General features: G+C 51.7%; 41 protein-coding genes, 3 pseudogenes and 1 riboswitch. Of the genes and pseudogenes, 41 read left to right on the top strand and 3 right to left on the bottom strand.

All coding sequences use genetic code 11. From position 1 onward, the window contains the following. From BMW55_RS18080 to BMW55_RS19765, 10 genes and pseudogenes are all read left to right on the top strand, one after another. Nucleotides 1–107 (top strand): zinc ribbon domain-containing protein (locus BMW55_RS18080; RefSeq protein WP_139179474.1); only part of this gene is annotated, 107 nt, incomplete at its 5' end. Nucleotides 108–174: 67 nt separating this feature from the next. Beyond that, nucleotides 175–420, top strand: a pseudogene (locus BMW55_RS18075) (dicarboxylate/amino acid:cation symporter); the annotation flags it as partial. Between the two features lie 558 nt (nt 421–978). Beyond that, a complete protein-coding gene (locus tag BMW55_RS19600; RefSeq protein WP_211663690.1) occupies nt 979–1,833 on the top strand; it encodes a hypothetical protein in 855 nt (284 codons plus the stop codon). A gap of 378 nt (nt 1,834–2,211) precedes the next feature. After that, nucleotides 2,212–3,618 (top strand): FAD-binding oxidoreductase, encoded by a 1,407-nt coding sequence (locus tag BMW55_RS18065; RefSeq protein WP_089973133.1) that lies wholly within the window; start codon nt 2,212–2,214, stop codon nt 3,616–3,618. Next, a complete protein-coding gene (locus tag BMW55_RS18060) occupies nt 3,615–4,958 on the top strand; it encodes a (Fe-S)-binding protein (protein WP_089973127.1) in 1,344 nt (447 codons plus the stop codon). The genes BMW55_RS18065 and BMW55_RS18060 overlap by 4 nt, the downstream gene beginning before the upstream one ends. A gap of 89 nt (nt 4,959–5,047) precedes the next feature. Further along, entirely contained in the window at nt 5,048–5,185 is a 138-nt protein-coding gene (locus BMW55_RS19100) for a sigma 54-interacting transcriptional regulator (protein ID WP_139179543.1), read from the top strand. Between the two features lie 266 nt (nt 5,186–5,451). Further along, a complete protein-coding gene (locus BMW55_RS18055; protein ID WP_089973124.1) occupies nt 5,452–6,102 on the top strand; it encodes a GntR family transcriptional regulator in 651 nt (216 codons plus the stop codon). 45 nt (nt 6,103–6,147) lie between these two features. Further along, on the top strand, nt 6,148–7,482 hold the full coding sequence (locus tag BMW55_RS18050) for an FAD-binding oxidoreductase (RefSeq protein WP_089973121.1): 1,335 nt from the start codon (nt 6,148–6,150) through the stop codon (nt 7,480–7,482). A 1-nt stretch (nt 7,483) separates the two neighbouring features. Next, a pseudogene (locus BMW55_RS19770) lies at nt 7,484–8,704 on the top strand ((Fe-S)-binding protein); the annotation flags it as partial. 138 nt (nt 8,705–8,842) lie between these two features. After that, nucleotides 8,843–10,255, top strand: a complete 1,413-nt coding sequence (locus BMW55_RS19765) for an FAD-linked oxidase C-terminal domain-containing protein (RefSeq protein ID WP_244527624.1) — start codon at nt 8,843–8,845, stop codon at nt 10,253–10,255. A gap of 228 nt (nt 10,256–10,483) precedes the next feature. Here the strand turns inward: BMW55_RS19765 and BMW55_RS18040 are convergent, their stop codons facing one another. Next, the gene (locus BMW55_RS18040) at nt 10,484–11,950 is read right to left on the bottom strand and encodes an NAD(P)/FAD-dependent oxidoreductase (RefSeq protein ID WP_089973116.1); all 1,467 of its coding nucleotides are present in this window, start codon (nt 11,948–11,950) and stop codon (nt 10,484–10,486) included. Nucleotides 11,951–12,300: 350 nt separating this feature from the next. Further along, nucleotides 12,301–12,411: riboswitch (SAM riboswitch) on the top strand. Nucleotides 12,412–12,537: 126 nt separating this feature from the next. Between BMW55_RS18040 and BMW55_RS18035 the strand changes: the two genes are divergently transcribed. From BMW55_RS18035 to BMW55_RS17935, 21 genes are all read left to right on the top strand, one after another. After that, on the top strand, nt 12,538–13,761 hold the full coding sequence (locus tag BMW55_RS18035; protein ID WP_089973113.1) for a 2,3-diketo-5-methylthiopentyl-1-phosphate enolase: 1,224 nt from the start codon (nt 12,538–12,540) through the stop codon (nt 13,759–13,761). Further along, on the top strand, nt 13,758–14,429 hold the full coding sequence (locus tag BMW55_RS18030) for a 2-hydroxy-3-keto-5-methylthiopentenyl-1-phosphate phosphatase (RefSeq protein WP_089973110.1): 672 nt from the start codon (nt 13,758–13,760) through the stop codon (nt 14,427–14,429). The genes BMW55_RS18035 and BMW55_RS18030 overlap by 4 nt, the downstream gene beginning before the upstream one ends. A 14-nt stretch (nt 14,430–14,443) precedes the next feature. After that, nucleotides 14,444–15,109: a methylthioribulose 1-phosphate dehydratase gene (locus tag BMW55_RS18025; protein WP_089973108.1), complete on the top strand. Its 666-nt coding sequence runs from the start codon at nt 14,444–14,446 to the stop codon at nt 15,107–15,109. 23 nt (nt 15,110–15,132) lie between these two features. Then, nucleotides 15,133–15,672 carry a 1,2-dihydroxy-3-keto-5-methylthiopentene dioxygenase gene (locus tag BMW55_RS18020; RefSeq protein ID WP_089973105.1) on the top strand — a complete coding sequence of 180 codons (540 nt, stop codon included), beginning with the start codon at nt 15,133–15,135 and terminating at the stop codon, nt 15,670–15,672. Between the two features lie 56 nt (nt 15,673–15,728). Next, the gene (gene mtnK, locus BMW55_RS18015) at nt 15,729–16,955 is read left to right on the top strand and encodes an S-methyl-5-thioribose kinase (RefSeq protein WP_089973102.1); all 1,227 of its coding nucleotides are present in this window, start codon (nt 15,729–15,731) and stop codon (nt 16,953–16,955) included. Further along, nucleotides 16,952–18,010 (top strand): S-methyl-5-thioribose-1-phosphate isomerase, encoded by a 1,059-nt coding sequence (gene mtnA / locus BMW55_RS18010; protein WP_089973100.1) that lies wholly within the window; start codon nt 16,952–16,954, stop codon nt 18,008–18,010. Before mtnK ends, mtnA begins: the two co-directional genes overlap by 4 nt. Nucleotides 18,011–18,525: 515 nt before the next feature. Next, entirely contained in the window at nt 18,526–19,554 is a 1,029-nt protein-coding gene (locus BMW55_RS18005; RefSeq protein WP_089973098.1) for a TRAP transporter substrate-binding protein, read from the top strand. Between the two features lie 10 nt (nt 19,555–19,564). Beyond that, on the top strand, nt 19,565–20,110 hold the full coding sequence (locus tag BMW55_RS18000) for a TRAP transporter small permease (RefSeq protein ID WP_089973096.1): 546 nt from the start codon (nt 19,565–19,567) through the stop codon (nt 20,108–20,110). After that, a complete protein-coding gene (locus BMW55_RS17995) occupies nt 20,107–21,390 on the top strand; it encodes a TRAP transporter large permease (protein WP_089973093.1) in 1,284 nt (427 codons plus the stop codon). The genes BMW55_RS18000 and BMW55_RS17995 overlap by 4 nt, the downstream gene beginning before the upstream one ends. A 23-nt stretch (nt 21,391–21,413) precedes the next feature. Then, complete coding sequence (locus BMW55_RS17990) at nt 21,414–22,457, top strand: C-terminal binding protein (protein ID WP_089973090.1); 1,044 nt, start codon at nt 21,414–21,416, stop codon at nt 22,455–22,457. Between the two features lie 2 nt (nt 22,458–22,459). After that, complete coding sequence (locus BMW55_RS17985; protein WP_089973087.1) at nt 22,460–23,497, top strand: TRAP transporter substrate-binding protein; 1,038 nt, start codon at nt 22,460–22,462, stop codon at nt 23,495–23,497. 25 nt (nt 23,498–23,522) lie between these two features. Beyond that, nucleotides 23,523–24,776 carry a nickel pincer cofactor-dependent isomerase, group 22 gene (locus BMW55_RS17980; protein WP_089973085.1) on the top strand — a complete coding sequence of 418 codons (1,254 nt, stop codon included), beginning with the start codon at nt 23,523–23,525 and terminating at the stop codon, nt 24,774–24,776. Between the two features lie 52 nt (nt 24,777–24,828). Continuing rightward, a complete protein-coding gene (locus BMW55_RS17975) occupies nt 24,829–27,033 on the top strand; it encodes a dihydroxy-acid dehydratase domain-containing protein (RefSeq protein ID WP_089973082.1) in 2,205 nt (734 codons plus the stop codon). Next, a complete protein-coding gene (locus tag BMW55_RS17970) occupies nt 27,030–27,962 on the top strand; it encodes a U32 family peptidase (RefSeq protein ID WP_089973079.1) in 933 nt (310 codons plus the stop codon). Before BMW55_RS17975 ends, BMW55_RS17970 begins: the two co-directional genes overlap by 4 nt. A gap of 23 nt (nt 27,963–27,985) precedes the next feature. Further along, complete coding sequence (locus BMW55_RS17965) at nt 27,986–28,747, top strand: IclR family transcriptional regulator (RefSeq protein ID WP_089973076.1); 762 nt, start codon at nt 27,986–27,988, stop codon at nt 28,745–28,747. Between the two features lie 41 nt (nt 28,748–28,788). Beyond that, a complete protein-coding gene (locus BMW55_RS17960; RefSeq protein ID WP_089973074.1) occupies nt 28,789–29,670 on the top strand; it encodes a fumarylacetoacetate hydrolase family protein in 882 nt (293 codons plus the stop codon). 16 nt (nt 29,671–29,686) lie between these two features. Continuing rightward, the gene (locus BMW55_RS17955; protein ID WP_089973071.1) at nt 29,687–29,995 is read left to right on the top strand and encodes a UxaA family hydrolase; all 309 of its coding nucleotides are present in this window, start codon (nt 29,687–29,689) and stop codon (nt 29,993–29,995) included. After that, nucleotides 29,985–31,148: a UxaA family hydrolase gene (locus BMW55_RS17950; RefSeq protein WP_089973069.1), complete on the top strand. Its 1,164-nt coding sequence runs from the start codon at nt 29,985–29,987 to the stop codon at nt 31,146–31,148. Before BMW55_RS17955 ends, BMW55_RS17950 begins: the two co-directional genes overlap by 11 nt. 25 nt (nt 31,149–31,173) lie before the next feature. Next, on the top strand, nt 31,174–32,643 hold the full coding sequence (gene gucD, locus BMW55_RS17945; RefSeq protein ID WP_089973066.1) for an alpha-ketoglutaric semialdehyde dehydrogenase GucD: 1,470 nt from the start codon (nt 31,174–31,176) through the stop codon (nt 32,641–32,643). Nucleotides 32,644–32,714: 71 nt separating this feature from the next. Further along, the gene (gene larE, locus BMW55_RS17940) at nt 32,715–33,524 is read left to right on the top strand and encodes an ATP-dependent sacrificial sulfur transferase LarE (protein ID WP_089973063.1); all 810 of its coding nucleotides are present in this window, start codon (nt 32,715–32,717) and stop codon (nt 33,522–33,524) included. Nucleotides 33,525–33,558: 34 nt separating this feature from the next. Continuing rightward, nucleotides 33,559–34,248, top strand: a complete 690-nt coding sequence (locus BMW55_RS17935) for an urease accessory protein UreH domain-containing protein (protein ID WP_089973062.1) — start codon at nt 33,559–33,561, stop codon at nt 34,246–34,248. A 170-nt stretch (nt 34,249–34,418) separates the two neighbouring features. Here BMW55_RS17935 and BMW55_RS17930 read toward each other — a convergent pair whose 3' ends face one another. Next, nucleotides 34,419–35,066, bottom strand: a complete 648-nt coding sequence (locus BMW55_RS17930) for a hypothetical protein (protein ID WP_089973059.1) — start codon at nt 35,064–35,066, stop codon at nt 34,419–34,421. A 191-nt stretch (nt 35,067–35,257) separates the two neighbouring features. Between BMW55_RS17930 and BMW55_RS17925 the strand changes: the two genes are divergently transcribed. From BMW55_RS17925 to BMW55_RS17885, 9 genes are all read left to right on the top strand, one after another. Continuing rightward, a complete protein-coding gene (locus BMW55_RS17925; protein ID WP_089973056.1) occupies nt 35,258–36,238 on the top strand; it encodes a 2-hydroxyacid dehydrogenase in 981 nt (326 codons plus the stop codon). A 95-nt stretch (nt 36,239–36,333) separates the two neighbouring features. Beyond that, nucleotides 36,334–36,936 (top strand): nucleotidyltransferase family protein, encoded by a 603-nt coding sequence (locus BMW55_RS17920; RefSeq protein WP_170840017.1) that lies wholly within the window; start codon nt 36,334–36,336, stop codon nt 36,934–36,936. 683 nt (nt 36,937–37,619) lie between these two features. Then, the gene (locus tag BMW55_RS17915) at nt 37,620–38,069 is read left to right on the top strand and encodes an SRPBCC family protein (RefSeq protein WP_089973131.1); all 450 of its coding nucleotides are present in this window, start codon (nt 37,620–37,622) and stop codon (nt 38,067–38,069) included. Between the two features lie 28 nt (nt 38,070–38,097). After that, on the top strand, nt 38,098–38,634 hold the full coding sequence (locus BMW55_RS17910; RefSeq protein ID WP_089973051.1) for a (2Fe-2S)-binding protein: 537 nt from the start codon (nt 38,098–38,100) through the stop codon (nt 38,632–38,634). 2 nt (nt 38,635–38,636) lie between these two features. After that, a complete protein-coding gene (locus BMW55_RS17905) occupies nt 38,637–40,985 on the top strand; it encodes a xanthine dehydrogenase family protein molybdopterin-binding subunit (RefSeq protein ID WP_089973048.1) in 2,349 nt (782 codons plus the stop codon). Next, nucleotides 40,982–41,839, top strand: coding sequence for an FAD binding domain-containing protein (locus tag BMW55_RS17900; RefSeq protein ID WP_089973045.1), 858 nt, complete (start codon nt 40,982–40,984; stop codon nt 41,837–41,839). The genes BMW55_RS17905 and BMW55_RS17900 overlap by 4 nt, the downstream gene beginning before the upstream one ends. A 118-nt stretch (nt 41,840–41,957) precedes the next feature. After that, on the top strand, nt 41,958–42,848 hold the full coding sequence (locus BMW55_RS17895; protein WP_089973042.1) for an AAA family ATPase: 891 nt from the start codon (nt 41,958–41,960) through the stop codon (nt 42,846–42,848). An 82-nt stretch (nt 42,849–42,930) separates the two neighbouring features. Beyond that, nucleotides 42,931–44,265: a vWA domain-containing protein gene (locus BMW55_RS17890; protein WP_089973039.1), complete on the top strand. Its 1,335-nt coding sequence runs from the start codon at nt 42,931–42,933 to the stop codon at nt 44,263–44,265. Further along, nucleotides 44,262–45,509 carry an XdhC family protein gene (locus BMW55_RS17885; protein ID WP_089973036.1) on the top strand — a complete coding sequence of 416 codons (1,248 nt, stop codon included), beginning with the start codon at nt 44,262–44,264 and terminating at the stop codon, nt 45,507–45,509. The genes BMW55_RS17890 and BMW55_RS17885 overlap by 4 nt, the downstream gene beginning before the upstream one ends. Before the next feature lie 174 nt (nt 45,510–45,683). On the opposite strand, the gene BMW55_RS17880 is transcribed toward BMW55_RS17885, so the two are convergent. Continuing rightward, nucleotides 45,684–46,064, bottom strand: a complete 381-nt coding sequence (locus BMW55_RS17880) for an Asp23/Gls24 family envelope stress response protein (RefSeq protein WP_211663689.1) — start codon at nt 46,062–46,064, stop codon at nt 45,684–45,686. 335 nt (nt 46,065–46,399) lie between these two features. Between BMW55_RS17880 and tnpA the strand changes: the two are divergent. After that, a pseudogene (gene tnpA, locus BMW55_RS17875) lies at nt 46,400–46,707 on the top strand (IS200/IS605 family transposase); the annotation flags it as partial.

The following is a 46,707-nucleotide window of genomic DNA, read 5'->3' as shown; positions in this document are numbered from 1 at the left end:
ATTGGACATGCCCGGGATGTGGTGTTCATCACGATCGGGACATCAATGCCGCCAAAAACATTCTGCAAGAAGGTTTAAGATTCATCGCCGTGGGGACCACGGTTTGAGCTTGGTCTATTTCTCCCGGTTGGGGGAGATTACCCAAGAATCCCCTGCCTTTAGGCATGGGGAGTGGTCAAATTGACGGCTACGCTTGCTTCGATCGGAACTGCTGCGGTACCTGGAGCCGGTCTCATCATGCTCACCCTGGTCTTGCAATCTGTCGGTCTTCCGGTTGAGGGAATTGCGATTGTTTTGGGCGTGGACCGGCTGCTTGATATGAGCCGGACAGTGACGAACATTACCGGCGATGTATGTGTAGCGGTCGTTGTGGCAAAAGGAGAACAAGACCAAACAGAAAAAGCAACTTCAGCGGCTTAAGACGAACGCGCAGGATTTTTCCCCCTTCAATGGGGAAGATGAAAATGAGCGTTGCTCGTGATTCCCCCTGTTTGCCTGACAACTGTAGCATAAGGGCATGTAGTGCGGAAACTCTCTAAAATCTACCATTCTGACTGTATGAGACATGGAACTTGGAGCATACGACATGGGTCTGTTCAATGAAACGAGAAGCTCGCTATTTCAATGGCGAAGTTGTTCAGGGAAATATAGATGAAATAGACGGTGTTCCAAAGAGTCGGGACACCGTTTTTGTTGTGTTTTAGTATTTTTTCGCAGTCTTGGGATTAAAGTGTGGGCAAGATTAAAATTTCAAAATTGTATGACTTAATCATTGTGCTGCTTCCGTTGATGCAGAGATTCTATGATTTATAATTGTTTTATTTATATTTTATTTGAAACATCGATTAATCAAGTTAGAAAGCATCACATATGCATATATTTTTATAATATGATCTTTTTTTTATTTTTTTCTCGCGAATCAAAAAGGAAATGGGAGATTTGTGTAAAATAATATAGGGCAAGGAGGGATACATAAAAATGGTTAACAAAACTTATTCTGTCATTTTGTCTGTGGTTGTTATGCTGGTGTGTACGCTGTTTCCGGCTGTAACATCCGCACAGCAGTCACTCACAAATTTAAATGTCAACCTGACTTTGTTGGGGAAAATCAAGGCTTTGAATCTTGTCGAAGTTGGCGGAAATTGCAAAGAGATCTATGCAAAAGTGAAAGTTGGGAAACTTACGAAACCGTTGGGGATTTCACTCGATCAATTAAAAGAGCTGAAGATCGAGGTTCCGTATGAAATTTACTGGTATCCGGAAGTTCGTCCGGCCAAAATCAAAGGCAAACTGGTTGCGGACGGAAAAGTTGAAGTGAATGGCGAAAATAAAGATCTTACCATACGGTATATCCCCGCCAAAAATCCCAACGGCCCTGCGGGTGAGTATGCGCTGAAACTCAAGTTGACAATCAACGGCAAACAAGTAGGTCACATCATCAGCGCCAAAGTCAAAATTAACGGAAATTGCGGAGAACCGCCAGGCGGTGACAACCCCGGCGATAACCCCGGTGACAACCCCGGTGACAACCCTGGCGATAACCCCGGTGACAACCCTGGCGATAACCCCGGTGACAACCCTGGCGATAACCCTGGTGACAACCCCGGCGATAACCCTGGCGACAACCCCGGTGATAATCCTGGAGATAATCCCGGAGATCAACCTGGTGACAATCCCGGCGACAAGCCGTCTGATACGCTACCAGGTGCCAAAATGCCCAAGACAGCAACCAATTATCCGGTTTGGGTATCGGTTGGCTTAGGTATGCTTTTACTGGGACTAGGGTTCATGCTTTACACTTTCCGCAACAGAATGAAAGGGTCGAAGCAATAATTCACTTCCGCCAATAGAAAGCACTTGAATTCAAGATCAAGTGCCCGGCTTGTCGACATGTGTATTCTATACAGGTCGACAAGCTTTTTTTATTGAATGATATTAATAGAAGATGATCAATGGGAGAATTTAGTGTTGTCCAAAACATCTTTAAAGCGATCGAAAACGACTCGGACCATAAGCTGATTAAGTACATGTGGAACATTTGGTCTGCCTGGTGGTAACGCAACCGTCGTCTTCGTCGATTTTTTTATTCGGTCAATACATCATCATCTGTGAACAGACAGTGAACGTACCCCTGAATAGTTGTGAAAGAAGTTCTCGTCCACGATCCAAAACAATGGCTGGGGATCTGATTTGTTGAAAGGATGGGAAAGAATGGATCAAAAGGTTCTGGAAGAAATCCGAAAAATCATTCCAAACGATCGAATCCTTTTGCAGTTGCAGGATCGGTATTCGTATAGTTTTGATGCTTCCTTTGGCGAATATTTGCCGGATATTGTGATTCAACCCGAACATGCTGAAGAAATCAGTCGATTGGTGAAGCTTGCCAACCGATATTTGATTCCCGTTTATCCGAGAGGAGCGGCTACTTCTCTGAGCGGAGGCCCCCTTCCGGTAGAGGGAGGGATGGTTTTAGACATGTCCCGCTTAAACAAAAAACTGATCATAGACCGTGAGAATCTCCTTGCAATTGTGTCACCGGGCGTTATCACAGCTGACATTCATCGAAAAGCGGAAGAGGCGGGGTTGTTTTATCCTCCGGATCCGAGCAGTTCTCACGTTTCAACGATTGGTGGAAATTTACTTGAAAATTCGAGTGGTCCCAGAGGATTGAAATACGGAACCACCAAGGAATACGTGATCGGGTTAGAAGTGGTGACGCCAACCGGGGATATGATTCGTACCGGGGGAAAAACCGTAAAAAATGTGACCGGATATGATCTTACCCGACTGATTGTGGGCTCTGAAGGGACATTGGGGATTGTAACTGAAGCCATTTTACGTTTGATTCCTAAACCACAGGCGAGGGGGACGCTGCTGGCTGCTTTCGACCGACTGGTTGATTCGGGACATGCGATTACGAACATTTTGTCGTCAGGGATTTTGCCGGCCGCTATGGAATTGATGGATAACGCATGTATGCGCGCTGTAGAGAACTTTCAACCGTGCGGTTTGCCGCTTCATGCTGAGGCATTAATCATCGTTGAAGTTGACGGGCATCCGATCGCAGTTGCAGAAGAAATTTCTCAATGTGAAACATTATGCCTGCAAATGGGAGCAACGACGATCAGAGTTGCGCAAGACGAAAGAGAACGACAGGAGATCTGGAAGGCGCGAAAAATGGTTTCGCCTGCTATTACACAAATGGGACCGACGAAGATTTCCGAGGATGCGACGGTTCCTCGAAGCAAGATTCCGGACATGATGGAGCGCCTGAAACAGATTCGGGAAAAATACCAATTAAATCTTGTCGTATTCGGTCATGCCGGAGACGGGAATCTCCATCCGAACATTATTACGGATAAACGTAATCTCGCGGAGATGAAAAGAGTCGAAGAGGCTGTGAGTGAAATATTTAAGGCGGCCATCGAATTAGGAGGAACTCTTTCCGGAGAGCACGGGATCGGCACGTTGAAAGCTCCTTATATGGAAATGGAACTGGGTGAAATCGGTTTGGCCATGATGAAAAAGATTAAACAGGCATGGGACCCAAACAACATCTTAAATCCCGGAAAAATATTCCCCAAACCTGGGCAAACCAAGGTGGTGTTAACAGAATGAGTTTGAGTCAAAAGAGCCATCAGCCGGAAAGCAATGGAAATCCGGTGCAGCAATTATTCCATTCCACTTATGCATTAACAAACAAATGTGTCCAATGTGGTTATTGCTTACCCGTTTGTCCAACGTATGATTCGATGGGAAAGGAATCTGCTTCCCCCCGGGGACGAATTAATCTGGTCCGATTGGCATCGGAAGGAAAGATCGACATTCAGGAAAATCTAAAAAATCCGATCGATCTGTGCTTGGGCTGTCGGGCGTGTGAAGTCGCTTGTCCGGTAAATGTTCCATATGGACATATTTTGGAGTTTGCCAAACAGGCGATTGAAGAGTCGCAAAAAGAGAAAGAGAGAGCTGTGTTTGGTGAAAGAATGAAAAGACTGAGTTTGATGAAATTATTCCCATATCCCGAACGATTGCGTGCGATCGGAAACTTAGTCTGGTTATACCAAAAGAGCGGTGTCGCCAAATTCGTTCGGAAGACAAAAGTAATCCATCGAATATCTGAACCGTTCGCTAATTTGGAGAACGTTCTTCCATCTCTGGAATCACCGGGGAAACGATACAAATGGGGAACGGTGATTTCTGCAAAAGGACAAAAGAAATCACGGGTGGCTTTTTTTGCCGGCTGTGTGATGGATGCCCTGATGTACCGGACCAACCGGCTGACGATCGAACTTCTCACATCGGTGGGATGTGAAGTGGTTATGCCCCAAAATCAAACCTGTTGCGGGGCTCTGCACGCCCATCAAGGTCTTCTGGAACAGGCGAAAGCATTGGCGAAAGCGAACATTGAAGCTTTTGAAAAATCCGAGGCCGATTTCTACGTCAATAACGCCGGCGGGTGTGGGGCGATCCTGCGTGAATACGATCACCTGCTCATGGAAGATCAACATTGGAAGGAGAGAGCCGCACGGTTTGTCAATCGGTCAAGGGACATCAGCGAAATTTTGATGCAATACGGTCCTCTTTCGTATAGAAAGGAGCGGCGCGGAGTTCTAATCTACCAGGATTCCTGCCATTTGCGGTATGTGCAGGGCGTGTATGACGAACCCCGTCATTTGCTGCGTTCGATACCGGGGGCGGACGTTGTTGAATGGGAAGATAGTGGATCATGTTGCGGATCAGGGGGGATCTATAACATGTTGAATTATGAGGAATCGATCAAAATTCTGGATAAGAAGATGGAAAAAGTAAAAGCGATGGGCGCGACCACCATAGTTACCGCCAATCCCGGTTGTTTACTCCAGATGCGGCTAGGGGCAGAACGGCTCGGCTTATCCAACCATATGCAGGCTGTGCACATCGTAGATGTGCTTGCGGAAGCATGTGGATTTGAGTGAGCGGAGGAATGGAGATGGCAAAGCTCACCAAGTCGTTTACCGTGTCATGCGTTCAATCCAATCCCAAGTGAAACGAAAGAGACGAAAATATAAAGGCGTTAACCGGTGCCGTCGAAGAATCGGCCAAGAGAAAATTCGGGGCTGCGAACGGTGGAACTATTGTGTGGGATAAAATGGGTGAGATTACTCCGGCATTGCAAGCCAAACTGCTCCAGGTCACGCACTGATTAAAATAGCGATCGCCTCTTAAATGGAAAATGAGGTTGCAAGTTCCTTTTTCGATCGAGAGATTCGATTGACGAGAACATTGCGAATGGATAGAGATAATTTCTGATAAGTAGACTTCTTTTGCTCATTTTCGGTGTTTTGATCAAAAGACATGTACAAATTATCTAAATATTTTATATAATATTTATTGTATAATATATCGGAATGGTTTTTGGTCAGTCTGTTTTGATGAGCGCAGCGCGATGACAGGGAGGGGAGGTTCAACGTGAAGCAGTTACCAAGGCCAAACCCGCTGAAGTTACAGGCGTATACCATTTTAAAAGAAGCGATTATTCGGGGCGAGTTCCATGATCATGAGATGATTACGGAACGGTCTGCGCATGAACGGTTTCAAATCAGCAGAACCCCGTTCCGCGAAGCGATTCAGACTCTCGAAGCGGAAGGGTGGATCTACAGTATCCCTTACAAAGGAACATTTGTCAGTCCGGTCACCACCCAGGATATTCATGATCTCTTTGAAATTCGCTTGATCCTTGAAACTTATGTCGTAAACAAAATTCAGTCCCATATGGACTTAAAAAGCTTAAAGCAGTTGGAAACGATCTTGCAATCGATGAAAGTAAGCAGCAGGGAGCAAAACGACTACGATTTCATGTTATTGGACAAAGATTTTCATCAATGGATGTTTGAATTGGCCGGCAACCGGAGACTGGTGGCTGTATTTATTCAAACTTCGGATATGATCCGGCGAATCGGAATGCGTGTCCTGCACCGGGAATCGAGGCGGGAGGAAGTGATCGCCGAACATCAGCAGATCATTGACGGACTTAAAAACGGCAGGGCGGAAGAAGCCATGGTTCAACATTTGAAAAAACAACAACAGTCTTATATTGATCTGTATCGCCAAAGCATTTGAACGGTCTCCCGTTGTGTTTGGGGCTCGAAAAAGGGGAGTGATCTTGTGAGTGGAACCGGGATCGACGGATTGATCGCACAGCTGGGATCCGAAAGGGTGAAGACCCGCGAGTCATCCTCATCAGATGGCGGATTGGAGACCGAAGCCATTGTTTTTGCCGATACGGAAGAACAGGCAAGATCCGTCGTGCGATGGGCTTCCAGGGAAGGAGTTGCGATCGTCCCGCAAGGCAAAGGAGGATGGGGGACATATGGAAATTCGATTCGCGGGCGTGCCATTACGTTATCTCTGGCCCGTATGAACGGGATTGTCGAACATTCCCCCGGCGATTTGATCGTGACTGTTCGGGCGGGAACGACATTGGCAGACTTGCAAAAACAACTGAAAGAAAAAGGACAAGTATTGCCGCTGGATCCCGGTTGGCCGGAACACATCACTGCAGGGGGCCTGGTGGCAACTGCATCAACCGGACCCAAACGGCTGAAATACGGGGCTCCGCGCGATTGGGTAACCGGACTCAGGATGATCCTGGCAAACGGACAGATGATTCGTACCGGCGGAAAAGTAGTGAAAAACGTGGCCGGATATGACATGAATAAATGTTTTGTCGGGTCGATGGGAACGCTGGGCATCATCACTGAATGCACATTTAAATTGCGTCCATTGCCACCGGCTGAAACCGTTTTGGTATTAACTGCCTCTGATGGGGAAACGATGATGCGTTTTAGCCGCCGCGTATGGGACTCTTCATTGGAACCTTGTGCCATGGAGCTGGTGAATGGTACGGCGCTTCGCTCTCTTACCGGGTTGGACGGGGAAGGATGTGCATGGGTCATCGGTTTTGAGGATGAAGAAAAAGCAGTCACCGCGCAGAGAAACCTGGTTGCCCGGTGGGCGGAGGAGGAAGGGCTTTCCATTCGCGCATGGTTGGAGCAGGAACAAGCTGCGAGCCTGTGGAATCGCTTGGGCCGGCTGACCCCGAATGCCTTGGAAACGGACATTTCCGGAATGGAAGTGGCTTTAAAGGCAATAACCCTGCCTGACCGGGTCGCCGGGACAGTTTGGAAGGCGAGTGATGTTGCGGAAAAACAGGGAATAGAAGCGATTGTGCATGGAGGGATCGGGACCGGGATTACGCGGGTGAACCTGTTTGCTTCAATGAATCAACTGGATCAAGTGTGTGAGACGATCGGGCTCATCCGGTCATGGTTGGAAGAAAGATCCGGATATTTGGTGGTCGAGCATGCACCTCTGTGCGTCAAGAATCGCGTTCCTGTCTGGGGACGGACTCCGGGAGGCTTTGGTCTGATGCGCAAATTGAAGGGACGTCTGGATCCGGGAAGTCTGTTTAATCCCGGACGATTTGTGGGAGGGATCTGATATGAACCACTCCTTCCATCCGCTGCCAAAACCAGAGGGATATCCGTTTTCTGATCCGCCCGACCCGAATAAGTGGTCAGCATGCATTCACTGCGGGATGTGTTTGGACGCTTGTCCCACTTATCAGGAAGAGCGCCTGGAACACCATTCCCCCCGCGGAAGGATTCATCTCATCAAAGCGGTGGGGGAAGGACGGCTCGGACTCAACCAGGGATTATACGATCCCGTGTTTCAATGTCTCGATTGCCGGGCTTGCGAGACGGCTTGCCCGTCCGGCGTGAAGGTGGGTGCCCTGATTGAGGAGGCCCGCGGACAGCTTTACCGGGCAATGCCGCCAAAGGGATGGAAGGGATTGGTGAGCCGCCTCTTTTTGCGCCACTTGTTTCCTTATCCCGGACGCCTCCATGTTTTGGGCAGGTTGATGCGATTTTACCAGCGGTCCGGACTTCGTATGTTCGCGAAAAAAGCGGGTATTTTGAAATGGATTCCGGCCCACTTGCGCGATCTGGAGGCCGTATTGCCGGAGATTCCCAAGCGGCCTTCCCGGGGAAGCATACCTGAGGTGACGCCTGCAAAGGGTGAGCAACGCTGTCGTGTTGCCTTATTGACCGGCTGCGTGATGGATGTAGTGTACGCCGGAATCAATGAAGCCACCGTTCACGTCCTGAGCCGGAACGGTTGTGAAGTGGTGGTGCCAAAGGGACAGCGCTGCTGCGGAGCGCTTCAAGTGCACGCCGGTGACCGAAAAACGGCTAAAATGCTGGCGCGGCAAAATATTGATGCGTTTTTGCAGGCCGGAGTGGACCGGGTGATCGTAAACGCTGCCGGTTGCGGCTCCGCCATGAAAGAATACGATGAACTTTTGAAGAACGATCCTGATTACCGGGAAAAAGCAGCCGAATTCGTCAGCCGGGTCCAAGATGTGACCGCTTTTCTCTCCGAGATCGGCTGGGAAGCCCCCCAAGGGAGACTGGATGGAAGAGTGACTTATCATGAGGCCTGCCACCTTGCGCACGGTCAAGGGATTCGCAGCCAGCCGCGCGAAATTTTGCGGAGCATCCCGGGGTTGACGCTCATCGAGATGCCCGGAGCTGACCGTTGCTGCGGCAGTGCAGGAGTGTACAATTTGACGTATCCGGATATGGCCGGTCGCCTGCTGGAAAGAAAAATGGACGATGTTCCGGACGGAGTGGATTGGATTGCGACGGGAAACCCGGGTTGCCTGCTGCAGATGGCTATGGGTGTAGGTCGCCGCGGCGGACGTGAGCGGGTCGTTCACACCATCGAATTGCTGGACGAAGCTTATCGGAGGGAAGCTGGACGGGAGCAGAACGGCGATGAGGGATTGATTGATGAACTGATGCGCTGTGTGGGTGACAATGGCGTACTCTTTCGCCATGAAGAGTTGGTCTCGTACGAATGCGATGCCTACACGTTGCAAAAGGCACTCCCCCGGGCGGTCGTGTTCCCAAAGGACACGGAAGAAGTGGCCGCGGTGGTTCGTCTGCTGAATGAGCGCAAGATCCCTTTTATTCCGCGCGGTGCGGGCACCGGTTTGAGCGGCGGCGCCACTCCGACCGGCGGGGAAGTCATCATCAGCCTGGTCCGGATGAATCGTCTGTTGCACGTCGATTTGCCCAACCGGCGTGCAGTTGTCCAACCGGGGTATATCAACCTTCATTTGACGCAATCGGTGGCAGGCCAGGGGTATTACTATGCTCCCGATCCTTCGAGCCAACAAGCGTGTACGATCGGCGGGAACGTGGGTGAAAATGCCGGTGGTGCCCATTGCCTGAAGTACGGGGTTACTACCAACCATGTACTCGGGGTCAAGATGGTTCTTCCCGACGGCGAGGTGGTTGAACTCGGAGGATTGCCCGACGAACCGGGTTATGACCTGGTCGGGTTGGTGGTCGGATCGGAAGGGACATTGGGAATTGTCACGGAAATCACCGTCCGCTTGATGAAGAAGCCGGAAGGCGTCCGAACGGTACTGGCGCTGTTCGACGAGGTGAGTGCCGCCAGCGAAGCGGTATCCGATATCATCGCCGCCGGGATCTTGCCGGCTGCTTTGGAGATGATGGATACACTGGCCATCGAGGCAGTGGAAAAAGGAACCTTTCCTGTTGGTTACCCGCGGGATATCGCCGCCGTTTTGTTGATTGAGGTAGACGGAGTAGAATCAGGGCTGGATGACCAGATTGAGCGGATTGTCGATGTTTGCCGGAAACACCGGGTACGGGAAGTCCGGCCCGCTGCTTCCGAAGCGGAGAGACAACGGTGGTGGGCCAACCGGAAAACGGCTTTCGGGGCTGTAGGCACCCTCTCTCCGGATTATCTCGTGCAAGACGGGGTGATTCCGCGCAGCCGCTTGCCGGAGGTGCTCGCCCGCATAGAGGAGATCGGTCGGGAAAAAGGAATCCGCATTGCCAACGTTTTTCACGCTGGCGATGGGAATCTGCATCCGCTGATTATGTTTGATTCCCGGGTACCGGGGGAAGAGGAGCGCGCCGTTCAGGCGGGTTCGGAAATTCTTCAAGTGTGCGTCGAAGTTGGCGGCAGTATCACGGGTGAACACGGAGTGGGTTTGGAAAAGCGCGAGGAGATGCGTTACCTGTTCACTGAAGAAGAGCTTGCGATTCAAACGGCCGTACGCGAAGTCTTTAATCCTGAAAATCTTTGCAATCCGGGAAAAATGCTCCCTGCCCCGGCCCGATGCGGGGAGGTAAAAAAGCATGTCAGCGAGATGGTTTCTCAAAACCACTTGGACTGAATCTCCCTGCGGGATGGGATCAGAAATATGTGCGGAGGAGTGGTCATGGGTTTATGGAAAACAGGCGAAACGTGCCTGCGTGGAGAAATCGCCTCTGACGGCTCCGACAAAGGAAAAACCGCACTTCTGGGAAGAATTGAAATTGCCTAAACCCCCTGAAGAGAGTGCCGGTCTTCAGGGGGTGCTTTGTTATCCCATATTTACGGTTGGATCTGGATGGAACAGACATTATCCATGATGAACCGGAGCATGGGACGGCTCAGTCAACTTTTCAGCGATAGCTCTTGCAATCCAGACACCGCATGCGCTTGCCTGGGCCAGGCCGCGGGTGATTCCGGCTCCGTCGCCGCCTACATATAAGCCGGCGATTTCGGATTCAAAGCGGTCGTCCAATTTTGGACGGGCGGAGTAAAACTTGGCCTCCACACCGTAGAACAATGTGTGTTCGGAGGCAATTCCCGGTGTGACCCGATTCAGCGCTTCCATCATTTCGATCAGGCTCTTCATGGTATTGTAAGGCAAGACGAGGCCCAGATCGCCGGGTACCGCCTCTTTTAAGGTCGGGTTGATAAAACCTTCTCTGATCCGCTTGGGAGTGGAGCGGCGGCCTTTAAGGATGTCCCCGTATTTTTGCACAATCACGCCGCCGCCCGACAACTGGTTGGCTAAACGGGAAACTTCATGAGCATATTCGGTCGGCTGGTCAAACGGATCATCAAATTGATGGGAAACCAGAAGAGCAAAGTTGGTATTTTCGCTGCCCAGATTGGGATCTTTATAGGCGTGTCCATTCGCCAGCATGATTCCCGAATGGTTTTCCACTACCACATGTCCAGAGGGATTGCTGCAGAAAGTCCGGACCCGGGTTCCTACCGAAGTATTGAAAATAAACTTTCCTTCATACAGATGTTCGTTAATTTCTTCCATGACGATATTGGATGTTTCCACCCGGACACCGATATCCACCTGGTTGGCGGACATTTTCAGGCGGCGTTTTTTCAGGACTTTGCCCAGCCATGCGGACCCGTCCCGTCCGGGAACAATCACTACTTTTTCCGCTGAAAGGATGGTTCCGTCGTTCAGCTCAACACCCGTTACCTGATGCCGCCCGTTTTTCTTTTCGGTGACGATGTCCGTGACTTCCGTTTTGAATTTCATCTCTACTTTGTCTTTGAGATATTCAAAAATGCTGGCCAAAATCTTCAGGTTTTGTTCGGTTCCCAGATGGCGGACCCGGGCTCGGAGCAATTTCAGCCCGGCGGAGTATGCTCTTTTTTCGATTTCCCGAACCCGATCGGTAAGCGGATCGGTGATCGTATCTGTAGCTCCGTGCTGCAGATTGATTTCATCCACATATTTGATGAGATCCACGACCGTTTCCGTCGGTAAATAATCCGTCATCCAGCCGCCGAATTCGCTGGTGATGTTGAATTTGCCGTCCGAATAGGCCCCTGCTCCCCCGAATCCGTTGGTAATGGAGCAGGCGGGAACACAACCGGCAAAATCTTTTTTACCGGCTGGAGGAGGGCATTTTTGAATCTTTTTCTGCAAAATGGGACAATTGCGAGAATAAATGTCATGTCCCTTGTCGATGAGCAGGACCCGGGCTTCCGGCATTTTCAAGGACATTTCGTAGCAGGTAAAAATACCGGCAGGACCTGCGCCCACAACAATCACATCGTATTTATCTTTCATATCGGATCCCTCACATGCATCTCGGATGAATGGGATTTATGTCGTGGAAAAACTGCTTTCAAAACCCTAAGAGACTATAACAAAAGTAACAGGGGAAATCAAGGCCAGGAACATCAAAAACACGAATATATTTTTTTAAATATCTTTTATTGTTCGTTTATACACCGGGAATTGTGCCGATGATCCGCTTCGATGGCATTGAAACGGACAGATCCACCGTGTGAAAGAAATAGCTGAAACTTTATGGATGAAACCGGACAGAAAAAAGTTTTCACCAAGACTGTTGATTAATAAAAATAAATATGTTAAATTAAAAGAGCTGATGGAAAATTGAATAAATCTGTGGAATTCTCTTATCCAGAGAGGTGGAGGGACAGGCCCGAAGAAACCTCGGCAACCATCTGCACAAAAGCAGAAAGGTGCCAATTCCTGCAGGACAATATTGTTCTGACAGATGAGAGAAGGCGATAACGATAAATGTATCCCTTTTTGCATCTGCAGAAAGGGATTTTTTATTGGTGCCGGAATAAACGGGCCCGATCTCCTGTAAGGTAAAGCATAGTCGATACGGGGAAGGTGATGGCTGGATGGTGGCCCATCAGGACTACATCATCGCTACATATTTGATTCACGGGAAGAATGATTTTCATAAAAAAGCAAACAGCATTGCGGTGGGTTTAACGGTCGGTACTTGGACGGAGCTGCCGGAGACGAAGAAAAAGCAAATGGCCGCCCATCTGGGGAAAGTGATCGAAGTGGCGGAATTGGAGCCGACTGCGGACGGGGAACCGCGCGCGCTTTGTAAAATCGGTTATCCGGTGCGAAATCTGACACCGGATCTACCCGCACTTTTGACCACCGTTTTCGGCAAGTTGTCGATGGACGGGAAGATCAGGTGCATGGATATCGAAGCACCGGATTCGTTCCTCGCTCAGTTACCGGGACCCAAGTTCGGAGTCGAGGGAATTCGGCAACAGCTGGGAGTGGCCGGCCGGCCGCTGTTGATGAGCATTTTTAAGCAGTGTATCGGCATGAACCTGGCTGAACTGGAGGAAGCTTATCGTCACCAGGTGGATGGCGGGGTCGATTTGGTGAAGGATGACGAAATCTTCTTCCGCGATGACTACGCACCAGCCGTGGAAAGGGTCCGCCTGTTCAACAGGATCAATCGGGAAAAGGAAGGGCGGACCGGGCAAAAAACGCTGTATGCCGTAAACTTGACCGGACCGGTGACGCAATTGGTCGACAAGGCGAAACGCCTGGTGGAACAGGGAGCCGACTGCTTGCTGGTCAATGCGCTTCCCTACGGATTGGACATTCTCCACCGATTGGCCGGCGATCCTGACATCCGGGTTCCGCTCATGGCTCATCCGGCATTTTCGGGAGCGATCTACGCTTCTCCTGAGTACGGATTAAGTTCACCGCTTCTGTTAGGAAAATTGATGAGGTGGGCAGGGGCAGATATGGTGCTGTATCCTTCCCCCTATGGCTCGGTGGCCATGCCCCAAGCCGACGCTTTAAAAGTGGCCGAATACTTGCGCGAACCTTCACCGGTACACCGGCGCTCGTTTCCGGGACCCTCGGCAGGAATCCATCCTGGCCTGGTGCCTGCCCTGGTTCGCGACTTTGGCACGGATCTGCTTGTCAATGCCGGGGGAGGCATTCACGGACATCCGCAAGGTTCGACGGCCGGAGGTAAAGCCTTTGTCGATGCCATCCGCGCTGCGGTAGAGGGGCGGTCTTTACAGGAAGCCGCACAGGATTCGCCGGAGTTGAAACTGGCTTTGGAAAAATGGGGGAGTCTGGAATGACATCGTTCCGAAAACGGGTGATCTTCTGTGATTTTGACGGAACGATCACCAATAACGACAACATCATCAGCATCTTCAAACATTTTAACCCCCCGGGTTGGGAATCGATTAAAGATGATATCCTTTCTCAGCGCATCAGCGTCCGGCGGGGAGTGGGGCAAATGTTTTCCCTGCTGCCCTCTTCCAGGAAAGAAGAAATCATCCGGTATGCGATTGACCAGGCGGAAATCCGGCCCGGATTCGAAGAGTTTATCCAATATTGCCGCGAACATGGGATCAAGCTCTTAATCACCAGCGGAGGCATCGATTTCTTTGTCTATCCGATCTTGTCGCGCTATGCGATTCCGGTCGAAGATATTTATTGCAACGGAAGTGATTTCAGCGGAGAGACCATCCGCATTGTTTGGCCGCACCCCTGTGACCCGCACTGTGACGTGGATTGCGGGATGTGCAAGACGAGCGTGATCCGTTCGTATGACAGCCGGCTGTATGAAAAGATTGTGATCGGTGACAGCATCACCGATCTGGCCGGTTCCAAACTGGCCGATTTTACGATTGCCCGCGATTATCTGCTGAAAAAATGTGAAGAGCTGGGTTTGGTCCACCAGCCTTTTACCACCTTTTTTGACGTGATTGATATTTTAAACGGTGCGCCGTTGGCAAAGTGAGGTGCATAAAAGGAATGACACAACTGAAAAGCGTTGAGACGATTCGGGTCGAATTGGAACAGATTGAGCAGGCCTTTCGGGATTTGCGCGAGATCAAGGATCTTTTTGCCAAGCGTGGATGGTTTCCCGCCACGAGCGGCAATCTCTCTGTGCGTGTGAAGGTTGAGGAGGGCCAGCCGGCCTTAATCGCGGTAACCGCCAGCGGAAAGGATAAATCGATCCATACACCGGAGGATTTCCTGCTGGTTGACCTCGAAGGGAAACCGGCATTTCCGACCCGGCAGAGACCGTCGGCGGAAACCCTGATCCATACGGCCATTTATCAAAAGATAAACGATTGCCGGGCGATTTTCCATGTTCATACAGTTGCCAATAATCTCATTTCCGAGCTTTACGGGGATCAAGGGGAGGTTTCCTTTACCGGCCATGAAATCATCAAGGCATTGAATTTCTGGGAAGAAGGGGCCGTGATCCAACTGCCGATTGTTCCAAATTATGCCCATATTCCCGCTTTGGCGGAAGCAGTCGGCGAAGTGCTCGATCCCCGCGTTCCCGGGGTGCTTATTCGAAACCACGGGATTTATGCCTGGGGAGACAGCATTTTTGCTGCCAAACGTCATTTGGAAGCATTTGAATTTCTGTTTGAGTATCAAGTAAAACTGCAACTTTTGAAAAAATAGTACAGATCGAAAGGGGTTTTTTCATGGCGCAGATTCGCATCAGAAATTCCGGGAAACGGTTGCAAACGGAGCAAGAGGTACGGTCATTCCTCGAAGAGCAGGGGGTCCTTTACGAACATTGGCCGACGGAAAAACTGCCGTCCCGTTTGCGTGAAAAGTTTGTTTTGTCCGATGAGGAAAAGGAAGAGATCCTGCAAGTGTACCAAGAGGAAATTGAATCCCTGGCCAAACGGAACGGATATGTTCAATGGGATGTGGTGGCTTTGTCCGAGGCGACTCCCAATCTGGAAGAACTGCTTAAAAAATTTGAAAACGTGCATGTTCATACGGAAGATGAGGTTCGGGCCATCGTCTCCGGAAACGGCATCTTCACGATTAAAGGCAAAGAGGGAACCGGCTACTTTGATGTGGAGCTCTCCGCAGGGGATGTCATTTCCGTGCCGGTCAATACTCCGCACTTTTTCACGCTGATGGAGAACCGCAAAGTCGTGGCCGTGCGCCTGTTTATCGACCCGTCCGGCTGGGTGGCGCATCCTTATCAGGATCCGGAGTTCAACGCTTGACCGCTAACGCCCGCACGCATGATGCGGGCCTTTGCCAAGAAAGGAGGAAACCATCGATGTTTGAAAATTATAAAGCTTTGACGGAAAAGGATGCGGTTGAATACGCCCGTTCTTTACCGGATTTGTTTGCCGGTGATGCGGAGCTGGCCAATCGGGAAATTGGCGATGGAAACCTGAATCTGGTCTTTCACATCGTGGATCAAAAATCGGGAAAAAGCGTCATCCTCAAGCAAGCTCTCCCTTATGCCCGGGTGGTGGGGGAATCCTGGCCGTTGACGCTGGACCGATCCCGCATCGAAGCGGAGGCGTTGAAACAAGCAGCCAAATTGGTGCCGGAATTGGTTCCCGCCGTCTATTTTTACGATGATCAATTGGCGTTGACGGCGATGGAGGATTTATCCGATCATATCATTTTAAGAAAAGGCTTAATTGCGGGAAAAGTGTACCCCCGTCTGGCTGAGGATTTGGCGAAGTATCTTGCCCACACGCTCTTTTTTACCTCGGAATACTACCTGGACGCGCAGGAGAAAAAAGAAAACGTCCGCCGGTTTATCAATCCGGAAATGTGCAAGATTACAGAGGATCTTGTATTTACGGATCCTTACTACAATGCAGAGACCAACTCATTTAATCCGCTGATCAGGGAAACGGTCGAGTCGATCTGGCGCAACCATCAACTGAAAAGGGAGATCGCCCGTCTGAAAGAATCGTTTATGACCCGCACACAAGCTTTGTTGCACGGGGATCTGCATACCGGCTCCATCATGGTGAAAGAAGACAGCACCAAAGTGATCGACCCGGAATTTGCCTACTACGGTCCGATCGGCTTTGATGTGGGGGCCGTGATCGCCAACCTTTTCCTTTCCTTTGTCTCCCATGAGGCGCACACGCAGGACAAGAAGCGGAGAGAGGAATATCAACATTGGCTGCTGGATACGGTTGAACAGATCTGGAACGGCTTTGAACGAGAATTCCGTGCATTGTGGAAAGAGCATGTAAAAGATGAAATGTGGTCCGTTCCCGGCTTTCTGGATGATGTACTGTTCCAGGCTCTCCAGGATACTTCCGGGTTTGCCGGATGCAAAATGATGCGCCGGGTGATCGGTCTCGCTCCGGTAGCCGATTTGGAATCGATCGAAGATCCGGCCGTTCGCGCGGAAGCGGAAATCAAGGCTTTACAGATCGGGGAGCAGTTGGTTTTAAAGTGCAAATCGATTCAGACCGTGTCTGACCTGACCAACCTGGCCCGGGAGATTCTCGGGAAAGGACTGACGGTGAAATGAAATTCAATCAAGCCATCCCGCATCCCCAATCGGTTTTCTGGCAAGAAGATCATTTGGTTTTGCTGGATCAGCGGCGGCTTCCAACTGAAACCGTTTATTTACACTTGACCACCCCGGAAGAGGTATGGGAGGCAATTGCCACATTGGCTGTCCGGGGGGCACCGGCGATTGGCATCGCTGCCGTCTACGGATTGTATTTGGGAGTGCGTGGCCTGCCTGACCAGGAGGAGATTTTCTGGGCAGAACTGGAACGGATCGCGGACTTTTTGAATTCGGCGAGGCCGACGGCTGTCAATCTGTCGTGGGCGCTAAAACGAGTGGTGAACAAGGCCAAAACATTCAAAGGCGAACCCGTCTCCTCCGTCAAACAAGCGATATTGAACGAAGCGACGGCGATTCATGAAGAGGATGTCCGGGTGTGCCGGCAGATTGGAGAACATCTGCTCACTCTGTTGCAGGATGGAATGGGCATCCTGACCCATTGCAATGCCGGCGGTCTCGCCACCGGTGCGTATGGAACGGCATTGGCTCCTCTCTATCTGGCCCGTGAGCGGGGGTGGAAGTTTAAGGTATTTGCCGATGAAACCCGCCCGGTGTTGCAGGGAGCCCGTCTGACCGCCTATGAACTCATGCAGGCCGGGATTGATGTGACGCTGATCTGTGACAATATGGCGGGTGCCGTGATGAAACAGGGATGGGTGCAAGCGGTGATCGTTGGAACGGACCGCGTGGCGGCCAACGGAGATGTGGCCAACAAAATCGGCACCTACAGTGTGGCCGTGTTGGCGAAAGCGCATGGAATTCCCTTTTATGTGGCTGCTCCTGCTTCTTCGATCGATTTGGAAACGGAGACGGGCGAACAGATCCCGATTGAGCAGCGATCACCGGAGGAAGTGGTGGCCGGAATGGGCAAACCAATCGCCCCAGAGGGAGTTCAAGTGTATAATCCCGCGTTTGATGTCACACCGGCGGAGTACGTAACCGCGATCATCACCGAGTACGGAGTCATCAGGGCTCCCTATCGGGAAAATTTGAAAAGAGTCTTAAACGGCTGACAGCCAGCATGAAAATTGCTGGCTTTTTTGTTTTTTAGCATCTATGGGGGGACCGGGTTGAAAACGGGGATCTTTCGAGAGCCCATCATCGAGCTATGAACAAACAATGCTTTGCCCGCCATAGGTGCGGGGCTTTGACCTCTTTGTGTTGCTTCATCGAAAAGGCTGCCTAAATGAAAAAAAGAACTGTACCATGGGAATCCGAGTTTTATCCACACTCTTTCCAATTGGATATAAAATATTAATGAGTTGACAATATTCTAATCATTCATATATAGTAAATAAAAAGTAATAATTGTATTCTTGATTCTTTTTTATCTATATTCATAAACTTAGTTTTATAATATAGAACAATATGAACGCATATTATTTTGAAAAATGAAATCGTTCCCAAACAGAACAGTACATAGAAAGCTCATTATCACGAAGGGCAATCGTTTTTTATCTAAATGATAAAACCGAACTTTATCATATAAAACCATCTGCCAATACATTCGGAAACGGGAGGGGTTCTTATGAATGGATGGAAGCGCTTCACCCGGGGCATCATTTGCTCTCTTATTCTGATTGTTTTATTGGCCGGCTGCGCGTCACAAGCGGATAATTCCAAATCCGGTCAAACTCACCGGATCAAAGTGGCCCATTACTTTGCCGCCAACCATCCTCAAAACATCGCTCTGCGGGAAAAATTTAAGGACATGGTGGAGAAAAATTCCAAGGGCACTTTAAAAGTCGATATTTATGAAAACAGCAAGCTGGGTGCGGAAAAGGAATTTTATGACGGCGTGCGCAATGGCACCATCGAGATGGGAATTCCCGGCATGATCATGCAGGCGGATATCCCGAAGATGGCGATACCGGAATTGCCTTTCTTATTCAAGGATTTCAAACATGCAAAAACCGTGTTGCAGGGTCCGATCGGAAAAGAGTTGACCTCTGAGATGGAATCGAAACATGGGGTTCGCGTCCTCGCCTGGAGTGCCAATGGGTTCCGGATGATATCCGGCAATCACCCGATCACGAAAATGTCCGATTTTAAAGGTTTCCGGTTGAGAATGCCAAACATCCCCAACTATATCGCTTTAGGCAAGTCCTGGGGGGCCAATGTTACCCCGCTGCCGATTTCAGAAGTATTTACGGCACTGGAGCAAAAAGTGGTCGACGGCCAGGAGAACCCGATCGCCACCCTAAGGGCTTCGGGATGGTATGAAGTGCAAACCCATGTGCTTGAATCCCGCCATATGTTTAGTCCCAACGTGTATATCATCAACAAAAAATTTTGGGACAAGCTGACGCCGGAGCAACAAAAAGTGATTGAAGAAGCGGCTCAAGCAGCTGCAGATTACGAATGGAAGTTGCTGGAGCAAAGTTATCAGCAGGATAAAAAGTTTCTTCAGGAAAACGGATTGAAATTCCAAAGCCCGGATGAACAGCTGAAAAAAGAAATGGAAACCGCAGCAAATCCCATTTATGAGGAATTTTACAGAATGAATCCTTCGACGAAAGAGCTGATTCAGAAGATTAAAGCGGCGGCGGCCAACTAGGAGGGGGAGTATGGAAAAAGCAGCCAAAGTCGTTCGTCATATCCTGAATATCGCCATTGCCTTTTCACTTGCGCTCATGTCGATCCTTGTCTTTGGAAACGTCGTTTTGCGCTACGCCTTCAATTCGGGAATTACCTGGTCCGAAGAAATGGCCCGTTTCCTGTTTATCTGGATGGTCTTTTTAGGGGCGATTGTCGCCTTGAAAGAAAATGAACATCTTGGTGTGGATATGCTGGTTAGAAAATTGTCCGCCAGATGGAAGAAAGTCGTTTATGTCATCAGCAATTTGCTGATTTTATATACCTTGTGGCTGGTATTGGAAGGAAGCTGGGGAATGACGCAGCTGAATATGGACAGTTCAGCTCCGGCCACCGGCTTGCCACTGTCCTTCATCTACGGAATCGGCATCGTGATGAGCGTCGGCATGGGAATCATTGTCCTCCGCAACTTGTATCAGGCCGTGTTTGGAAATAAATCGGGCGATGAGCTCATCATGACCAGAGAATCAGAAGATTTGCCGGCAGACAGACCGGATTCACAAGGGGGAACAACATGACACTTACCGTTTTCATCGTGACACTCCTTGTTGCCATGGCATTAGGTATTCCCATCGCTTACGCACTCTTGATCAGCGGGGTCGCCCTGATGTTTTCAATGGACAACTTCGACAGCCAGATTGTTGCCCAGAACTTGATTAACGGTGCGGACAATTTTCCGCTCATGGCGATTCCGTTTTTTATCCTTGCCGGAGAATTGATGAATGCAGGCGGCATTTCAAAGCGGATCGTGGCTTTTGCGATGTCTCTGGTAGGTCATATTCGCGGGGGGCTCGGCTACGTCGCGATTATCGGAAGTGTGCTGTTTGCCGGACTTTCGGGTTCCGCGGTGGCGGATACAGCCGCTTTGGGGGCCATTCTCATCCCGATGATGGTCAAAGCGGGGTATGACCGCAACCGTTCCACCGGTCTGATCGCCGGGAGCGGAATCATTGCCCCTGTGATTCCTCCAAGCATACCCATGATTATTTTTGGGGTGACGGCCAACGTTTCCATCACCAAATTGTTCCTCGGCGGGATCGTGCCGGGAATCCTCATGGCCATCGGTTTGGCGATTGTCTGGTGGTGGCTGGTGCGCAATGAAAAACTGGAAGTATATGAACGAAAATCGCTGAAAGAGATTGCCAAAACAACAGTACAGGCGATTTGGGCGCTTCTCCTGCCCGTGCTCATCGTCGTGGGAATGAGAGGCGGTGTCTTCACGCCGACCGAAGCGGCAGTGGTGGCGGTCTTCTATGCATTGATCGTTGGATTGGTGATTTACCGGGAGCTGAAAATCAGCCAGCTGTATGAAATATTGGTATCGGCTGCAAAAACCACCAGCGTGGTGATGTTTCTGGCTGCGGCTGCGATGGTTTCGGCCTGGTTGATCACCGTGGCAAACATCCCCGCCGAGATTACCAGCCTATTGGGCCCGGTGATGGACAATCCATTCCTGCTGTTGGTCATGATCAATCTTTTGGTTTTGCTGGTGGGTACCGCAGTGGATTTAACGCCGACCATTTTGATTTTGACTCCCGTCCTGATGCCGATCATCCAGCAAGCAGGCATTGATCCGGTTTATTTCGGAATTCTCTTTATTATCAATAACTGTATCGGTTTGCTTACGCCGCCGGTGGGAACGGTTCTCAATACGGCCTGCGGTGTCGGAAAGACGGATATGGAAGGCGTCATGAAAGGGGTTTGGCCTTTCTTGCTCATCCATTGCGTCATTCTGTTCTTGCTGATCCTCTTCCCGGAAATTGTCACCGTCCCCATTGAATTTTTGGATAAAAAGTAACCCCGGATGGGAGTGAACGAATGATGTCCCGCTGGAAAGTGGTCGTCACGGATTGGGAGTATCCCGATTTGCGCTATGAAGAACAGGTTTTGCAGCATGAGGGGATCGAGCTTGTTTCCGCCCAGTGCCGCACAGAGGATGAAGTGATCGAAGTATGCAGGGATGCGGATGGAATCATCAATCAGTATGCCCCGATCAGCCGGAAAGTGATTGAATCGCTCAGTCGATGCAAGGTCGTTACCCGCTACGGGGTTGGCGTGAACACGATTGATCTCGATGCAGCGACAGAAAGCGGGATCTGTGTGGCCAATGTGCCTGACTATTGCATGGATGAAGTGTCCGATCACGCCCTTGCCCTCCTGTTGAACGGGGTGCGCAAAATTTCCGTTACGAATGAAGCGGTGAAAAAGGGCGTCTGGGACTATAAAGTGATGCAACCGATTTACCGGCTGCGGGGGCGTACCTTGGGGCTGGTCGGTTTCGGGAACATTCCGCAAGCACTTGCGGATAAAGTGAAGCCGCTGGGACTCAAGGTGATTGCCTATGATCCGTTCGTTCCCGAACAGACGGCGAGCGAAAGGGGTGTTGCGCTGGTCTCCCTCCCTGATCTGTGTAAACAGTCTGATTTCATTTCCGTCCATGCACCTCTTACCCCGGCGACGAAGGGATTGATCGGCAGGGAACAATTTCGGTTGATGAAACGGGAGGCGTATTTGATCAACACGTCCCGCGGACCGGTGATTGATGAGCCGGCATTGATTGAAGCCTTACAGGAACAACGGATTGCCGGAGCGGCCCTTGATGTGGTTGAGGAAGAGCCGATTCGTCCGGATCATCCTTTTCTTTCCATGGAGTCGGTTACACTGACTCCGCACGCGGCCTGGTATTCGGAAGAGTCTGCCCGGGAAATGCGCTTAAAAGCGGCATTGGGCATTGTCGACGTGTTGATTCACGGGGAATTCCCCAAATACCTCGTCAATCACCAAGTCAAGGATCGATTGTCCTTAAAGTCCGGAAAAACCGCTTATGACTTGACTCATTACTCTCTGGCAGAAAGGGGCTCGTAAACATGAAAAAATGGATGAATCGATTGGCGGTCAGTCTGGTTATCCCGGCGTTGATCGTTACTGTGACCGGTTGTCAGAGCGGAGGCACGAGTGCCAATGCTCCCATCCAAAACCGGATCATTAAGGCGGGAATCGGTTTAAACGAAGACCACCCGCAAGCCCAGGGCTTACGAAAGTTTAAAGAGATCGTCGATGCAAAAAGCAACGGGAAGTTAAAGGTCCAACCCTACTACAGCGCTCAATTGGGAGACGATTTAAAAATGACTGAAGCCCTCAAAGCCGGGCTGCAGGAAATCACGATTCCTTCCACCTCGCCGTTGGTGGGGACGGTCAAAGAATTTGGCATATTTGACTTTCCTTACTTGTTCAACGATCCGAAAGAGGCGGATGCCATTCTGGATGGACCTGTCGGAAAGAAAATCCTGGACAAATTGCCTGAGCACGGTCTGATTGGGCTGGGCTACTGGGAAAACGGCTTCCGCAATTTGACCAACAGCAAACATCCGGTAGCCCAGGCGGCTGATTTTCGGGGGTTAAAAATTCGAACATTACAGACAAAGGTTCATATCGATGTGTTTAAGGCCCTGGGTGCCAACCCCACACCGATGCCTTTCTCGGAGGTGTTCAGCGCCTTGGAGAGCAAAACGGTGGATGGTCAGGAAAATCCCTTGCCTACGATTGAATCCAATAAATTTAATGAAGTCCAGCCTTACCTCAGCCTGACCGAGCATGTATACACCCCGTTTGTCTTTTTGGTCAGCAAAAAATTCTGGGATCGCCTCTCCGAAGAAGAAAAGAAAATCCTTCAGGAAGCCGCGGTCGAAGCGGGCAAATTCCAGCGCGAAGCGAACCGGGCCCAGGTGGAAAAATCCCTGGCCAATTTAAAGGCAAAAGGAATGAAAGTGAATGAGTTTCCGGATGAAGAGAAGAAAAAGGTGAAAGAGACCATTCAACCGATTTTGGACCGGTATGCAAAAGAGTTTGGTCCCGATCTGTTTGAAGAGTTGAACCGGGAGTTGCAAAAAGTGAGGGGCCAATAATCTTTGATGAACAGGAGGGGATATCATGGGTGTAATTGATGAGTTGCTTCAGGGAATTCCTCTCCCGCGAATGGTAAAAGTCAGGCAGAAGTTTCACGCTCCGGAAGTTCCGGATGTGGCCCGGGCGGTTCAGGATACCATCCGGGAAACAGGGGTTCTTCAGAGAGTCTCACCCGGCGACCGGGTGGCCATCGCGGTTGGAAGCCGCGGGGTCGCAGAGATCCCGGTCTTGACCCGGGAAGTGGTCAAGGCGATTCAATCGGCAGGCGGGCAACCGTTCATCGTTCCGGCGATGGGAAGTCACGGCGGAGCGACTGCCGAGGGACAACTGGACGTATTAAAGCAACTGGGGATAACGGAACAGACGGTTGGAGCCCCGATCCGGTCGAGCATGGAGGTGGTGCAGGTGGGAAGGCTGCCGAACGGCCTTCCCGTCTACACCGATCAACATGCTTACGAAGCCGATAAAGTCGTCGTGATCAATCGGATTAAACCCCACACAGCCTTCCGCGGACGCGTGGAGAGCGGTTTGATGAAGATGATCACGATCGGGCTGGGGAAGCAGAAAGGAGCGGAAGCGGCCCACGCGTACAGCTTCAAATACATGGCTGAACATGTTCCGGCTATGGCTAAAGTGGTGATGAGCCGTGTTCCGATAATCTTCGGACTGGGTACGATTGAGAATGCTTACGATCGCCCGGCCAAAATCATCGCTGTTCCTTCCGAAAAGATCGAAGAGATTGAACCTGAATTGCTGGTGGAAGCAAAAGCGCTGATGCCCAAAATTCTCTTCGATCCCATGGATGTGCTCGTCGTGGATGAAATCGGAAAGGATATCTCCGGTGACGGAATGGATCCCAACATCACGGGGCGTTATCCGACTCCATATGCCAGCGGGGGACCGGAAGTGAAGCGAATCGTCGTGCTGGGGCTGACAGAAAAAACCCACGGAAACGCGAACGGAATCGGTCTGGCCGATATCACCACGAAGAAAGTATTCGATGCGATCGATTGGAAGAAGGGATATGCCAACGCCCTGACCAGTACCGTCGTGGATGTGGTCAAAATGCCCATGTTTCTGGAAACGGAGAAATTAGCCGTGCAAGCGGCCATCAAAACTTGCAACTGTTTTGATATGGAAAAAGTGCGTCTCGTCAGAATTAAAAATACCCTGGAATTAAAAGAAATCTGGATCTCCGAGAGCTTGTTGCCCGAAGCCATCGAACGGGAGGATGTGGATGTGTTAACCGGACCCGCCCCGATCGAGTTGGAAGGCTAATCGAATAGTTGGTTTTTGTGCGAACCAGATCCATAAAAAGGAGGAAACGGATGTGCCAGCCCGATATCCCAAGATTGAAAATGGCGTCAATCCATACCGGGATAATGTCCAGGGGAAAGCAAATGAGCCGATCACGGTGGCTGCCCTTTTAGACCGCTCCAAACAAATCCTTGGCAGCGCATATGAAGGGCCGGTCCCGGATTGGACATTGGAAGAAATCTACAACCGGCTGGAGGAAAACGCCCCCCGGATCGCAATTATCGGGGGATCGGCAGACCACCCCGCGCACATCATGGATAATCAAACCTCCGCACGGGCTGCGATCCGCATCTGGGAAAACGGGGGAGTTCCTTTTACTTTCTCCACTCCGGTGATGTGTGACGGGACGGCCCAAAGCAATCAGGGGATGAGCTATTCCTTGCAAAGCCGGAATGCTGTTGCCCAGATGGTGGTCAACCAGTTGGAGGCTCACAGTTACCACGGGGCGTTTGTGATTCAAGGCTGTGACAAACAGCCTCTGGGGGTTGTCAGCGCGCTGGCTCATGTGGACCGAATCCGGCGAATTCGCGGGGAAGCTCCCTTTTTTGCCACATTTGCCCCGGCACATGTATTGAAAGGAGGAACGATTCCCCCTGATTTAATGGAAGAATTGGAAGATGTGGCCAGACGGGCGGAACAATCCGGGGCACAGGAGATTGCTGATGATTTGCGGGATACCATGTCCTATATCCTGCAATGCTCCTCCAATACCGCGTTCCAGGGAGTTCTCATCCGGGCACGTGAAAAAGGAATCATTACGGAAGCCAAACACAAGGATGTTGAGAAAAGACTGGCGGTCAATACCTGTGACGGCAAAGGAGGAATATGTGCCTTTAATGGAACGGGAAACAGCTCGCGCCATTTAGTGGCCGGGTTGGGGTTGGTTCACCCCGCTCTTGAGTTGCTGACCGAGCCGCCGAACCAGGAACAGATCAACCGGGCGCTGGATGATCTCTCTTTGATGATCAACAATCCCGTCTTTGGCGTCCAGAATATCGTAGGAACCAACATCAAGAATGCCATCCGTATCCACAGTGCATCCGGAGGCTCCACCAACCTGATGATGCACCTGGTCGCAGCGATGCTGTACGCCGGATATCAATTCAGTTTGTGGGATTTGAAAAAGATCCATCAAGAATATCCGATTCCGGATTTATTTGATTACAGCTTGACACAAGGCAGGGATATTTTTGCGCTGGCTATGCAGTGTTGCAGCGGAAAGATCAGGGGAATGGAAACTTTATTCTATGAACTGCTGGAAAATGGGGTGCCGATGGATCTCGATGCACCCACGGTGACCGGCACCAGTTGGCGTGAGCGGCTCCGCAACCGGGACCGGCTGCCGGCTTCCAATGTATCGGACAACCCCATCATTTTATCTGCTCCCCGGCGCCCGTTCAGCGGTGTGGATGTGTTGACAGGCAATTTCTTTGAAAGTGCCGTGGTAAAAATAAGCGGGATGACGACACAACAACTGAATGAGTTTGATAAGAAAGCGGCCTTTGTCCTCTACTATGAAAATGAAGAGGAGGCCAACCGGGGCCTGCTGGATTCTCAGTTGCTGGACCGGTTGAGAAGAGAGCGCCGTTTTGCGCATGACCGGCTCTTGGCCGTATTAAAACAGAATGATCCCGAACACTATGACGATTGGAAGGGATTGGATTATGACCGGTTGTTTGAACATTTGGTCGACCATTCGGTATTAAAAATTGCTGTCATCATCGCCGGACAAGGACCGGTGGCGTTTGGGATGCCGGAAATGTTTACTCCGATGCAGCATATTAACGCCAACCGGAAATTGAGAAAACTGGCAACCGTGATCAGTGACGGACGATACTCGGGTGTCACATACGGAGCGGCCATCGGTCATCTCACCCCTGAAGCCATTGAAGGAGGAGGAATTCTCTATCTGGAAACCGGGGATCTGCTCTTCCTCCATTTGAGCCAACGCGAGATACAATTTATTGAACCGGATGCCTTTTGCCGGGGACAACTTTTATTTGAGTTTGATTCCGTTCGTGAGCAGCGCCAACGCCTTGGTGAAGCGAGACTGGCCAACATCAGGAAGCGCCAACGGTTCGTAGCCCCGAGCAACCGGCTCGCCGGGCATACGGATGCCGCCCACGGAGTGGTTCCCGCAGCAGTCGCCGAAGCTGCCTATCTGGATTACAAAACGGATGTTGTATTTCTATCTCACAAACCGGAGGGAATCCAATGAAGGAAACTCTTCAAGTGATCGAACAGCTGGGCTTTCCCGCGAAGGATTGTCATGATCTTCCCACCTCGACAAAAACGTTCCCCGACGGAGCCCAGTATCGGGTCGAAATTCCCAGTGTGGAAGGCCCGGCATCCTTTGCCGCCGTCCTTGAAGCCTGCAAAGAATACGATGTACTGGTCCACCGCATCTCGCAAGGCAGCGGAATTATGCTCTTAACGGATGACGAACTCCGGGAGATGGCTGAAATGGGCCTCAGGGAAAAGCTGGAAGTGAGTCTGTTTGTCGGCCCGCGCGGCACTTGGGACATTACGGCCATGCCTTGGGCAAGTGCCGGAAAGATAGCAGGACTCAGGGTACAGGGAATGGATCAGCTCGCCTATTCGATCGAAGACATTAAGCGTGCCTGCCGCATGGGAATCAGAAGTATCCTAGTCGCTGATGAAGGATTGCTGTGGCTGGTGAATGAGTTTAAGAAAAAAGGAGAACTTCCGGCTGATCTGGTTGTAAAAGTATCGGTGCAAATGGCCCATGCCAACCCGGTTTCAATTCGCCTGATCGAGCAAATGGGAGCGGGAACCTACAATGTCCCCACCGATTTGACGTTGGCTCGTCTGGCAGCCATCCGCCAGGCAGTGGATATTCCGATCGATATTTATGTTGAGGTGCCGGATGATCTTGGCGGTTTTATTCGTCATTACGAAATACCGGAAATCATCCGGGTGGCTGCACCTGTATATATCAAGTTTGGACTCCGAAATTCGCCCAATATTTATCCTTCAGGAACACACTTGGAGCATGTTTCCGTTTCTTTGTGCCGGGAACGGGTTCGGAGAGCCAGAATCGGGTTGGATATGATCAAGCGTTATGCACCCCATCTGAAAACATCCGAAAGAGGTGCGATTGGATTGGGTGTTCCGGTTACTGAATAAGCAATGCCCCGGGGTGAGCTAACATGCCAATGATTCAAGCAGTGGATCGTGCCCTTAGAATCCTGGATCTGTTTGATGAATACGATACGGAATTAAAAATAACAGAGATCAGCGCACGGATCGGCCTTCATAAAAGTACGGTTCACTCCCTGTTAAAAACCCTTCAGTCACATGGATATATTCAGCAAAATCCTGAAAACGGAAAATACAGACTGGGTCTCAAATTGCTGGAACGGGGAAATCTCGTCTTGCAGGGAATGGATCTTCGAAATCTCGCGAGAAATATATTGGTCAAACTGTCCGTTCAAACCGGATTAACGGTCCATCTGGTTATCTTTGACGGAAAGGAAGGCGTATATATCGACAAAGTGGAGGGAACCTCCGGCATTGTCATGTATTCCCGCATCGGGCGCCGGGTTCCGATCCATTCCAGTGCAGTGGGCAAAGCGCTGGTCGCTTTTCATGAGCCGAACAAAATAAAAGAGATATTATCCGGTTATGTGTACACGAAGCATACTCCCAACACGATTACCAATGAGACTGACTTTCTCAAGGAACTGGAACGCGTTCGGGCCATGGGTTATGCCATAGATAATCAGGAAAATGAACCGGGAGTCCGGTGTGTGGCAGTACCCATTCGCGACCATTCGGGAGAAGTTGTTGCGGCCATCAGCGTGTCTACACCGATCTCCGGTCTGAAAAATGAATCCGAAGATCACATTGTTACCCTGTTGAAACAAGCAGCCAACGAAATCTCTCAACAATTGGGATACGGTTTTTGTTAAGACAAAACCCGGTTTTATATTATCGTCTGGGAGGAGTCAGCATGAGGATCATCCGTTTTCTGGAGGACGATGCTCCTGTCATGGGGGCGGTAACAGATGAAGGGACGGTGTACCGACTCGCATGCACCGATTTTTTGGATTTGGTGAAAAAGGCAAAAGTGAATCAATCAACCCCTCTTCAATGGGTGAGGGAATCCATCAGACAGTCTTCTCCTCTCCGGCAAACATTAGCGGATTTGCATCTGCTCGTCCCGATTGATGCTCCTGAAGTCTGGGCGGCAGGTGTGACTTATGAGCGTAGCAAAGAGGCGCGAAACTTTGAAGCAACCGGCGGAAACACGAATCAAGTCACCGTTTATGACAAAGTTTATGAGGCCCCGCGCCCGGAGCTGTTCATTAAGTCAACTTCCCGCAGGACAGTAGGGCCCAACCAGCCCATCTATTTGCGCAGTGATTCCAATTGGCAAATCCCGGAACCTGAGCTGGGGCTGGTCATCGACCAACAAGGAGAAATTCTCGGCTTTACCATCGGAAATGACATGAGCTGCCGTGATATTGAAGGCGAAAACCCGCTCTATCTCCCCCAGGCTAAAATTTGGCGTCATTCTTGCTCGATTGGTCCAAGTATTCTTCTCGCCGAATCCGTCGCCGATCCCTATCGGTTTCAAATTACCTGCCGCATTTACCGGCGTGGCGAGAAAGTCGTGGAGGGTACGGCAAGCACCGGGCAGCTGAAAAGGAAACTGCATGAATTGATTGAGTATTTGATCAAGGATAATCAAATCTTTGACGGAACGGTTTTGTTGACAGGTACTTGCATTGTTCCGCCGGATGACTTTACGTTACTCGATGGGGACCGGATTGAGATCGAAATTTCGGACATTGGGATTTTATCCAATCCGGTGAAGCAACCGGCTGGTTAAGTAAGGAGGCCGAACCATGGAGACAGTTTACAAGACGGTGATGATGAAACCTCAAGACAACGTGGCTGTCGCATTGAGCAACATTCCGGCGGGCACGGTTGTCCAGATGAAATGCCGGGGCAAAATCATGACGGTGAAACTAAAAGATTTGATCGAATTTGGCCACAAATTTGCCGTTGTTCCCATCAAATCCGGAGAAGACGTGATCAAGTACGGAGAAGTGATCGGCCTGGCTGTTAAAGATATTGCGGTGGGTGAGCATGTCCATATCCACAATGTGGAAGGAAAACGAGGAAGAGGGGACAAGATGAGCCATGCAAAATAAACTTTGGGGTTACCGGCGGCCGGATGGTCGGATGGGCGTGCGGAATCATGTGCTGATTCTGCCGACCATCACCTGTGCGACACAGGCGGCTCATCAGATTACCCAGCTGGTTCACGGGACCGTTTCCTTTATTCATCAACACGGCTGTGCCCAGGTAGGAGCCGATTATGAACAAACATTCCGGACCTATGTGGGATTGGGGACAAATTCCAATGTGTACGGGGTCGTCGTGTTGGGACTCGGTTGTGAAACCCATCAGGCAAGAGAGATTGCCGCAGAGATTGCCAAAAGCGGAAAGCCGGTCGAAGTGGTTTCCATTCAAGATTACGGCGGAACGCTGATGGCCATTGCACAGGGAGCGAAAATCGCCGCGCAAATGGTTCAGGACGCATCGGCCTTGTCGCGTGAACCTTTTGACTTCAGCGAATTGATTGTGGGGACAGAGTGCGGGGGTTCCGACGCGTGCTCGGGACTATCCGCCAACCCGGCCGTTGGCGTGGTCAGCGATCTCATTGTCGATCACGGCGGTACGGCCATCCTGGCCGAGACCACCGAGCTGATCGGCGCGGAGCATTTGCTGGCTGACCGGGCAGTGGATGATAAGGTCGCCAAGCGCGTTTATGAAGTGATTCAAGCCATGGAGAATCGCGCCATCCGGATGGGGGTGGATATCCGGACCGGCAACCCCAGTCCCGGCAATATAAAGGGAGGGCTCACCACGCTGGAAGAAAAATCACTGGGAGCGGCAGCCAAAGCAGGAACCCGTCCCTTACAGGAACTGATTGATTATGCGCAGATCCCTTCAAAAAAAGGATTGGTATGGATGGACACGCCCGGCCACGATATCGAGCAATTAACCGGGATGGTGGCCGGAGGGGCGCAGATCGTCCTGTTTACCAGCGGACGGGGAACCCCCACCGGTTCTCCGATCGCCCCCGTGATTAAGATTGCCACCAACACACCGATGTTTGAAAAAATGAAAGACAATATGGATGTGAATGCGGGAACGATCATTGAGGGCACTGAGACGATTGAAGACGTCGGCCGGAGGATTTTTGCGGAAATCGTGTCGGTGGCCTCAGGAAAGTTGACCAAGTCGGAAATCTTAAAACAGCATGATTTTGGTATTTGGAGAATTGGACCCACTTTCTGATCATCCTTGCAGGAGGTAATGCCAGATGACGACACAAGCCCAACAAACCGTTACTTACCGAAACTATGTGAACGGGGAATGGGTAGCGGCATCCACCCAGCAGTTAGATGCCAGCATAAACCCGGCAAACAAATCCGAAATCGTGGGATATGTGCAAAAATCGGGCAAAGAGGACTTAGACAGGGCCGTACAGGCCGCCAAATCCGCACAGATCGGTTGGCGCAAGCTCTCCGGTGCTACAAGAGGCGATTATCTCTATAAAGTGGCAGACATCCTCGAAAAGCGAACGGACGAAATCGCTGAAACGATGACCAGGGAAATGGGGAAAACCCTGCCCGAAGCCAAAGGAGAAACAGCCAGAGGTGTTGCCATCCTGCGTTATTATGCAGGTGAGGGGATGCGGGAAATCGGAAATGTGATTCCGTCCACCGACAGTGAGGCATTGATGTTCACGACCCGTGTTCCGCTGGGGGTCGTTGGCGTCATTACCCCGTGGAATTTTCCCGTTGCCATTCCCGTCTGGAAAATCGCTCCCGCGTTGATCTACGGAAATACGGTGGTCTTTAAACCGGCACAGGAAACCGCTGTGACGGCTGCAAAAGTGATTCAATGTTTTGCCGAAGCGGGGGTTCCGGCCGGAGTTGTCAACATGGTGATGGGCGACGGCCCAGTCATTGGCCATGGAATCGCCGCACATCCGGGTATTGACGGAGTCACCTTTACCGGATCGGAACAAGTGGGCAAAAGCGTGGGTCAAACGGCTTTGGCCCGCGGGGCGAAATACCAATTGGAGATGGGCGGAAAAAATCCGGTGATCGTGTTGGCGGACGCAGACCTGGACCAAGCTGTCGAAGCTACGATCATTGGCGGTTTGCGCTCGACAGGACAAAAGTGTACGGCGACCAGCCGGGTCATCGTTGAACGTGCGGTTTATGAGCCGTTTAAAGAAAAATTGCTAGCCAGGGTGAATGAGCTGAAAATAGGTGATGGCCGGGAAAAAGAGACCTGGATGGGTCCGTGCGCGAGCGAAAAACAGTTAAGAACCGTTCTCCATTATATTGAAAAAGGGGTGGAAGAAGGGGCGACACTGCTTTGCGGCGGGAAACAGCCGGACGGTGAAGCCCTCAAAAACGGATTTTATGTGGAGCCTACGGTATTTGAACATGTGAACTCCGGCATGACGATTGCCCAAGAAGAGATCTTCGGTCCCGTACTGGCCCTGATGAAAGTGGACAGCCTGGAAGAAGCGATTGAGCTGGCCAATGATGTGGAGTACGGCTTAAGCGCATCGATTTTTACCAAAAACATCGGCCATATTTTAGCCTTTATTCAAGACATCGATGCCGGTCTTGTCCGGATCAATGCGGAAACAGCGGGTGTCGAGTTGCAGGCTCCATTTGGCGGAATGAAACAATCCAGCTCCCATTCGAGAGAACAGGGGCGCGCCGCGATTGAGTTCTTTACGGCCGTGAAAACCGTGTTTATCAAGCCGTAAACAACAAACGAAGAACAGCGTGAGTTCCCGGACTCACGCTCCACCTTTTCTTATCACAGGAGGGAGAGGGCATGGATTTAAGGGAAAAAAATAAAAAGTTAGGCCGGATTCTGCACGACATGGAGCAAGTGATTGTCGCATTTTCGGCAGGCATCGATTCTACCTTTGTACTGGCGCGGGCGGCCGAAGAGTTGGGAGACAAGGTATTGGCGGTCACAGCCGATTCCGAGACATTTCCGGAGCGGGAGTTAAACGAGGCGATCGAGCTGGCCGGGCAACTGGGAGTTCAACATGAGATCATCCAAATTGTTGAAATGGAAAATCCCCATTTTGTCGCCAACAACCCGGATCGTTGCTACTACTGTAAAGCTGGCCTTTATGCTACGCTCACCCGTCTGGCGAAAGAACGAAACATCCCCTGGATTCTCGATGGCGCCAACATGGATGATTTAGGCGATTACCGGCCCGGCCGCAAGGCGGCAAAAGAATATGAAGTCCGCAGTGTGTTACAAGAGGCAGGCTTCTACAAGGAGGAGATTCGCCAATTGGCACGGGAAATGGGCTTGCCGAATTGGGATAAACCTTCTTTCGCTTGCTTGTCCTCCCGTATTCCGTATGGGCAGCGGATCACCCTTGAAAAAGTGAGACAATTGGACAGGGGAGAACAAGCGCTGAGAGACCTTGGTTTCCGGACGCTGCGCATTCGGCATCATGATACCATCGCCCGGATTGAAGTGCCGCGCGAAGAGTTTGAAAAAGTACTCGCCTATGCCGATCAAATCACAACCGTGTTAAAAGAGGAAGGGTTTACCTATGTAGCGCTTGATCTGGAAGGATATCGCTCCGGTTCGATGAACGAGATTTTGCGAAAGCTTTCATAGCATTTTTCAGTTCGAATCTGTTGGGAGTGAGTGCATGGAAACGGATTTACTCTCCGTTCTGGCATTGGGTTTCTTGCTGGGAATCAAACATGCCATGGAACCCGATCATGTGATCGCGGTATCTACGATTGCCGGCCGGAGCAAAAAATTATGGCGCTCTTCGTTAGCCGGTGTGTTCTGGGGAATGGGGCATTCGGTAACTTTATTCATCGTTTGTATGGCACTGATTCTGATGAAAGGAACAATTCCCGGGAAGTGGGCGCTGTCCCTGGAATTCACCGTCGGCCTGATGCTTGTCTATCTGGGAATAGTGAACATTTTCTCCATTAAGCAGGACAGCGTACTGCCTAAACATTTTCATTTACGTAAGCCCGGCAGGATCAATTCCGACCATGAACGGAGAAAGGTTTCTTATTTTCAATCGGCACTGGTGGGGATGGTCCATGGTCTCGCTGGAAGCGCCGCGATGGTTCTGCTGTCGATGAGCACAGTAAGACATGCATGGGAGGGTGCCCTGTATATTCTCATCTTCGGGGCGGGAACGGTCGTGGGAATGTTCCTTGTTACAACCATGATCGGAATTCCGTTTGTACTTACCGTCAAAAAGGGCAGCATCCATCAATTACTGACTCGGGTGACCGGTGCCATCAGCACATGTTTTGGCTTTTACTACCTGTATCATTTAGGAATCACAGAGGGGCTCTTTCAACTTTGGATTCAATGAGCTGCGCTGTTTCAATCAATTGCGGCAACACCGAAGGGGATGCTGCGGCGCCTATGCTGAAGAGGGTTGACCCTGCCATCCCCATACCCATCTGGAACATGAAGGGGATCCCTTTCCCCGCTGCCGAGGACACCACGTAAACGACGACCAACAGCTGGTCGCTTTTCCTGCTACAGTCCTATTTTCTTTAGTAATTCCTGAAGTTTTGCAAAGGGAAAATCTTTATTGTCAAGAGTCCGTAAACTGAGAAAAGATGCTTCTCCATCACAATACCACCCATATACGGGGTGATGGTTAAATTGGATACCTTTGATGGGATAGCACATTCGATCGATGACTTCTTGCTGTATGAAATCGCCTGAAAACAGCTCCAATGATTGCCAGGCCGTTTTTGTTTTTTGATGGACCCGTTCCAAATCATCATCAACCGTGATAGCCATAAAGTTGCTGAGCAAGATGTATGGAGCCTCCGGATACTCAGGAACTTGCGGGGCAAGAAAGTCGCCTAGTGCCGCTGCTTCTTCAAAGCGCAACACGACGGCGTGCGGATGTGAATCATCGAACTTTCCAATTTCAATCCCGTCAGGAGTAGAAAGATCATAGACTTTCAAAGAGGTGCCGGGCAGATATGGACCCATCTCCAAGAGGAGACCCATATGCTTGGTAATCGGGAAACGGATTGGATTTTCGTATTCGTAGATAAAGGGTTCATCGTCTAACATAAACTCATGTTTCCAGGTTTCCGGATCGGTCTCAAGAAAAAAATAATCCATCCAAAACTCCCTGTGATTCATTACGGCTGTCCATGCACGATTCAAAATGTTCCCCTCCCGTTTTTTCATTATAATATAATGAAGCGGATATCACCGTAAGGATTCAACGATCAACCATAAGAATAAATGGCTTTAACACTCAAATTCAACGATTTGATATTACGGGAACGGATAGTGTTCCGGAACTTTTTGAACTAGCATCCTTTCTAATTTGATATATTCGGGAGAGAGAATGGATGAAACCCAAAGTGATCGTTTATCATCGAATTCCCCGAGAAATTAAGGCTGAGATCGAAGAAAAATGCGAGACCGTTTATTTTGAACATTTGAACTCCCCGCAGGATCCGCACTTTCTCCAGGAGCTCAAAGAGGCTCACGGGATTATGGGTACGAAATTAAAAGTAAATAGGGAGTTGCTGGATCGGGCCCCTCTCTTAAAAGTTGTCAGTACGATCTCGGTCGGATATGACAATCTCGATATTCCGGAGCTGACGAAGCGCAAGATCATGGCCACCCATACGCCGGATGTGCTCAACGAGACCACGGCTGATGCGATCTTTGGGCTGCTTCTTGCCACGGCCAGAAGAATTTCTGAGCTGGACCTCTACGTAAAAAAGGGTCAATGGAATCAGATGATTGACGAAGATTTATTTGGAGTCGATGTCCATCATAAAGTGCTCGGCATCATCGGGATGGGCAGAATCGGTTCGGCCATTGCCAAAAGAGCCCATTTGGGTTTTGATATGAAGATTTTGTATCACAATCGTTCGCGAAACTTCGAAGCGGAACAAAAATACGGGGCCAGGTTTTGCAGTCTGGATGAATTGCTTGCAGAATCCGATTTCGTTTGCCTGATGGTGCCTTTGACTCCGGAAACCGAAAATCTGATGGGTGAGAACGAGTTTAAGAAGATGAAAAAATCAGCGATCTTCATTAATGGTTCCCGGGGAAAAACGGTGAATGAAAAAGACCTGGTCGCTGCCTTGCAAAATGGCACCATCCTGGCGGCGGGGCTGGACGTCTACCAGCAGGAGCCGATCGATCCGGAGAATCCGTTGCTCCGGCTCAACAATGTCGTCACCTTGCCGCACATTGGATCGGCCACCTTTGAAACCCGGTTTAAAATGGCCAAGCTGGCGGCTGAAAATCTGGTAAAAGGGGTTACCGGTGAGCGTCCTCCCAACTTAATCAATCCCGAAGTGTGGGAAACTGGTTAACTTAAAGGTTCTCTTGTTGATGGACGATGCCGGTTTCAATCGGAACCGATTTCCGGACAGGGGGACAGGCAACTGCCGTGAAAGGAGATCCATCCATGCCAAATGTGGGAGCATTAATCCTTGGGGCGGGCATGTCCAAACGAATGGGCAAGCCTAAGCTCTTGCTGTCCCTAAAAGGGAAACCGCTTTTTCGCTATGCGGTGGAAACCGCCCTTGCCTCCGGCTTAAACCCCGTTATTTTGGTCGGAGGACAACATGTCGATGAATTTAAAAAGCAGACAGCCGATTTACGGGATGTCGAAATCATTGCCAACCAGTCTTATCATACGGGGATGTCATCTTCGATCCAAACAGGCATCAAGGCATTGGAGGGGCGAACGGATGCGGCCATCATTTTCCTTGCGGATCAACCGTTAGTACCTTGCTTAGTGGTCGAACAATTACTGCAAGATTACAGAACCTGCCGGCCGCACGGTGTTCTGATTGTGAGGCCTCTATATAACGGCCGGCAGGGACACCCGGTTTTATTTGACCGTCAATTATATAAGGAGTTTGAAAAAATACAAGGAGATGAAGGAGGCAAATCCATCATCCAACGACATCAGCACAAATTGAAATTGGTTTCCTTCGAAAATTCAATATGGAATACAGACATTGATACTTATGAAGATCTAAGGGTGGTTGAGCAGGAATTTTAACTTAAACCAATCTGTTTCGCATAAGACCTTGTTTGATGGCACAAACGTTTCCTTTTCCAAGTTTCCGGGATCATTCAAATGTAGCGCAGATCCCTTACATACCGGATGCATTTCTCAAGCCGGGAGGGTGGAACTCTCATTCGCGCTGGCATATAAACATAGATTTGCAAAAGTGATCGATATAAATGGAACCCCATTCGAGCCAATTTTCCATCCGGAACGGCCCTTTTGTTTTCCGACTCATCAACGTCTCATCCGGATCGTAGGCACACACACTGTCCGCGCTTTTGCTCTCTGGTTTGATCTTTTTTATAATTTCATATATTTTATATGAACTAAATTTATTGAATTAAAACATTATTCGTGATATTGTTATTATAGAAAAAACAGCTTGAGACTATTGCCTCTTACGGAAAGGGAAACTTCCCTTCAGGAGTTTCCGGTAATTTCTATTCTTTGGGTGGTGGCGAGCGGTTCAATCTGCAGTACATATCGTTTATGACGGGGGCTACAAATGAACATTTATTTTGAAACCGCTGTCACATATTCCGTATGGAAATCGAAGTTTGGAGACATTTGATTTTATGTTGCGAAGGAGGTTTGATCAAAACAGCCGGCCGTCGCCGGTGGGAATGGCGGTAAGTTGTCAAAGAACAACCATCGCTGTGTCAGGGGGAGATGATTTGAGGATCGAGGTTCGGCATCCATTTTCAACTTCGCGGAAGGTTGTCTGGAAGTTTCTTCAGGACGAGGAGGTATTGCGGCGCTCTCTGCCGGGATGCCGGAAGCTGGAAGAGGTTTCGGAGGGCGTTTACAGCGCTGAACTTGGACTCAATGTCGGCCCCGTCAAGGGCATGTTTACGGGAGAAGTGAAGCTGTCCGAACTTCGCGAGCCGGAATCCTACCGCCTTACGATGAGCGGGAAGGGCAAGCCCGGCGAGATCCGGGGGGATGCACGGATCCGGCTGGAAGAGGCAGAAGAGGGTACGGTGCTGATCTGTAACGCGGAGGCGCATGTGACCGGTGTGTTGGCCTCTGTCGGACAGCGGGTCATGGGCAGCGTGGCTAAGCTGATCCTCAGCCAGTTCTTCAAGGCGGTGGAGAAGGAAATCCGGCATTCGACTCCCAAATGAGGGAAACCATTTCCGGGAGGTGCACCTGATGGAAACAGGAAAGGTGAACGTGACGGTCACGGTCAACGGAGTCCGGAGGAGCGCGATGGTAGAACCCCGGATGCTGTTGGTTCATTTTCTCAGGGACGGTTTAGGGCTCGTCGGCACCCATATCGGCTGCGATACCAGCCAGTGCGGGGCATGCACCGTGCTGCTTGACGGGGAGGCGGTTAAGTCCTGCACTGTCTTGGCGGTTCAGGCTGACGGCTCGGATGTGACCACGGTGGAAGGGCTGGGCGACATGGAGAATTTGCACCCCGTTCAGGAAGGCTTCTGGGAGAAGCACGGGTTGCAATGTGGATTCTGCACACCGGGAGTGATGATGACGGCGGTGGGACTGTTGAAGCAAAATCTCAACCCGACGGAGGAGGAGATTCGGGAAGGGCTGGAAGGAGTCCTCTGCCGGTGCACGGGCTATCAGAACATTGTCCGTGCGGTACAGTATGCAGCCGCTCGGATGTCCGAATCGGAAGGGCATCGTGAAGTGGCCGCAGCAGGCGATGACAGTGGAGAAGGGGGGCGCTAACGATGCCGAATGTTTTTGGCACACCGCTGAAGCGTCGGGAGGACCCGCGTCTGATAACCGGTAAAGGCAACTTCACGGATGACATTCAACTGCCGGGTATGTTGTACATGGCGGTTCTGCGCAGCCCCCATGCCCATGCCCGCATCAAGCGGATCGATGTTTCCGCAGCTCGTCAGGTGCCAGGGGTGGTCGCGGTCTACACCGGAAAGGACCTGGAAGGAAAGATGGGCACGATTCCCACGGCCTGGCTGGTACCCGACTCCGACATCAAAACCCCTCCCCATCACGCCCTCGCTGTCGATCAGGTGCGCTATGTGGGAGACGGCATCGCCTTGGTGGTGGCGGAGGACCGATACACTGTCCGGGATGCGCTGGAGTTGATTGATGTGGAGTACGAGGAGCTGCCGCCGGTGGTCAATCAGGAGGAGGCGATGAAGGACGGGGCGCCGCAATTGCATGAAGGGGTGCCTAACAACATCGCCTTTCACTGGAAGGCGGGGGAAGTGCCCGACGAAGTCTTCGACCGGGCGGAGGTGGTGATCCGCCGGCGCTTCTACCAGCAGCGCCTCATCCCCAACCCGATGGAGACCCGGGCGGCGGTAGCCCAGTACAATCCGTCCAGTGGAGAGATGACCATCTGGTGCACGTCGCAAAACCCTCACATCCACCGGTTCATCCTCTCCGGCGTGCTGGGAATTCCCGAGACGAAGCTGCAGGTGGTGGCACCCGACGTGGGCGGCGGATTCGGCTGCAAGATTGCTGTCTACCCCGATGAGGCGCTGGTCGGTTACGTGGCTCGTGATCTTCGCCGTCCGGTCAAGTGGACGGAAGACCGGAGAGAGCATTTCACCACGACTACCCACGGCCGGGATATGATCCTTGATGTCGAGCTGGCCGGCAAACGGGACGGAACCTTGACCGCCCTCCGGATCAAAAACACAGCCAACCTGGGTGCCTATTTATCGACAGCGGCCCCCGGTGTTCCTACCATTCTGTTCGGTCTGATCGCCCCGGGTCCTTATAAGATTCCCAAGGCGGCCGTGGAAGTGATCGGGGTGTTGACCAACACCACACCCACCGATGCATACCGGGGAGCGGGACGGCCGGAGGCCACCTATCAGATCGAGCGGATGATCGACCTGTTCGCTGATGAAATCGGCATGGATCCGCTGGAGATCCGCCGGAAAAACCTGATCCGGGAGGATGAGTTTCCCTTCGACAACGCTCTGGGGCTCCAGTACGACTCCGGCAACTACCACCGGGCGCTAAACAAGGCCCTGGAGATGATCAACTACGATCAATTCCGCAAGGAGCAGGAAGAAGCGCGGAAAAAGGGACGCTACTTGGGTATCGGATTTTCCACCTATGTGGAGATTTGCGGACTGGGTCCCTCAAAAGTCGCTGGTGCCGTCGGCTTCCAGGGGGGACTCTGGGAAAGCGCCACCGTCCGTGTCCATCCATCGGGCAAGATCTCCGTTTTCACCGGTGCTTCCCCGCACGGCCAGGGGGAGGAGACCACCTTCGCCCAGATCGTGTCTCAGAAGTTAGGCGTGCCCGTTGAGGACATCGAAATCGTGCACGGAGACACGAACAGGATCTCCATGGGTTGGGGAACTTACGGCTCCAGGACGACACCGGTGGGTGGAAGTGCGATCGCCATCGCCTGCGACCGGGTGTTGGAGAAGGCGAAAAAGATCGCCGCCCATGCTCTGGAAGTCTCTGAATCCGACCTGGATTTCGAAGACGGTGCGTTTCAAGTGCAAGGGGTTCCGGGCAAAAAGATCACTTTCCAGGAGGTCACCCTGCAGGCCTATCTTGCTTGGAACCTGCCGGAAGGTGTGGAACCCTCTCTGGAAGCCCAGTCCTTCTACGATCCCGCCAACTTTGTCTACCCCTTCGGCACTCACATCTGCATACTGGAAGTGGACGGCGAAACCGGCGAGGTGAAGCTGAAGAAGTACGTGGCTGTCGATGATCCCGGTCCGGTGATCAATCCGATGGTAGCCGAGGGGCAAGTTCACGGGGGGATTGTCCAGGGGATCGGTCAGGCTCTCTGGGAGGGGGCCGTTTACGACGAAAACGGGCAATTGATCTCCGGCACGTTCATGGATTATGCCATGCCCAAGGCCCGTTTCTTTCCCGCCTTCGAGACGGCGTTCACGGAGACGCCCTCTCCCGTCAATCCCCTCGGGGTGAAGGGGATCGGGGAAACCGGAACGATCGCCTCCACTCCGGCGGTGGTAAACGCGGTGGTGGACGCTCTAAAACCCTTCGGGGTGAAGGATCTGGATATGCCCCTGACACCTGAAAAGGTCTGGAAAGCGATGCAGAAAGGGAGGAGAGAAGCGTGATTCCCAGCGCGTTTGATTACACACGGGCCACCTCGGTGGAGGAAGCCGTCAAGCTGCTCCAGGCAGCTGGCGGGGAGGCGAAGCTCCTGGCAGGGGGGCACAGCCTCCTGCCCATGATGAAGATCAAGCTCACGTCTCCCGGGAAATTGATCGACATAGGACGGATCAAGGAACTCAGCGGTATCCGCAAGGAGGGAAACCGACTGGTGGTGGGAGCTCTTACCACCCACCGTCAGGTGGCTGCCGACCCTTTGGTGCGGAAGTACGCTCCCGTCCTGGCCGAGGCAGCATCGCAAATCGGGGATATCCAGGTGCGTAACCGGGGCACCGTTGGGGGAAATTTGGCTCACGCCGACCCTGCTTCCGATCTGCCCGCAGTAGCCTTGGCCTTGGAGGCGGAGTTTGAGGTGCAGGGGCCGGACGGAAAGGAGACCCTCGACGCTGGCGGGTTTTTCCTCGGTCCGCTGATCACCGCCCTCCCTGAAAACAGTATCCTGACTTCCGTTTCCTTCGCTATTCCACCGGAAGGGGCGAAGAGCACCTATCTCAAATATCCGCACCCGGCCTCCGGGTACGCAGTAGTCGGCGTGGCCGCCGTCGTGAGCACCGGGCCGGACGGGATGGTGAATGATGCCCGGATCGGCATTACCGGTGTCGCCGACACGGCTTACCGGGCGGAGGAGGCGGAGCGGGCACTGGTGGGGAAAAAGCTCTCGGAACAGACGATCCTCGAGGTGGCGGCCTTGGCGTCGGAAGGTCAGGAGATGGCCAGCGACCTGTTCGCCTCGGCAGAATATCGCCGCCATCTAACTCGGGTGTACACCATCCGGGCGTTGAAGAGGCTGTTGATATAATCTGGAAGTCTCTGCGGAGAGTCCGGACAAAAGTGTTGACGAAAGGTCGGTGAGGGCATGCAGGTGCCGGACCCGGCCCTTTCTTTCGCAATACCCATGGGGAAGGAGGCGCAGTGCCATGCTCGATCGCATCCAGTCGATTCACGATGCTTTCCGTGAACACGGTTACATTGCCGACCGGTCCGTGGTTACCGCTCTTCACTTGGTGGGGGCCCTGAGGAAACCCTTACTGGTGGAAGGTCCCGCCGGGGTGGGCAAGACGGAAATCGCCAAGGTGTTGGCTACGGTGTTGGACACCCGTCTGGTGCGCTTGCAATGCTACGAGGGACTGGATATTCACACTTCCCTGTATGAGTGGAACTATCCAAAGCAGATGTTGCACATCCGTCTCTCCGAAAACAGCGGAGCATCGGTGCAAGAGAAGGAAAAAGAGATCTTCAGCACCTCTTTTTTGATCCGCAGGCCCCTCCTGGAGGCGATTTCCGACGAAAAGGGTTCCCCGGTTCTCCTGATCGACGAGGTGGACAGAGCAGACGAGGAATTTGAGGCGTTTCTCCTCGAGATCCTCGGGGAGTTTCAGGTGACCATCCCGGAACTGGGGACGATCCGGGCCAAGCACCGGCCATACGTCGTACTCACTTCCAACCGAACCCGCGATCTTAGTGATGCCCTGCGCCGCCGATGCCTCTATCTGTGGATTCCCTACCCTGACGCGGATAAGGAGGTTCAGATCCTGGAGGCGAAACTACCGGGAATCAATCGTCGGCTGTCTGAACAGATTGTCCGCGTCATGGCGCGGATCCGAACGATGGCTCTCCACAAAGTACCCGGTGTTGCCGAAAGCCTGGACTGGGCGCAGGCCCTAATGGCTCTGCACCGGGGAGAGCTGAACATGGAAACCATTCGCGAAACCCTCGGCTGCCTCGTCAAGGACCGGGAGGACTGGGAGACGATCGAGGACGAGTTGGAGAAAGGAAATCTGCTCCGGGAAGCCGGTTTGGAAGCTTGATGGAGGAGAGGGTCTCATTTTTTCAGTGAAACTTTTGCCCGTCACCCGGCTATAACGGGGAATTGGAAAGGAGAATCTGTGCGTGATACAAACTTCCCTGTTCCCACAGCCCAATCTTGCCGAGCATTTGCTCCGGTTTTGCCGCATGCTCCGCGCCCGCGGATTTTCCATCGGTCCCGGGGAGGAGATCGACATGTTTCGCGCTCTCGAGGTGGTCGACATCGGCGACAAGACGGCATTTGCTGCTGCGTTGCGACTCGTCTTGTGCTCCAACCGGGAAGAACAGGCGATGTTCGACACGCTCTTCGATAACTTCTTGTTCGCCGTCGAGTCGAACGCTGGCGGACGGCCGATTCAGACGATCCGGGAAAAGGGAGAAGGCAAGAGAGAGCGTGACGCGAAAAGGCCTGCAGGGGTGGAGGAAGAGTCGGCTCCGTCAGATGGGCCAAATTCGCCTGTTGGAAAACGGAAAGGGACGGAGTTCAGCCCGGCAGAGTTTAACGACGCGTTCTCTGGGGCAGTCGGCGGAGAGAAGGAAGAGCGATCCCTTCCCGATACAGCGATCGCTTCATCCGGTAACGCTGCCGGACCGGATTTTCTGGAACCGGAGAGGGGAAAATGGGATGTACCCCTCGCTCGGGTGGCCCGCTACAGTGCCGTCCATTCCGCCAAGCGGTCCATCGCCCGGATCCCTTCTGACGGCTTGGAGGAGATGATGCAGGCGGCAGCCGCGCTGGTCTCCCGAATCCGGCTCCGGCGAAGCCGCCGTCTACAGCCGATGCGGAAGGGCAAACGCCTTGACTTTCGCCGCTCCTTCCGGAACAGCATCCCCTCGGGCGGCGAAATGGTGTTGCCGTCTTGGTCGGGCCGTCTCCGACGTCAGGCTCGGTTCCTCCTTTTCTGTGACGGGAGTCGGTCGATGGCTCCCTACGCCGAGCGTTTTCTCCAATTCGCGTTCGCACTCACCCGAAAGGCGAGTAGAGTAGAAGTTTTTGTCTTCTCGACACGGATTCGCCGTGTGACCGACCGGCTCCGCATGGATGCGAACGGACGGCTGCCGACGTTGACCGGTTTGGGCATGGAGTGGGACGGGGGAACGCGCATCGGTGAATCGCTGAAACTTTTTCTGGATTACCACGGTTGGCGCCTGCTGACGAAGGACACGCTGGTGATCATTGCCAGCGACGGATTGGACATCGGGGACCCGGAGGGGTTGTCCCGGGCGATGGCCGAGATCTGCCGCCGGGTGGCAGGGGTGATCTGGCTGAACCCTCTCTTGACCCTTCAGGGTTACCGACCGGAGGCCAAAGGGATGAAAGCAGCCCTCCCTTATATCGACACATTTGCGGAGGCCTGTGATCCGGCCTCTTTCCGGCAATTGGCCAAACGCATCCATTATCGGAGGGGACGGACGTGAAAGAGCATCGGGAAATCGCCTTAGCGATGGAAGAAACGAAGCGCGTGGGCCGGAAGATGGCTGTGGCAACTGTCGTACGCGTAAAAGGATCTGCCTATCGCCGCGAAGGAGCCAAACTGCTGATCGACGAGGAAGGAAACACGACTGGTGTGATCTCCGGCGGCTGCCTGGAGCCTGATGTGGTGGAAGTGGCCAAACAAGTGATGGCTGACGGACGGCCGATCCTCAAGAGCTATCATTTGGACGAGGATCTGGTGTGGGGTTTGGGGCTGGGATGTCCGGGAATGGTCGATATATGGATTGAAGCGGTTCCGGACAGCCGGGGGCCAAAGGTGATGCACACTCCGCCTTCATCCGCCGGAGAGGATGCGGAAAACCCAGGTTTCACGGGAGAGAACGGAGTATCCTCGGACGGACGGAAGGAAAATGATTCCCGTGACACGGGAAGGGAACCCTTTGCCGCGTGGTCCATGTGCCTCAAGGAAGAACGGTCGGCCGTGTTGGCCACTCTCTTGGAGTCTTCTTCTCCGGATCTTCCCATCGGTGCCCGTCTCTTTATTCCCGAGGAAGGTGAACCTTCGGGTGACTTGGGTGACGCCTCGCTGAACCAGTTGGCCGTCAAACTGGCAAGGAAAAAACTGGATACCCTTTATCCCCGATCCGAGACATCCACGTTTTTCTTGTCCGGTGGCGGAAAAGCAGAGATTTTCGTCGATGTCAATCTTCCCCCGTTTGAGCTGATGATTTTCGGTGCCGGTCACGATGCCATCCCTGTGGCCAAATTGGCTGCGGAATTGGGGTTCCGGACGACGGTGATTGACCCCCGCCCGGCCTACGCAAACGAGGAGCGCTTTCCGGGAGCCAGGATCATCCTGACTCATGCGGATGCATGGGAAGAACGGGTGATGATCGGGAGGCGGACATTTGTCATCGTGATGAACCACCACCTGGAGCGGGACCAGGCTGCCATCCGTTTTGCCCTGAACTCCCCCGCTCCTTACGTGGGTGTTCTCGGGCCGAGGTCCCGCCGCCAGCGAATGTTGGAGGCGCTGGAAAAGGAAGGAGTTATCTTTGGAGAGGCAGAACTGGCCAGAATGTACAATCCCGTCGGCCTGGACATCGGAGCCGAAACTTCGGAAGAAGTGGCGGTGAGCATTTTGTCAGAGGTACTGGCGTTTCGAAACGGCCATATGGGCGGGTTTTTGCGGGGGCGAGAAAAGATTCATCAATCGGCCCGGAAATGATCCTGGCCGGGTTTGCCACCTTTGCTGATGGTTCCGGAAATACGGGCGTGCTGCGTTCATTTTTAAGGTATACGGTAAAATGCATCGTTCACTTTGCCACTGTGACCAGCCGGTGTTTCAATACGATGGAAGGAGAGGGATGGGGTTAGCAGCCAGCCACTCCCTCTTTCTCATTTAATCTGTGACTCTTACCAATTGGTCGAGTTCATCTCTCACCACGACACCTTCAACATACATATTCACTTCTACTACATGTAGCCCGGTCATATTCTCGATGGCTTTCTCCACCGCCAGAGACGCTTTTTGATAGAGATCAGGAACGTTTGTTCCATATTCGACAATCACTTTGAGGTCGATCCTCAATTCTTGTTCTTCGATATCAACCGAAACCCCTTTGGATAAGTTTTTACGGCCGAATCGTTCCACGAAATCTTCTACCACACCGCCGCTCATCGACACGATGCCGTCTATCTCACTGGCGGCGATTCCGGCGATCGTCTCAATCACTTCCGTAGAAAATTTGAGGCCGTCGCCTTTGTTCCGTGTGTCTGCCATGCCCATCACTCCTTTCCTATTGATCCATATGATTTGTTATATGTTTATCTTCCTGGTACATGTGCCGATTGAAGAAATTTTATGAATCATTGGCCTATCTAACAAAACTTGCCCAAAATCAATGGCAGATCCGAAAAACTTCCTTATATCTTTGCGAGCGAGAAAACCCCTGGCTTCAGCTATGGGGATGAGAGCGAGCGTCAGGCGAGGGAGGGGATGGTTTTCCCCCTCTCGCAAGCCTGACCATCTTTTGCTTTTTTTGTTCCCTCAATTAGATACCTTGTGCATGTCTAATGCATGTTTGTAAAATTGGCAATAGGTGATGAATTTGGGAACGGTTCAAAGTGCTGGTTCCGCCTGTAAGTGACCGGCTGAAAGAGCTGTTCATGGAAAAAGCGAGAGAGCTGGAAGTGACGTTTCAAGTATGGAGATCATGCCCGATCATGTGCATTTGCTCATTCAATGTGACCCGGAGTTTGGGATCCACAGGGCAGTTAAACATCTCAAAGGGTACACATCGCGAATATTGAGGAAAGAGTTTCCATATCTGAAATCACGAATCCCATCCCTTTGGACCAACTCCTATTTTGTTGCGACCGTTGGAACGGTCACGCTGGAAGTTGTTAATCAGTACATGGAGACT

Source organism: Lihuaxuella thermophila (genome assembly GCF_900110165.1).
Lineage (GTDB): Bacteria > Bacillota > Bacilli > Thermoactinomycetales > Thermoactinomycetaceae > Lihuaxuella > Lihuaxuella thermophila.
This window is presented reverse-complemented; position numbering and strand designations above follow the sequence as displayed.

Bases quoted from the DNA above. Each gene is read 5' to 3' on its own strand.
- BMW55_RS17955 (WP_089973071.1), top strand. From the start codon at position 29,687: ATGGAGACAGTTTACAAGACGGTGATGATGAAACCTCAAGACAACGTG.
- BMW55_RS18060 (WP_089973127.1), top strand. From the start codon at position 3,615: ATGAGTTTGAGTCAAAAGAGCCATCAGCCGGAAAGCAATGGAAATCCG.
- BMW55_RS17925 (WP_089973056.1), top strand. From the start codon at position 35,258: ATGAAACCCAAAGTGATCGTTTATCATCGAATTCCCCGAGAAATTAAG.
- BMW55_RS17895 (WP_089973042.1), top strand. From the start codon at position 41,958: ATGCTCGATCGCATCCAGTCGATTCACGATGCTTTCCGTGAACACGGT.
- BMW55_RS19765 (WP_244527624.1), top strand. From the start codon at position 8,843: ATGCGCTGTGTGGGTGACAATGGCGTACTCTTTCGCCATGAAGAGTTG.
- BMW55_RS18040 (WP_089973116.1), bottom strand. From the start codon at position 11,950: ATGAAAGATAAATACGATGTGATTGTTGTGGGCGCAGGTCCTGCCGGT.
- BMW55_RS18020 (WP_089973105.1), top strand. From the start codon at position 15,133: ATGGCGCAGATTCGCATCAGAAATTCCGGGAAACGGTTGCAAACGGAG.
- BMW55_RS17935 (WP_089973062.1), top strand. From the start codon at position 33,559: ATGGAAACGGATTTACTCTCCGTTCTGGCATTGGGTTTCTTGCTGGGA.
- BMW55_RS17965 (WP_089973076.1), top strand. From the start codon at position 27,986: ATGCCAATGATTCAAGCAGTGGATCGTGCCCTTAGAATCCTGGATCTG.
- BMW55_RS17905 (WP_089973048.1), top strand. From the start codon at position 38,637: ATGCCGAATGTTTTTGGCACACCGCTGAAGCGTCGGGAGGACCCGCGT.
- BMW55_RS17950 (WP_089973069.1), top strand. From the start codon at position 29,985: ATGCAAAATAAACTTTGGGGTTACCGGCGGCCGGATGGTCGGATGGGC.
- BMW55_RS17990 (WP_089973090.1), top strand. From the start codon at position 21,414: ATGTCCCGCTGGAAAGTGGTCGTCACGGATTGGGAGTATCCCGATTTG.
- BMW55_RS17980 (WP_089973085.1), top strand. From the start codon at position 23,523: ATGGGTGTAATTGATGAGTTGCTTCAGGGAATTCCTCTCCCGCGAATG.
- BMW55_RS18025 (WP_089973108.1), top strand. From the start codon at position 14,444: ATGACACAACTGAAAAGCGTTGAGACGATTCGGGTCGAATTGGAACAG.
- BMW55_RS18065 (WP_089973133.1), top strand. From the start codon at position 2,212: ATGGATCAAAAGGTTCTGGAAGAAATCCGAAAAATCATTCCAAACGAT.
- BMW55_RS18000 (WP_089973096.1), top strand. From the start codon at position 19,565: ATGGAAAAAGCAGCCAAAGTCGTTCGTCATATCCTGAATATCGCCATT.
- BMW55_RS17910 (WP_089973051.1), top strand. From the start codon at position 38,098: ATGGAAACAGGAAAGGTGAACGTGACGGTCACGGTCAACGGAGTCCGG.
- BMW55_RS18005 (WP_089973098.1), top strand. From the start codon at position 18,526: ATGAATGGATGGAAGCGCTTCACCCGGGGCATCATTTGCTCTCTTATT.
- BMW55_RS17970 (WP_089973079.1), top strand. From the start codon at position 27,030: ATGAAGGAAACTCTTCAAGTGATCGAACAGCTGGGCTTTCCCGCGAAG.
- BMW55_RS18035 (WP_089973113.1), top strand. From the start codon at position 12,538: ATGGTGGCCCATCAGGACTACATCATCGCTACATATTTGATTCACGGG.
- BMW55_RS17880 (WP_211663689.1), bottom strand. From the start codon at position 46,064: ATGGCAGACACACGGAACAAAGGCGACGGCCTCAAATTTTCTACGGAA.
- BMW55_RS17985 (WP_089973087.1), top strand. From the start codon at position 22,460: ATGAAAAAATGGATGAATCGATTGGCGGTCAGTCTGGTTATCCCGGCG.
- BMW55_RS17960 (WP_089973074.1), top strand. From the start codon at position 28,789: ATGAGGATCATCCGTTTTCTGGAGGACGATGCTCCTGTCATGGGGGCG.
- larE (WP_089973063.1), top strand. From the start codon at position 32,715: ATGGATTTAAGGGAAAAAAATAAAAAGTTAGGCCGGATTCTGCACGAC.
- gucD (WP_089973066.1), top strand. From the start codon at position 31,174: ATGACGACACAAGCCCAACAAACCGTTACTTACCGAAACTATGTGAAC.
- BMW55_RS19600 (WP_211663690.1), top strand. From the start codon at position 979: ATGGTTAACAAAACTTATTCTGTCATTTTGTCTGTGGTTGTTATGCTG.
- mtnK (WP_089973102.1), top strand. From the start codon at position 15,729: ATGTTTGAAAATTATAAAGCTTTGACGGAAAAGGATGCGGTTGAATAC.
- BMW55_RS17995 (WP_089973093.1), top strand. From the start codon at position 20,107: ATGACACTTACCGTTTTCATCGTGACACTCCTTGTTGCCATGGCATTA.
- BMW55_RS17920 (WP_170840017.1), top strand. From the start codon at position 36,334: ATGCCAAATGTGGGAGCATTAATCCTTGGGGCGGGCATGTCCAAACGA.
- mtnA (WP_089973100.1), top strand. From the start codon at position 16,952: ATGAAATTCAATCAAGCCATCCCGCATCCCCAATCGGTTTTCTGGCAA.
- BMW55_RS18030 (WP_089973110.1), top strand. From the start codon at position 13,758: ATGACATCGTTCCGAAAACGGGTGATCTTCTGTGATTTTGACGGAACG.